This is a genomic window from Chromatiales bacterium (genome assembly GCA_020445605.1).
Classification (GTDB): domain Bacteria; phylum Pseudomonadota; class Gammaproteobacteria; order JAGRGH01; family JAGRGH01; genus JAGRGH01.
Genome location: JAGRGH010000040.1, coordinates 115343 through 173013, shown reverse-complemented (window position 1 = coordinate 173013; position 57671 = coordinate 115343). Strand labels below are relative to the sequence as shown.

Annotated in this window: 45 protein-coding genes (2 of these 45 running past the window's edge); 24 read left to right on the top strand and 21 right to left on the bottom strand. The window is 64.4% G+C overall.

Features of this window, described 5'->3' with window-relative positions:
- Together KDG50_09155 and KDG50_09150 are read left to right on the top strand one after the other, a co-directional pair.
- Positions 1-87, top strand: partial view of a methyltransferase domain-containing protein gene (locus KDG50_09155; GenBank protein ID MCB1865588.1) — the 3' end only. It extends 723 nt beyond the left edge of the window; 87 of the gene's 810 nt are visible here — the last part of the coding sequence; the start codon falls outside the window, past its left edge; the stop codon is at positions 85-87.
- Positions 88-676: 589 nt separating this feature from the next.
- Entirely contained in the window at positions 677-3046 is a 2370-nt protein-coding gene (locus tag KDG50_09150) for a protein kinase (GenBank protein MCB1865587.1), read from the top strand.
- A gap of 173 nt (positions 3047-3219) precedes the next feature.
- Here KDG50_09150 and KDG50_09145 read toward each other — a convergent pair whose 3' ends face one another.
- Both KDG50_09145 and KDG50_09140 read right to left on the bottom strand, forming a co-directional pair.
- Positions 3220-4479 (bottom strand): hypothetical protein, encoded by a 1260-nt coding sequence (locus tag KDG50_09145; GenBank protein ID MCB1865586.1) that lies wholly within the window; start codon positions 4477-4479, stop codon positions 3220-3222.
- Between the two features lie 716 nt (positions 4480-5195).
- Complete coding sequence (locus KDG50_09140; GenBank protein ID MCB1865585.1) at positions 5196-6866, bottom strand: winged helix-turn-helix domain-containing protein; 1671 nt, start codon at positions 6864-6866, stop codon at positions 5196-5198.
- Between the two features lie 152 nt (positions 6867-7018).
- Here KDG50_09140 and KDG50_09135 point away from each other — a divergent pair, with 152 nt between their 5' ends.
- Complete coding sequence (locus KDG50_09135) at positions 7019-7480, top strand: hypothetical protein (GenBank protein MCB1865584.1); 462 nt, start codon at positions 7019-7021, stop codon at positions 7478-7480.
- 24 nt (positions 7481-7504) lie between these two features.
- Positions 7505-7828 (top strand): thiosulfate oxidation carrier complex protein SoxZ, encoded by a 324-nt coding sequence (gene soxZ, locus KDG50_09130; GenBank protein MCB1865583.1) that lies wholly within the window; start codon positions 7505-7507, stop codon positions 7826-7828.
- 261 nt (positions 7829-8089) lie between these two features.
- Here soxZ and KDG50_09125 read toward each other — a convergent pair whose 3' ends face one another.
- The 5 genes from KDG50_09125 to KDG50_09105 all read right to left on the bottom strand — a co-directional run bounded on the left by KDG50_09125 (position 8090) and on the right by KDG50_09105 (position 13729).
- Positions 8090-8500, bottom strand: coding sequence for a hypothetical protein (locus tag KDG50_09125; GenBank protein MCB1865582.1), 411 nt, complete (start codon positions 8498-8500; stop codon positions 8090-8092).
- 11 nt (positions 8501-8511) lie between these two features.
- Positions 8512-9558, bottom strand: coding sequence for a DUF4332 domain-containing protein (locus KDG50_09120; GenBank protein ID MCB1865581.1), 1047 nt, complete (start codon positions 9556-9558; stop codon positions 8512-8514).
- A 91-nt stretch (positions 9559-9649) separates the two neighbouring features.
- Positions 9650-11098, bottom strand: a complete 1449-nt coding sequence (locus tag KDG50_09115) for a UbiA family prenyltransferase (protein ID MCB1865580.1) — start codon at positions 11096-11098, stop codon at positions 9650-9652.
- A 163-nt stretch (positions 11099-11261) separates the two neighbouring features.
- Positions 11262-11870: a midcut-by-XrtH protein gene (locus KDG50_09110; GenBank protein MCB1865579.1), complete on the bottom strand. Its 609-nt coding sequence runs from the start codon at positions 11868-11870 to the stop codon at positions 11262-11264.
- A 290-nt stretch (positions 11871-12160) separates the two neighbouring features.
- Complete coding sequence (locus KDG50_09105) at positions 12161-13729, bottom strand: thioredoxin fold domain-containing protein (protein ID MCB1865578.1); 1569 nt, start codon at positions 13727-13729, stop codon at positions 12161-12163.
- 327 nt (positions 13730-14056) lie between these two features.
- Here KDG50_09105 and KDG50_09100 point away from each other — a divergent pair, with 327 nt between their 5' ends.
- The 4 genes from KDG50_09100 to KDG50_09085 all read left to right on the top strand — a co-directional run bounded on the left by KDG50_09100 (position 14057) and on the right by KDG50_09085 (position 17192).
- Entirely contained in the window at positions 14057-14938 is an 882-nt protein-coding gene (locus tag KDG50_09100; GenBank protein ID MCB1865577.1) for a hypothetical protein, read from the top strand.
- An 88-nt stretch (positions 14939-15026) separates the two neighbouring features.
- On the top strand, positions 15027-15722 hold the full coding sequence (locus KDG50_09095) for a hypothetical protein (protein ID MCB1865576.1): 696 nt from the start codon (positions 15027-15029) through the stop codon (positions 15720-15722).
- Positions 15723-15770: 48 nt separating this feature from the next.
- Positions 15771-16106, top strand: coding sequence for a hypothetical protein (locus KDG50_09090; protein MCB1865575.1), 336 nt, complete (start codon positions 15771-15773; stop codon positions 16104-16106).
- A gap of 114 nt (positions 16107-16220) precedes the next feature.
- On the top strand, positions 16221-17192 hold the full coding sequence (locus KDG50_09085) for an MBL fold metallo-hydrolase (GenBank protein ID MCB1865574.1): 972 nt from the start codon (positions 16221-16223) through the stop codon (positions 17190-17192).
- A gap of 107 nt (positions 17193-17299) precedes the next feature.
- Here KDG50_09085 and KDG50_09080 read toward each other — a convergent pair whose 3' ends face one another.
- The 4 genes from KDG50_09080 to KDG50_09065 are packed head-to-tail and all read right to left on the bottom strand — an operon-like array spanning position 17300 to position 23798.
- Positions 17300-21466 carry an EAL domain-containing protein gene (locus tag KDG50_09080; GenBank protein MCB1865573.1) on the bottom strand — a complete coding sequence of 1389 codons (4167 nt, stop codon included), beginning with the start codon at positions 21464-21466 and terminating at the stop codon, positions 17300-17302.
- Positions 21463-22449, bottom strand: coding sequence for a cytochrome-c peroxidase (locus KDG50_09075; GenBank protein ID MCB1865572.1), 987 nt, complete (start codon positions 22447-22449; stop codon positions 21463-21465). Before KDG50_09075 ends, KDG50_09080 begins: the two co-directional genes overlap by 4 nt.
- Positions 22446-23096: a YqgE/AlgH family protein gene (locus KDG50_09070; GenBank protein ID MCB1865571.1), complete on the bottom strand. Its 651-nt coding sequence runs from the start codon at positions 23094-23096 to the stop codon at positions 22446-22448. The genes KDG50_09075 and KDG50_09070 overlap by 4 nt, the downstream gene beginning before the upstream one ends.
- Positions 23097-23111: 15 nt before the next feature.
- Positions 23112-23798: a carboxypeptidase regulatory-like domain-containing protein gene (locus KDG50_09065; GenBank protein MCB1865570.1), complete on the bottom strand. Its 687-nt coding sequence runs from the start codon at positions 23796-23798 to the stop codon at positions 23112-23114.
- Positions 23799-24288: 490 nt separating this feature from the next.
- Between KDG50_09065 and KDG50_09060 the strand changes: the two genes are divergently transcribed.
- The gene (locus KDG50_09060) at positions 24289-24909 is read left to right on the top strand and encodes a hypothetical protein (protein MCB1865569.1); all 621 of its coding nucleotides are present in this window, start codon (positions 24289-24291) and stop codon (positions 24907-24909) included.
- The gene (lpxA, locus tag KDG50_09055; protein ID MCB1865568.1) at positions 24906-25709 is read left to right on the top strand and encodes an acyl-ACP--UDP-N-acetylglucosamine O-acyltransferase; all 804 of its coding nucleotides are present in this window, start codon (positions 24906-24908) and stop codon (positions 25707-25709) included. Before KDG50_09060 ends, lpxA begins: the two co-directional genes overlap by 4 nt.
- Positions 25710-25741: 32 nt before the next feature.
- Here the strand turns inward: lpxA and KDG50_09050 are convergent, their stop codons facing one another.
- On the bottom strand, positions 25742-26677 hold the full coding sequence (locus KDG50_09050) for a lysophospholipid acyltransferase family protein (GenBank protein MCB1865567.1): 936 nt from the start codon (positions 26675-26677) through the stop codon (positions 25742-25744).
- Positions 26678-26833: 156 nt separating this feature from the next.
- Positions 26834-27562, bottom strand: coding sequence for a hypothetical protein (locus KDG50_09045; protein MCB1865566.1), 729 nt, complete (start codon positions 27560-27562; stop codon positions 26834-26836).
- 229 nt (positions 27563-27791) lie between these two features.
- On the opposite strand from KDG50_09045, the gene mnmG reads away from it, so the two are divergent.
- Complete coding sequence (gene mnmG / locus KDG50_09040) at positions 27792-29666, top strand: tRNA uridine-5-carboxymethylaminomethyl(34) synthesis enzyme MnmG (GenBank protein ID MCB1865565.1); 1875 nt, start codon at positions 27792-27794, stop codon at positions 29664-29666.
- A 148-nt stretch (positions 29667-29814) separates the two neighbouring features.
- On the opposite strand, the gene KDG50_09035 is transcribed toward mnmG, so the two are convergent.
- The 4 genes from KDG50_09035 to KDG50_09020 form a co-directional block, all read right to left on the bottom strand.
- Complete coding sequence (locus KDG50_09035; protein ID MCB1865564.1) at positions 29815-30156, bottom strand: winged helix-turn-helix transcriptional regulator; 342 nt, start codon at positions 30154-30156, stop codon at positions 29815-29817.
- Positions 30149-31009 carry a response regulator gene (locus KDG50_09030; GenBank protein ID MCB1865563.1) on the bottom strand — a complete coding sequence of 287 codons (861 nt, stop codon included), beginning with the start codon at positions 31007-31009 and terminating at the stop codon, positions 30149-30151. The genes KDG50_09035 and KDG50_09030 overlap by 8 nt, the downstream gene beginning before the upstream one ends.
- On the bottom strand, positions 31002-33299 hold the full coding sequence (locus KDG50_09025; GenBank protein ID MCB1865562.1) for a response regulator: 2298 nt from the start codon (positions 33297-33299) through the stop codon (positions 31002-31004). Before KDG50_09025 ends, KDG50_09030 begins: the two co-directional genes overlap by 8 nt.
- Positions 33300-33366: 67 nt before the next feature.
- A complete protein-coding gene (locus tag KDG50_09020; protein MCB1865561.1) occupies positions 33367-34017 on the bottom strand; it encodes a hypothetical protein in 651 nt (216 codons plus the stop codon).
- A gap of 279 nt (positions 34018-34296) precedes the next feature.
- Here KDG50_09020 and KDG50_09015 point away from each other — a divergent pair, with 279 nt between their 5' ends.
- Positions 34297-36396 carry a DEAD/DEAH box helicase family protein gene (locus KDG50_09015; GenBank protein MCB1865560.1) on the top strand — a complete coding sequence of 700 codons (2100 nt, stop codon included), beginning with the start codon at positions 34297-34299 and terminating at the stop codon, positions 36394-36396.
- Here KDG50_09015 and metH read toward each other — a convergent pair.
- Complete coding sequence (metH, locus tag KDG50_09010; GenBank protein MCB1865559.1) at positions 36381-40058, bottom strand: methionine synthase; 3678 nt, start codon at positions 40056-40058, stop codon at positions 36381-36383. The two genes, KDG50_09015 and metH, sit on opposite strands and share 16 nt — an antisense overlap.
- 191 nt (positions 40059-40249) lie before the next feature.
- Between metH and KDG50_09005 the strand changes: the two genes are divergently transcribed.
- The 8 genes from KDG50_09005 (at position 40250) to KDG50_08970 (ending at position 48166) form a co-directional block, all read left to right on the top strand.
- Positions 40250-40810: a midcut-by-XrtH protein gene (locus KDG50_09005; GenBank protein MCB1865558.1), complete on the top strand. Its 561-nt coding sequence runs from the start codon at positions 40250-40252 to the stop codon at positions 40808-40810.
- A gap of 58 nt (positions 40811-40868) precedes the next feature.
- Entirely contained in the window at positions 40869-41456 is a 588-nt protein-coding gene (locus tag KDG50_09000) for a midcut-by-XrtH protein (protein MCB1865557.1), read from the top strand.
- Between the two features lie 118 nt (positions 41457-41574).
- On the top strand, positions 41575-42183 hold the full coding sequence (locus tag KDG50_08995) for a midcut-by-XrtH protein (GenBank protein MCB1865556.1): 609 nt from the start codon (positions 41575-41577) through the stop codon (positions 42181-42183).
- Positions 42184-42419: 236 nt separating this feature from the next.
- A complete protein-coding gene (locus tag KDG50_08990; protein ID MCB1865555.1) occupies positions 42420-43034 on the top strand; it encodes a midcut-by-XrtH protein in 615 nt (204 codons plus the stop codon).
- A gap of 114 nt (positions 43035-43148) precedes the next feature.
- Complete coding sequence (locus KDG50_08985; protein ID MCB1865554.1) at positions 43149-43718, top strand: midcut-by-XrtH protein; 570 nt, start codon at positions 43149-43151, stop codon at positions 43716-43718.
- Between the two features lie 398 nt (positions 43719-44116).
- Positions 44117-44890: a TylF/MycF family methyltransferase gene (locus KDG50_08980; GenBank protein ID MCB1865553.1), complete on the top strand. Its 774-nt coding sequence runs from the start codon at positions 44117-44119 to the stop codon at positions 44888-44890.
- 129 nt (positions 44891-45019) lie between these two features.
- A complete protein-coding gene (locus KDG50_08975) occupies positions 45020-46378 on the top strand; it encodes an SGNH/GDSL hydrolase family protein (GenBank protein MCB1865552.1) in 1359 nt (452 codons plus the stop codon).
- 279 nt (positions 46379-46657) lie between these two features.
- On the top strand, positions 46658-48166 hold the full coding sequence (locus tag KDG50_08970) for a M28 family peptidase (GenBank protein MCB1865551.1): 1509 nt from the start codon (positions 46658-46660) through the stop codon (positions 48164-48166).
- 456 nt (positions 48167-48622) lie between these two features.
- Here the strand turns inward: KDG50_08970 and KDG50_08965 are convergent, their stop codons facing one another.
- The 3 genes from KDG50_08965 to KDG50_08955 all read right to left on the bottom strand — a co-directional run bounded on the left by KDG50_08965 (position 48623) and on the right by KDG50_08955 (position 52124).
- Positions 48623-50611: an acetate--CoA ligase family protein gene (locus KDG50_08965; GenBank protein ID MCB1865550.1), complete on the bottom strand. Its 1989-nt coding sequence runs from the start codon at positions 50609-50611 to the stop codon at positions 48623-48625.
- 4 nt (positions 50612-50615) lie between these two features.
- Positions 50616-51440 carry a methyltransferase domain-containing protein gene (locus KDG50_08960; protein ID MCB1865549.1) on the bottom strand — a complete coding sequence of 275 codons (825 nt, stop codon included), beginning with the start codon at positions 51438-51440 and terminating at the stop codon, positions 50616-50618.
- Positions 51441-51560: 120 nt separating this feature from the next.
- Positions 51561-52124, bottom strand: coding sequence for a hypothetical protein (locus KDG50_08955; GenBank protein ID MCB1865548.1), 564 nt, complete (start codon positions 52122-52124; stop codon positions 51561-51563).
- Positions 52125-52462: 338 nt separating this feature from the next.
- Here KDG50_08955 and KDG50_08950 point away from each other — a divergent pair, with 338 nt between their 5' ends.
- From KDG50_08950 to KDG50_08935, 4 genes are all read left to right on the top strand, one after another.
- Positions 52463-52675 carry a hypothetical protein gene (locus KDG50_08950; GenBank protein MCB1865547.1) on the top strand — a complete coding sequence of 71 codons (213 nt, stop codon included), beginning with the start codon at positions 52463-52465 and terminating at the stop codon, positions 52673-52675.
- A complete protein-coding gene (locus KDG50_08945) occupies positions 52665-54503 on the top strand; it encodes a vanadium-dependent haloperoxidase (GenBank protein MCB1865546.1) in 1839 nt (612 codons plus the stop codon). The genes KDG50_08950 and KDG50_08945 overlap by 11 nt, the downstream gene beginning before the upstream one ends.
- 313 nt (positions 54504-54816) lie before the next feature.
- The gene (locus KDG50_08940) at positions 54817-57552 is read left to right on the top strand and encodes a cation-translocating P-type ATPase (GenBank protein ID MCB1865545.1); all 2736 of its coding nucleotides are present in this window, start codon (positions 54817-54819) and stop codon (positions 57550-57552) included.
- Positions 57553-57581: 29 nt separating this feature from the next.
- Positions 57582-57671 carry the start of a hypothetical protein gene (locus tag KDG50_08935; protein MCB1865544.1) on the top strand. 162 nt of this gene lie beyond the right edge of the window, so only the first 90 of its 252 coding nucleotides appear in the window; its start codon is at positions 57582-57584; the stop codon falls past the right edge of the window.

The window sequence follows — 57671 nt, the reverse complement described above, 5'->3', positions numbered from 1 at the left end:
CGGCTCGCCGAGAAGGCCGACAACGCCGGGCGCAGCCTCGCCGACGATCAGATCCGCTTCTACCGTGGCGTGTTCCGGCGGGGTTGAACAGCGCTGGTCAATTTCGGTTCGCTAGGGTTGCCGCGCCGCTTCACGCTTTCACACTTGTAAGGTTGCGACCGGCCTGCTAGGTTCACCGAACCGAGCGGGGAAAGCGGCCAGACGCCGCGGGAGCAGGACGGATGCAACAGGCAGAAGGTACCAGACGTTCTTCGGAACATCACCGTCGCGATCTCATTCTCGAAAATCCATCGAGCCCGGAACCGCGGCACCGCCTCTGCACTGCGTCCGTTCGCATCTGGCCGAAGCCCCGCTACGCACACGTTCGCGCGCCTTTCGGGCCAACCTTCGGCGAACACCGCAGTTTCAAGTGTCTTTTTTGTCGCGGGAAGTTATGGGACAAAGTGTCCATAAGCATTCCGCGACGCGCCGACCGAAAACTGATCGGCAACCATTTGAATCCGCTGAAATCAGACGGTTACCGGAAATGCGACTCCAACCGCGCCCCGGCCCTGGAATGCTTATGGACACCAGTGCCCGGAATACTTATGGACACCTTGTCTTCTAACAACTGTTAGTTTGCACGAAGCGGAAAGTTTTACTCATGATGTCTACCACTAAGAATCGGTGCTAACTCATGGATACGAACTCGCCAGCGTACCGCTCGCTCCTTGATGCATGGACCGTCCGTGGCAAGCCGATTGTTATCTGGGCGGGCTCGGGTTTAAGCGCACCGAGTGGACTGCCGACTTGGCCACAACTCCAGAATCAGCTAGAGAATGAACTAAAGGATCTAATCTCCAGTTCTAATCCGGACACTGCTACGCGCCGGCGAGCATTGCTGGGCGCATCTAGGAACGCGAGTTCGGTATGGAAGTCTTTCGAGCATCTTGAAGAGGCGTTTGGCTCAAGCACCTTTCAGGCCGCGATCACTCGCCAACTACAAGGCGCTCTGAAGTGCACGATACCTAAAGGCTACACCCAGCTTTGGAATCTTGGTGTTCGCGGTATTCTCACTTTGAACGTCGATCGACTTGCGCTTAGGTCGTTCCAGAGTAGCGACGCTCGCGATTTATCCATGACGGAACGAAGTGGAAACGACCTGCGTGAACTAATTGGAAGCCTGACCGACCCGCGCCGCCGATTTGTGGCTAATCTACACGGCCACCTAGAGGATCCTGTGAATTGGGTGTTCACGCAGAGAAAGCTTGCGGCCTTGTTAAAAAGGAGCGATTACACCGAATTTGTAAGAGATTGCATCAAGTACTGCATTATCGTGCTAGTCGGAGTGACAGCGACGGACAAAGCAGTGCTTGAGCGCTTTCGTGAGTTGCGAACGGACCATATCAATATCGGGCCTCATTTCTGGATCACCTCAGTCGACGACTTCGACGCGCTCCAACAGGCTGAAAGATCTGGGATTCAGGTAGTTGAGTACCAGAATAGGGACGGGACGCACCAAGAAGTCTTAGAGATTTTCCACGCATTAAAGCAGCACGTTCCGCTTTCGGAGCCTGGCACTCCGGTTGCTTGGTCGTTCGGCCCCGATGCATCGGATGCATCCGAACCAATACAAGCCCCCATGGATCTTATGACGCAGAGTCCAAACGCGTTACGTAACTTACTAAATCGCCATGCTTGCGCCCTTCTTATCTCTGGGGATTCCGATAGCTCAACAGCATTTGCCGAGTTTAGCCGCACGTATGCGAGACCAATCCTTCTAGCATCATCGTTCGAACCCGATTCGGACGATGCAAATGAAGTTCTCGGTTATAAACTCACAGACTTCCGCAAAGAAGGCGGATTCGGGAAGGTATGGCATGGCTACGACCACTTAGGAAACGAAGTAGCAATTAAGGCTTTTCGTCACGAAGTGCGAGAGCGTCCCGACATGCTGGATGCATTCAGGCGTGGCGTTCGCTCAATGCAATACTTGGAGAAGCGGGGAATAAGCGGAATTGTCAGATTCTTAGCCGCCTCAGAAATTCCTCCAGTTGTCGTCATGGATTGGATCGAGGGTGCGACGCTACACGAAATTGTAGCGCAAGGTGGAGTTTCGGATTGGCGAGAAATTATCGACGTCCTCAGTCGGCTCGCTGAAGTGGTTTATGCGGCGCATAACGCCCCCGAACGAGTTCTCCACAGAGATTTACGCCCGCATAATGTGATGATCCGAGATTATTACGCCGAGGGAGTTCACGGCGAGTTGGTTGTGCTTGATTTCGATCTGTCTTGGCACATCGGCGCGATGGAGAAATCCGTTTACGTTGCTGGAGGCACGGCATACCTAGCACCAGAGCAACTTAACTCTCAACTAGACGCGACGACTCGAAGCGCTGCCGTAGATTCCTTTGGTTTCGGAATGACTGCTTACTATGTTTTAAGTACGTCGGATCCAATTATTAACATGAACCTACGACGGGACTGGCACGAAACACTCACAAACTTGTCTGCGCGTCGCAAATGCACAGAGTGGAAGTCACTTCCTAGAATGTTCCAACGTTTGATAAAGGGCGCGACAGAATTCAAACAACACGGTCGACTATCGTTTGCTGAAATTGTTGCGGAAATGCAGACAATGAAGCAGGTACTGGATTCGCCAGAAACGATAACCGATTTGTCAGCGATCGCCGAAGAGCTTTTCGCAAGAACCACGATGCTCGAAGACTACGAGTTGCTGGATGGATGGCCCCGGCGCGATCGAGGTACCGGTTTGACGGCGACAGCTTCACAAAGCCCATCTCATAGCGGTATCAGAATTCGTATCCGGTATTCCCAGCAGGGAAACGAGAAATATAGAGACCTACTCAGTGCGATAAACGACCTTAAGGCAATGTCCAGCCCCATCGCACGCTCCTTCGTCGAAAAGGAAGAGATTGCTGTTGAGAGCAGGGATTTCTTGGCGACTATCGATCTACAAGCATCGGATCCGGTAGAGCTGCTCGAAGCAGTCCCCGCACAGTTAGATACTTTTTTGGATCGGGTGATAGCACGCTTAAACCGCTAAGTTCAGAACTATCACGGTAATGTGCAAACTAATCGGGTAAGGACGGGTGTTTAGCCCGTCCTAAATATTACCTAACAAGCGCTGGTTCGGTTGCAAACTAGGCTGCGCTTCATTTGCACCGCACAGCTCGGTCGTTAGGAAACCGGCGGCTGCTAGCCGCCGGCATCGTCTGGTCAGTTCGGGCGACCGCCCGGTGCGAACGCGTTCAGCGTCGCGGCCTGCATGTTCTGCAGTTCGTCGTCCACGCCCGCGGCCTGGGTCAGCTGCGCGACGTTCTGCTTGGTGAAGAAACCGTCGAAATCGCCGAAGCGCTGCACGTACTCGATGATCAGCGAGGAATGCTCCGAGGCACCGGAGAAGATCTGCTTGATGCCTTCCTCGCGTGAGCCGATCACATCCAGAAGGAAACGCTTGCCCTGTTGTGCGATGGCGTTGACGACGTAGTCAATGTTTTCCACATCGCCGACCTGGCCGTCATTGACGCCGATCGCGACGTGGTGCAGCCGCGGGCCGTAGTTGCGCACGAAGGTTTCGGTCGGCGATGGCAACCGTTCCAGATGATTGACGAAATACGGCGTGTTGTTCGCCGTGAACACCTTCGCGGGGCTGTTGATCTCCTGCGGGAAGTGCACGCTCTTGGTCACATTCGTCGAGGAGTTCTGGTCGCGAATGTCGTAGGAGCCCCAGTAGTAGTAACCGGACAGTGACAGCCACTCGAGGATCGCCACTTCGCGGTTCTGCGCATAGACGCGCGTGGCCAGGTGGTCGATCGGCATCAGCAGCCGCTCGATGCCGAGCTGGGCCTGCATGGTCTTGGCGGCCTCGTACTCGGCCTGCACGTCCTCGCGGATGGTCGACATGCCGAGCGCGTAGACGCGCAGCTGATCCTCGGGCCGCTCCATGTAGGCAAGGATGTTGTGCGTGTACGGCGAGGGCTTGGTGATCGCGAGGTTGCCGGGCAGCTCAAGCTTGCGGACTTCGTCCTGATTGAAGAAGCGGAACTCGCGCTCCTGTTGCAGGCGCACGACCTCGCTGCGGTTGGTCACGCGCAGGATCTCGCCCATGTAGCGGCTGTTCGGCTTGTGCGCGCCGATCGGATAGACCTCGTTCAGACTGCGGAAGATGCCGCGCGTGTTCGGGTCCTTGACCTCGCGCACGAGCAGGTCCGGGTAGGCCATGTCGATGCGCAGCACATGCGTCCAGTGGCTCTCGCTCTCGAGCGTCACGAGGTAGTGGTAGGGCGTCATCAGGCACAGCTCGCCGACGTAGCGCACGGAATGGTCCGGGTCGACGGTGATCATCAGTGCCTCGATCTGGCCGATCATTTCGGTCAGGCCGACGCGGTCGCGCTCGGCGAGCAGGCGCTGTAGATAGCTCTCGAAGAACGGCGAGTTTTCCTTGTCGCCGTGACGCGGGAAAGAAAGCGAGTTCATGTTCGGTGGTTCCGGCTGCAATGCCCAGGTGATTGAGGTTGGGGTTTGCCCCGCGCCAGAGGGCGCAGGATTGCCGCTGAAAGTAGCAAGGATCGCGCCAGATTTGCATTGCGATGGCGCAATCAAACAGACCTGAATTTCCGGCGTTTATTGACGCCCGGGCGTGGCGCGGAAAAGCCGGCGCCGCATCGGTGCACCAAAACGATATCCGAGGCGTCACGCGCACACCAAGACGGTGCGCGGCGCGCACCCGATACCGGTCAAGAGCCCCGGCGCGCGTAGGGTGTGCAATGCGCACCATTCACGGCGGGCAGATTCGAAACGGTGCGCGATGCGCACCCTACCAGCTCCGCGGCTCGGCGGTTCAATCAGGCGATTGGTGATTCCACGGTGCGCGGCGCGCACCCGACACCGGTCAAAAGCGCCGGCGCGCGTAGGGTGTGCAATGCGCACCATTCACGGCGGGCAGATTCAAAACGGTGCGCGGTGCGCACCCTACCAGCTCCGCGTCTCGGTGGTTCAATCGGGCGATTGGTGATTCCACGGTGCGCGGCGCGCACCCGACACCGGCCAAAAGCCCCAGCGCACGTAGGGTGTGCAATGCGCACCATTCACGGCGGGCAGATTCGAAACGGTGCGCGGTGCGCACCCTACCGGCTCCGCGTCTCGGCGGTTCAATCGGGCGATTGGTGATTCCGCGGTGCGCGGTGCGCACCCTACTCGAGACCTGCGGTGCGCAGATCGTTCAGGAGTCGGTCGCGGTAGGCGGCGTCTTCAATGGGCAGGTTGGCTTCAAGGTAGCCGAGACTGATATACGGATTCAGCGCCAGCAGCTCGGTGATCTGCCAGCGCCCGTCGTCGGCACGCCCCGCGGCGACGTACGCGGCGGCGAGCCACAGGCGCACCTGCTGATAGTTCGGGTTGATCGCAACGCCGCGTTCGAAATCCGCGATCGCCGATTCCACATTTCCCAGCCGATAGTGCAGCGCGCCGCGCACGAGCAGATAGACGACCGGTATGCGCGGATTCAGGCGCGAGGCGATTTCGAAGGCCTCCAGCCCCTGGGTCGGCCGACCCGCGAAATGCAGTGTCCAGGCGCGCAGCGCATGTGCGTCCGCGTAGCCCGGGTTTACATCGATGGCAAGCCCGGTGCGCGCAAGTGCATCGGGGTAACGTCGTTCCAGCAGGTCGAGCTGACCCTGCACGAACTGCACCTGGGGCAGGTCGGCCGCCAGGGTCTCGGCACGGTCGGCGAACTCGCGCGATTCGCGCAGGGCCGCGGGCGGATCCGGATCCCAGCCGTCGATCAGCCCACGCGAGCGCATCAACGCCAACCCGGCCCAGGCGCGCGCAAACCCGGGATCCAGTTCGATGGCGCGACGGTAGGCCTGTTCGGCCAGCCGATGCTCCTCCGGCGAGCGGCGCGCGTAGTGGTCCTGACCCTGCAGAAAGGCGTCGTAGGCCTCCAAGCTGCGGCTGTAGTCGCGGGCAAGATGCAGCCGTTCGTCCGGATCGAGCTGTAAGCGCAGCGCCGTGATCACGCGCTCGACGAGTTCGTCCTGGAGCGCGAACAGCGCGTCGATCCGGCGCTCGTAACGCTCCGCCCAGAGCACCCGATCCGCACGCGCGTCGACCAGTGCCGTGTTGATGCGCAGCTGATCAGCGGCGCGCTGCACGCTGCCGCGCACCAGATACCGAACGCCGAGCCGCTCGGCAATTTCGCGCACGCCGGCCGACGATTCGCGGAACGCAAAGGCGGACTCGCGCGCGATCACCCGCAGGCCCCGGAGCTTTGCGAGATCGGTGATCAGATCGTTGGTGATGCCATTGGCGAGGTAGTCCTCACCGGCCGGGTCGCCAAGGTTTTCGAACGGCAGCACGGCGATTCCTGGCACATCACCGGCGGCCGGTGAACGCGAGAACAGATACCAGGCGAATGCCGCGACCGCCGCCGCGAGCATGATCAGGGCCAGGAAGGCGGACGACACCCGGCGTCGTGAGACTCGTTCCGGCGATACAGCCCGCGCCGGCTGCGCCTCGGCGCCCGACAGCTCGTGGACCTCGGCGACCAGCCGATAGCCGGTCTTCGACACGGTCTCGATGTACTCGCCGTCGCGCCCGGCATCGCCGAGCACCCGGCGCAGCTTCGCGATCGCGTTCGCCAGCGCGCCATAGGCGACAAAACGACCGCCCCAGACCTCGCGCTCGAAGTCGTCACGCGTCACGACCGTGCCCGGCTGCCTGGCCAAAAGCAGCAGCACGTCCATGACCTTCGGTTCGAGCCGCTCGGTGCGGTCGTCGCGGTGCAGGCTCAGCATCGCGGCGTCGACCGTCCACTCGCCGATTCGCAGCGTTGTGCCGCGAGCGGATGCGGCCGATTCAGCCATGAGACCCCGCGCGCCCGCACGGGCGCGAGTCTGTTAAGTGTCTGATTTTCAACTTCGTGAAAGAAAAGTGATGAATACAGTCGCGTTTCGTTAAGACCGCGCGTGCGCTCGCCGCTACAACGGATTCACGAACAGCATAGTGGAGACCCGCCATGAAACGCCGAAGCTTTCTTCAGACCACCGCCGGCTCGCTGGCCCTGACCCTGCCGGGTCTCGGTGGCCTGCTGTACACCCCGGTCGCAACCGCCGGACCGACCGAGACGATGCTCGCGGCCGAATCCCTGGATGCCGCGATGCGCGCCGTGACCGGCGACGTGGCGCCCCGGCCCGACCCGCGCGTCGAGATCGACGCCCCGGCGATCGCTGAGAACGGTCGCAGCGTGCCGGTCAAAATCCGCTGCACGCTCGACGGGGTTCGTGCGCTGTACCTGTTCTCGGAGAAAAACCAGAACCCCGGCGTTGCCCGCTTCGCGCTCTCCGCCGAACTGGCTCCGGTGGTCAAGACGCGCATCAAGATGGGCGGCACCGGGCGTGTGATCGCGCTCGCCGAGCTCGACAGCGGATTCCTGATGGCCGAACGCATGGTAACGGTTACCTCCGGCGGCTGTAGCTGAAGGCAGACACCACAGGAGAACACCATGAACGACACAAAGCCCGCCTACAAACTCCGCATCAGACGCCGCGGCGACACGGCCGAACTGCGGCTGCTGCTTGCGCACCCGATGGAGACCGGCGCACGAAAGGACACCGTCACGGGTGCGCGAATTGCGCGTCATTACATCCGCGAACTTCGCATCCGGCGTAACGGCGCGGAGATCTTTTCCGCGGACTGGAACTGGGGCATCGCGGCCGATCCCTACCTGGCACTGGAGCTACGCAAGGCCAGCGACCGTGACCGCATCGAACTCGAGTGGACGGATGATCGCGGCCATGTCGAACACGGGATCCAGACCCTGTCCTGACCGACGGCGCGACTCCCATGTCCCGTCAAGTACGGATTCGCATCGCCAGCCCTGCGATAGTCCTCGGCATGCAGGCGTCCGACGACAATGAATTTCCGACCGCGGAACGTCCGGAGTGTTTCGTGCGGGCTTTCTCGAACTTCTTCCACGGCTGCAAGCCGTTGAGAATGAAAGAAAACAAAAAATGACACTTTTTCGTTTTCGCTGCTCTGGCAATCCGGGACGGATTGATCAGAGCTTCCTGAGAATTTCAACCGCCTGCTAGGAAATATTCGCAGGCGGTTCACCGCACCTGCAGAACTCTTCGGCCTCGTCCTCGATATCCAGCAGCTGATCGGCTTCCCAGCCGGCCTGACCTTCGACGACATCCTTGTAGTCGGTATCCGGAACGACCACGTCTTCGGTCTTTTCGTCGGAATATCCGCTGCCGTCATGGCAGGTGATCTCATATTCGATGTGATAGGTGATCTCGAGCGTGCCGTTACCCGGAACGAAGGCATGGTGCCAGCCGTTGTAGGTGATGGAATAGCACTGGGTATCGATCGACTCGATCGAGCAGTTGCAGTTCGGATGCGGCCGCGCGGGCTGGCTCGTGTACGTACCCTCGCGTGCGTCGCACAACTCGTCACCGCCGGTGCTGACAAATCGGTAGCCGTGGACGTCGTCACTCATACTGAACTCCGTCAGTCGGTCGCGTTGAACAACGCGATGCGGTTCTGCAAATCATCATTGTCGGTCACCGGGCCGGCGACCTCGGGATGGGCCTTGAGCAGGCGACGAAAGCGACGCATGGTCGGCATGGAACGGCTTGTGATTCGCGAGCGCTGCAATGCGCCCCGCTTGCAAAGGAACCGATCGTGCCAGTTCACCGGCCCCTCGCCGAGCGACTCGAGCCGGACCTTGTAGGTGCGCACCAGCTGCCGGCCCCGACTCACGGCGACAAACTCGGAGTACAGCTTTGCATGGATGCCGTCGCTGTACAGGCGCTGGACGGTGAGCACGTCACCCTCGCGCAGGTCCGCTTCGGAGTAGGTCTTGGAGGTGACCGGCAGAAGATGCGCGAGTTCGACCACATCGCCGTCGTATTCATCGAGTTCGCTGGCCGCGAGGCTTTCGGGGCCTATCCGAAAAACCGGCAGATTGATCGCGCGATGATCAAACGAAACTGACGGCCCGGTGAACTGCGCAACGGAACCGTCCGGCATCGTGGCAAGCAGGATGTGGCTGGCGGCGGCCGGAATGCCGACGAGATTGAAACGCCCGCGCGCATCGGTCACACCGCGCACCGATGCGATGCTGACTTCGGCACCGGCGACCGGATGACTGTCGGTGTCGAGCAGCGTTCCGCGTACGAGGCCGGTGTGGTGCAGCCGGGTCGCCTCGCGAAGGATCCCAAAGGCCGTGCGCTCCGCGGGCTCGACAAGCAGATCGCCGGCTGAGGACGCTTCGAGAAACTGATCGACGCCCATGCCGGCGAGCCGCTCGATTGAATCTGCGCCCGCGGCAATCAGCGCAACAGACATCGCCGGCGTCACGCCTTCGATCTGCAACAGCTCGGCCTGTCGTTGCCAGTTGTAGGATTCGGCGTCCGAAGCGAGATCATCAACGATCTGCTGCAACCGCGCCACGCTGACCCGCAGCAGGTCGGCGACGGAGTACAGATCGAAATCGTTCAGGCGCGCCAGCGTGACCGGACCGATGCCGTTGATCCGGTCGGCCGGTTGTTCCATGGATGCGGTCATGTGTTCATGATCGCGATCGCTGGTGTCGAATGCAAACCGTTCCAGCCTGACCCATTCAGGATGTTTCCATCAGGCCCTGTCAGCTTCCAAGCCAGACCAACACCAGCCCGGCCGCCCCGAGCAGGAGGCTGAGACGATCGCGCAGCACGAACAGCACGGGGTCGTCGTTCAACTCATCGCGGTGCGCCAACAACCAGATACGGGCGGTCAGGTACATCACGATCGGGCAAAGCAGCCATAGCCAGCGCGGCTCGGTGTAAAGCGCCGAAACAGCCTCGCTGTTCAGGTACAGCGCGAGAATCAACACCGAGGTCTGCGCGCTGGCGACCCCGAAGTGCATGAGCGCGGCCAGATCCCCGACACGATAACCGCGCCCGGGTGCGGACAATGCCTGCTGCCCACTCAGCCGGGCAATTTCCGTATACCGCTTTGCCAGCGCGAGACTGGTGAACAGGAACATCGAGAACGCCAGCAGCCAGAACGACAGCTCGATTCCGGTCGCCACGCCACCGGCGATGATGCGCAGGGTATAGAGCGCGGCAAGCGTGATGATGTCGACCAGCGCGAGCCGTTTCAGGGCGAGCGAGTACGCCACGGTCAGGAGGTAGTAGATCAGCAGTACCAACAGGAACCCGGCCGGCAGCAACAGCCAGGCGCCTACGAAGGCCAGCACCAGCAGAGCGAACAGGTAGAACACGGCATGCTGAATCGACAGCAGGCCGGCCGCGATCGGACGAAGCCGTTTCGTGGCATGCAGGCGGTCTTCGCGCAGATCCAGCAGGTCATTGAGTAAATAGACGCTTGCCGTACAGAGTCCGAACACCACAAACGCCGTGGCCGCCGTGGCGAGCGTGCCGTGCGCGAGCAGCTGGTGTGCCGTGATCACCGGCACAAACACCAGCAGGTTCTTGACCCACTGATGCAGACGGATCGCGGTCGGAAACGCTCGCAGACCGTTGCGCTTTTCGGTTGTGAAAGTCCGGATCGGTCGCGAGAAGCCGTGCAGCGCACCGCGGGCCGCAAGGCTCGGGTTCACGGCGACGATTTCGCGGGCGGCCTCCCATATCGGCACGTCGGCGGATGTGTTGCCGGCGTAGGAGAATCCGCCGGGACACTGTGCGCGAATCGCTTCCAGCTTGCGTGATCCCGACAGGTTGACATCCGGACCGCTCGCGAGCACGGCGTCGAACAGGCCCAGGTGTTCCGCGACGCGATTTGCGTGCGTGGCATTTGCAGCCGTTGCCAGAACGAGTTCCCGGCCGCGCGCCTTTTCGTTACGCAGGTATTCGAGAAATTCCTGCTGATAGGGAAGCGTCGTGTAGTCGATCTCGACGCGGGCGGCGATCTCGTGTTTGAGCGCGGCCTTGCCCCCGTACAGCCACGCCGGCAACGCGAACAGCGAAGACGGGCTCGACTTCAGCAGGGAAAACAGCGCCTCGTACAGAAGGTCCGTCTGCACCAGGGTCCCGTCCATGTCGACGCACAGCGGTTCAACACCGGGCCGCGTTTCGTCAGTCGTGGAGGTCATGGACTTGCCGGGTGACTCGGATCGATGCCCTGGCTGCTTGCGCCATGCGCGATTGTCCAACACGCGGCACAAAGAAAAAACCCGGCGCGGCGGCCGGGTCGTTTCTGGCCGGAGCGAGACCAGCCAATTCAGGCAGGCCCCAGCGGGCCACGCGCAACGGCCGTCACCTGTCGCCGTCGGGCACTGCGAGCAGGTCGCAGAAGTCGCCCGGGCGCAGCTTCGTGGACGGATTGTCGTCGCAGGTTCCACGATAGGTGCCCGCCCCGCCGTTGATCGCCGGTCCGACCGGTGCGCCGCCGTTCACACAGCTGCCGATCATGTAGCCGGACTGGGCCTGGATCGATGTGATCGCATGCGGCACCTGCGCGGCATTCTCGACCGTCCAGCAGACCGGCACGTCGGACGGCGGCACAAGGTAAGCCCCGCCGGAGTTGAACTCCAGCAAAAGGTTGAGCGATGCACGGGCGTCGCTGATCAGCTTGACGCCGCCGGAGCCCGTCGCCAGCGCAGTGACGCCGAGCGCCATGACGAAGAAGCCGGAACGCTCGCCGGTCGGGCGCTTCAGCAGGCGAAACGCAACCACGGCAAGCAGCATCGCCAGGGCCACAAGGACGTAACCCCCGGAGGCAGGCACGGCGAACGAGGTCGGCTCATAGATGATCAGGGCGGCGCCACCGTTGCCGCCGTTGGCCGGCCCCGCGAACACCGGCAGGACGGCGCAGAACGTAACGGCCGCGGCACACAGTCGTGCGGATGATTTCAGGATGTTCATGGCGCTGGGTCCCCCTTGTTTAGGAAGCTCTGATTAATCCATCCTAGATTAACAGAGCGACGAAAACGAAAAAGCGCGGTTTTTCGTTTTCATACATTTTCAATGGCTTGCGCACATTGAAAATGGTGGCACGTCCCTGTGCCACGGGAAACTCTGAATTGATCAGAGTTTCCTTTATATCGAGCGAGCGGCAAGGCTACCGCATTCGTGTTTACGGGTCACCTGAGGTGGCGCCGTACGCCATGCCCTGGCCGGCGGTTGAAACGACCAATGCTCCGGGGCCTGTCGGATCAGCGCTGCGCGCTCTGGTCGAACACCTGTACGGCCTTCTTCCAGCGCCAGCGTTGCAGTTGCGCGTCCTGCTTGTGACCGCCTTCGAGCACGAGTTGCAGCGTACCTTCCATGCGGAAACGCTGGGTTTCGGAATCCAGTCGCATGGCCTCCTGCCCGTCGCGGTCGAAAAACAGGATGGCCGGACTGTACGAGAGCCCCAGCGCCTCATACCACTGCGCCGGACTCATCAAGCCGCCGTCCGGTGTGCGGATGCGACTGACTGTGTCGGTCGCATCCAGCTGAATGCTGTCGAACTCCGTCATCAGGCGCCGTACCGACCGGTCTGACAGAACGCGCTCGTGCAAGCGCTGGCAGGCCTCGCAGCCCGGAGACTCGAAAACCACCACGAGCGGACGCTCCGCCGCGAAGGCCGTGCGATCGAGCATGTGCGGTGGGCGCTCGAACAGCTCGTCGTCGCGGATGATCGGTGTCGGCGCGGGAAGCGGGGTGGCTTCAACACGCGCCAGATACTGGCGCAAAGGTTCGCGGTCGTAGTGTCCGCCCTCCAGATAGTCGAGCACCTCGCGGAAGCGTTCCGCCGGATAGTAGCCGACGATCTTGAGCATGCGACGCCCTTGTGCGCCGTAGAAGATCAGCGTGGGCGTGAACGCGGCCTCGTTTGCCGTTGCGTAGTCCCGCACGGAAGACCGGTTGCCCTCGGGGTCGATCATCGGACTGTCGTCCATGATCTCCAGACCAACGACATCGAATGCCGACTGCACACGCCTGCGGACGTCCGGAATTTCGAGCACCTTGTCGATGAACGCCTTGCAGTAGCTGCAGCGACGCGTGCTCAGAAAAACCAGCAGCCCCGTCTTGCCGCGCTCGGTCGCCGTGGCGAGGTCCTCGCGCAGATCCAGGAAACTCGGCTCGAACCACAGCGGAAAATGCACATCGGTGAAAACGTCCTCGGCGAAATTTTCATCGCCGGCAGGAAGCGCACCCGGCGCCTGGACGGACTGGATGCGAACCGACAGCAGCGTCGCCAGTTCTGCGTCCTGACCGCGCCTGGCCCAGTCTTCGGCGGTGTTGCCCTGGTAATCACGAAAGTCGACCCGTGCCCCGGCCTTCAGGAGCAGGCGCACGACGTCGCGACGGCCCGCGCCGGCCGCCTGCATCAGCGGCGTGACGCCGCCGGAGTTGCGGATGTCGACGTCGGCACGGGCCGCCAGCAGCTGCCGCGCAATCCCGATGGTTACGCCCACGGCGTGGTGCAGCGGCGCACGACCGAGAAAGTCGTTGATGTCAGGCGAGGCACCGGCGTCCAGAAGCATCCGCACGGCCTGCTCGTTCCCGGTTTCGACCGCGAAACTCAGCGCCGTGCGACCGGCGTTGTCGCGGGGGTTGGGGTTCTCGCCGGCGGCGACAACCGAACGAAGCGTGGCCAGGTCGCCCGTTCGGACGGCGTCATGCAGGGGCGACCCATCGGTGGACCCGAAGGCGACCGGGGCGATCGACAGCCCCAGGACCAGCAACAGTGTTCGAGTGCCGATCCGGCCGGAAGCGAGAATGCTCGTGGTATTCATCGTTGGACTCCGCGTGATTCAAGGTTCATGCACGAAGTCTTTGCCATAGCGCCGAAAGAGTCTTAACGGAAACAGTTCCAAAACATCTTCTTATTTTGTAGACGCAACCATTTCAGAGGGTTGCAGCCCGGCGTATGGCCCAGCCTGCAATCGACCGCGGAGCGGCTCGGGGCAGGGTCAACCGGTCGATGCAGGCCGCGACGTCTGTTTGTTTGGCGATGTCACGATGCAAGCCAAACGACCACGTTGACAGGGCCTGGGGCGCGGGATTAAATCTGGCGAGCTCGGTCAGATCGTTCGCGCTGCATGCATCAGAACCGCCACCTGTTGCCCCATCTCCTGCTGGCGTTCACCGCCTGGCTGGTGGCCAACCCGTCGCCTGCGGCCAACCTCTACCTGAGCCTGGGCTCAGGCGGCGACAGTTACTATTCGCGCGGGCTCGACTTCGATTCGCCCATGGGTGACCTGCCGTTGATTTTCAGGGCGGGTGTGTTTCAGGGGGTGAGCGGTGGCGATGTGAGTATGCAGTCGCTCAGCGCTGGGCTCGACTGGCAGATCAACGATGTCGTTTCGGTCGGGGCGACGGCCAGTCGCATTGACGACGACGTCTTCAGAATGGACGGACTGGAGGCGTCGGCATCGTTGAGCCTGAACCCGCTTTGGGGTTCAAAGCTCACGACGGCATTGAATCTTGATTACGGCGAGATGGACTACGCGCCGGATACCACTCGCAACCTTCCGGCCAGCCTGCTCGCCCGCCTGCCCCGGCAGAGTCACTATGCGATCGGTCTGACACAGAATCTCAGCGAGAGCGTCTATGTCTACGCCTCGTACACGGACTACGACTACACCAATGACCCGGCCGCGCTCGCCCAGGCCGTGGCGACGGCCTTTCTGAGCAGGCGCCGGTTGCCACCGAATCCGGCATACACGGTTGCCGCGTTTCCCAAGGACACGCTCTCGACCGCCGTGGGCTGGCAGGCAGACCCGCGATTCGCCCTCAGTGCGTCGTATTCCGAATCGAAAACGGCGATCGGCCAGGACCTGCGCAGCGCTGCGCTTGGAATGACCTACTACGCCGACACGTTCCACGTGGGGATCACGCTCACCAACAGCCGCAGCTCCAGCATCAAGACCCCCGGCGGCCTTACGCTCTCGCCAGACAGCGACGACAACTACCTGGACCTTTCGGTCGGTTGGTATCTATGAGCTTGCGACAACCCGCGACAATCGCTGCCGACTCAATGAGCATGCCGCGAACCGACGAACCAACCTCACATCTACCTGGGCTCAAGCCATGAAACATTCCATCGGTCTTTCCTGCCTTGCGGCCGCGCTGCTTGCGACCACCTCGGCAAGCTTCGCCAATCCGCGGGATATTCCGCCGGAGGATCGACAGCAGGATCTGGGCGGCGACATTACCTACGTTCCGGAAATGTCCTATCCAGATTCGAACGAGACCGACCCCTGGGTGATCGATAATCGTACCGGGGAGGCCGCGAACTGTAATACCCAGCCGCAAAAGTGCCGTGAGCTGCTGGAGCGCAAGGACCGGGATGCGGGCAGCTCGTCAGCGTCTAGCAGCAGCAGCGGCAGCGCATCGGGCGGCGGAAGCTCTTCAAGCAGCGGCGGCGGGTCGAGCAGTAGTGGCAGCGCATCCAGCGGCGGTGAATCCAGCGGCGGCAGCGCCCCCAGCAGTGGCGGAGGTGGCGGTGGAGATGACAGCAGCGAGAGTTCCATGTCGACCGACGGTACGCAGGGCCCAAAACTGCGCCGCATGAAGCGCGCCCTGGATTCCGACCCCGCCACGGCGACGCTCAACAATCCACCGGGCACCGGTGGCCAGCCTTCCGGCATGACGGCGCCAGACGTCAATACGCAGAACCCTGCACAACCCACGATGCCATCGGCCGGCACCGCGCCGAAGGTCAAGGTGCCGAACACAGGCCGCCCCATTCAACGCCAGCCGCAGCTGCGTCAGCGCGTTCCGTAACCGGGCAGGACCGCGCCGGGTTCAGGAATGTCACCGCCAGCGCCAGCAATGCCGGAAGTACTCGATGCCTGGGAACGGACGACGTTCCCAGGCGTTCTGTGTAATGCCATCCGGCGCATGAACGCGGATCTGCTGCCGCTGCAGGACGGCCTGCGCGCATCGAGCATGGTGGCGGACGAGCCCATCGAACCGATGTTCATCGCGGCGCATGCCGATGGCGGGCACATTCACGCCCGCGTGGGTGTTTCGTATTTCGGCATCACCGGCGGGTGCAGCTGCGCGGACGACCCGACCCCCACACCCCTGCAGGCGGAGTACTGTGAGCTGGTCGTTACCATCGACCGGACCGACGCCAGCGCACGGGTACGACTGGCCGGGGACTGACAGACAGGCGTCAGGCGTTGGGGCATCAGGAAATCCGCGCCCGTCTCGTATACTCATTGCTGCCACGCCCGCCAGCGACCAGGAACCCCGTTCCGACCACCAGGAGCCCAGACCGTGAAGATGCCTGCCACCTTTTCGCGCCCCGCCCTTGCGGCAACCGCCAGCGCGCTTGCGTTCGCCTGCGTTTCGAGCGCGGCCGCGGAGCCACGCGAGTTTCCGGTCGACAAGATCAGCGAACACGTCTACGTGATCCATGGACCGACCGAATTCCCGAACAAGGCGAATGCGGGTTTTATGAACAATCCCGTGATTGTCGAGACCGCCGACTCGCTGGTCGTCATCGATCCGGGTTCGGGGCAACCCTCCGGCGAGATCGTGCTGCGTGCGGCGTCCAGTATCAGCAAGAAACCGATCAGCCACGTCTTCAACTCGCATGTGCATGGCGATCACTGGCTGGGCAACGACACCATCCGGAAGGCCTACCCGAACGTCGAGGTCCACGCGCACCCGAAGATGATCGAAGAGGTGAAGGCGGGTGCCGACACCCAATGGCTCGGGCTGATGTCGCGCATGACCGAGGGCGCAACCGACGGCACGCAGGCGATGATTCCGACCCATGCACTCAGCGATCAGCAGACGCTCATGATCGGCGGGCTGAGCTTCCGGGCACACCTGACCGAGCATGCCCACACGCGCACGGACGCCATGATCGAGATCGTCGAGGACCGCGTGATCGTGCTCGGCGACAACGGTTTCAATCAACGCTTCGGCCGCATGGACGATGGCAGCTTTCGCGGCACGCTGAAGAACTGCGCGAACATGCTCGGGCGGGACTTCGCCGCATATGTCCCGGGTCACGGGCCTTCCGGTCCGGCGGAATCGGCACTGGCGCCCTACTGCCATTTCATCGAGCGCGTGTACAGCGCGGCCGGCAAGGCAGTCGAAACGGGCAGGGCGGACTTCGAGATCAAGCCGGAACTGCACGCCGAGCTCACGGGATTCCACTCGTGGCCCGGCTACGAGGAGGAATTCGGGCGCAGCATTTCGCTCGCGATCCTTGAGGCGGAACGCGCCAGTTTCGAATAGCAGGCAGCGATGGCGAGACGGAGAAGTCCCGCCCGAAAATCCGGACCGCAGACGGTGAACTGATTGCAGGTTGGAAACGGCCCAGCGTGGGCCGCTATCACGATCGGTCAGGACTCGACCGCAAGTTCGATCGGGTGCGGCCGTTCGATGGCGTAGCCCTGCGCATAGTCCACGCCGATACGCTCGAGTTCGGCGAGAATCGCCGGGGATTCAACCCATTCCGCTACGGTCTGGATGCCCAGCACCCGCGCGATCTGCACGACGGACTCCACGATTGCGCGGTCGAGCGGATCACTCAGGACATCGCGCACGAAACTGCCGTCGATCTTCAGGTAGTCGATCGGCAACTGCTTCAGGTAGGTGTAGGAGGACAGCCCGCTACCGAAATCGTCCAGGGCAAACCGGCATCCCAGGGCCTTGATCTGGCGCATGACCCGGGCCGCGGTCGCAAGGTTGTGGATCGCCGCCGTTTCGGTCACCTCGAAACAGATGCTGGACGGCACGATCTTGTGGCGCTCCAGCTCGCCACGCACCAGCCCCACCAGATCCGCCTCGTTCAGCGATGCACCGCAGAGATTGATTGCGTACACCGTAAAGACGTCGGACGGCGTTGCGGCAATCGTGCGAAAAGCCGTGCGAATGACCCAGCGGTCGATCTCCGGCATGAGGCCGAAACGCTCGGCGGCCGGAATAAAGGCATCCGGACCAATCGCACCGTCGTCCGCCGCATCGAGACGCAGCAGCAGCTCACAGTGCCGTTCGCCATTGCCGATCGGCTCGATGCGCTGGCAGTGCAATGCAAACCGGTCGTGGCTCAGCGCATCGCGCAGCTGTGGTACCCAGCGCATCTCGTCGCGCCGGCGCGCGAGTTCGGAATCGCCAGGCCGGTACAGGTGCACGCGGTTGCGACCGCGTTCCTTCGCGGTGTAACACGCGATGTCCGCGTCGCTCAGCACCGCACCGATTTCCGGGCCGTAACCATCGAGCGGCACCACGCCGACACTGGCGCCGACCGCAAACGATCGCCCCTGCCAGATGAATCGATGGCCACGGATCGTCGAGCGCAGGCGGTCGCCAAGCCGCAGGGCCGCGTCGACGTCGCAGTTCAGCGCCAGCAGCGCGAATTCGTCGCCACCCAGCCGCCCAAGCGTGTCGCCCTCGTTGACGACGGTCCGCAACTCATCGGCAAGCTGGGCGAGCAACGCATCTCCGGCGGCATGTCCACAGGTGTCGTTGACGACCTTGAACTGGTCGAGGTCCAGATACAGCAGCGAATGCCGACGATCGACGACGGTGTTTTCGCCCAGTGCCGCGCGCAACCGGCGCTCGAATTCGCTGCGGTTGACCAGACCGGTCAACGCATCATGGGTCGCCTGCCATTCCAGTTCGGACTGCAGGCGCATCTGCGCGGTGACATCTGAAACGATCAGCATCACGCCGGTGATCCCGCCATCGCGATCCCGCAGCGGCGCGATGGACTCCTGGATGTCCGTGCCGACGCCGTCGCGATTCACCAGCGTGCGAAACGCCGGCGTGCGCGGACCGGAGATGCCCGCTAGCACCTCGTTGATGAACCCGTCGCCCTTGATGGAACCGTCGCGGCCGGTGACGCGGTAGACCTCCGACAGCGCCGTCCCGCGTGCCTCGTCCAGACTGTAGCCCGTCAGCGACTCGGCGACCGGATTCATGAACTCGATCGTGCCATGCCCATCGGTCGTGATGATCGCGTCGCTGATCGACGCCAGCGTGATCTGTGCGCTTTCCTTCTCGGCACGCAGCGCCTCGGTGTCGCGTGCGCGTTGAATCGCGAGGCCCGCGATCGCCGCGCTGGACTGAAACGCGAGTTCATCGCGCGCGTGCGGCTCGATTGCATCGCGAAACGACAGCGCAAAGGTGCCCAGCACCGTGCCGTCGTCGTCGAAGATCGGCATCGACCAGCAGGCACATATCCCGAACGCCAGCGCATCGTCGCGCAGCGCGCCCCACAGCGGATCGTCGCCTTCGCTCGAGACCAGCACGGCTTCGGCCCGCGCGGCGGCGGTGCTGCAAGGGGTGTGACCGTCCGCCACGGGCAGGCCGATCAGCCTGCCGGCAAACTCCGGCGGCAGCGACGGGCCCGCGAGCAGATTCAGGACGCCTTCGCGGTGTTCGAAACGCATCACCGACGCAACCGCGCCATTGATCTGTTGCTCGATATCACGACACAGCTCGTCGAGCACGCGCACCAGATCATCGCCGGCGGCGATGCGCCCGAGCACGCGCATCTGCGCGAGCACGCGGCGCTCCTCGCGCCAGCGTTCGAGTTCCGACGCAATGCGCCGCGCGAACAGTTCCAGCAGCGGGCGCATCCATGGCCGCTCCCCGATCGGCGCATCGCTTGCGACGACGACGATGCCCACCGGTTCGCCACGCGCAGACAACAGCGCCGTACCCATGTAGCCGCGCACGGCCAGTTGGGCAGCCAGCCAGTCAGCCGGATAACGATCGACGACCCGGTCTTCGACGACGATCGTGCCCAGCACGAACGCCTCTGCGCAGGGCGTGCCCTCGAGTTCGTACTCGACCGGTTGTGCGAACCCGGACCCGGTCCAGATGGCACGCGCGCGCATGCGTTTTCGAGACGGATCGGCGTAGCTCGCGATCATCGAGTAGCGGGTCGAAAACGCCTCGGCCAGCGTTCTTGCACAGCTTTCGATGTAGGCCTTTTCATCGTCGGCGTTGATGCCCGCCAGTGCGCGAATCGCGGTTTCCACGCGCTTGCGCTCGGTGATGTCGCGCACCAGACCGACGAACCGGCGGCCGCTGCCGGTGCTGATTTCGGTAACGGTCAGATCGACTTCGATCGGTGTGCCGTCGCGGCGCACGGCCGGTAGTTCACGCAACGGCCGACCGATGATGTGCGCAATGCCCGTTTCGCGATAGCGCGCGAGATAGCCATCGTGATTCGCAGCCTCGCGCTCGCGCATCAGTCGTGAAATGTTTGTGCCAACCAGTTCGGCAGGCGCGTAGCCGAACACCCGCTCGGTCGCCGGGTTCGCCGATTCAACCGTGCCGAATTCATCGATCACGATCAGGCAGTCGTGCACGGTCTTCAGCACGGCGCTGATGGTGCGCTCGCTGCGCAGCAACTCCGAAACATCCTGCAGGTAGAGATTTGCACTGCGCCGGTCGCCGCTTTGCTGCAAGGTGAGCAACCAGTCGCGGCCGGCGGCATGATACTGGTGGGTCGCCTGTGCCGATGGCGCACCGGCCGCCTGATCAAACAACGCGGGAAGGTTCCCGGGCAGCAGCGCCGAAGGCGCGTCTGCATAGTTCTTCGTCGCCGGGTTCGCGTGCAGGATGGTGCCGCCCGCGCCAACCCGCAGAACGGGATTGGGGCTGAGCCGCGGATAGTCCGCCAGCTCGCGGTTTTCCACGTAGCTGCGGCGCAGACTGATTGCGCCCCAGACCAGCAACAGCCCCGCCACCAGCGCGAAGGCAAGCAGGAACCGACGCAGCTGGACCGCCTCGGCATGCTGACGCAGATCGGCCTTCTGAACGGCCGCGGCGATTTCAACCAGGTTGCGCTCGGGCTCGAGATCGAAGATGGCCGCGACCAGGCGATCGCGCTCGGAGCCGGTCTCGAGCAGCTTGCCGACATGCAGCCGAACGTCTCGGGCCGCCTTTTCGAGCTGTGGTGAGAGCGCCGAAAAATTGAACGCGACCAGCTCCGCGTACAGTGCCTGCGCGCGATCCCGCGCTTCTGCGTCAGAGGCACTCAACTGCGACAACACGGCGGCGTACAGTTCATCCAGAACGGCGTCCACCCGCCGGATGTCGTCGCCCGACTCGTCACGCGCATGCTCAAAGGCCCGGGCAACCGTCGGCAGAAATATCAGGGAATTGAGGTGGACGGCGTTCGCGCTCAGGAAGTCCTCGACCATGCGCACGAGCGCTGCGTTGTCGGCAGCGAGCCGTGCAATGAACTCTTTGGCAGCGCCGCGAAGCATCAGATCCGATTGCGCGGCCAACTCCGTGCGCAGGTCCTGTGTATCGGACTCGATTTCAGCGAGTGTATGCAGCAAGGAGTCATAGTTGCGCAGCAGGCCGTCGCGCGCACGCAGCACATCCTGCCGGAGCGTCGCGTAGTAGGCTCGCACGTGTTCGACCTGGGCGCGCAGATCGATCTGCACATCATCCGCACCGGCCGTTCGTGCGTAGTCTGCGGACCACAGCGCGGCAACGACGCACAACACTCGTGGCAGCCGGCAGTGCAACACGCCTGCGGCCTTCATCGACGGCTCACCATCGCACCGTCGAACTCGCCCGTCAGGGTTTGCAGAAATGCATGGATGTCGTCGACATCCTCGAGCTCGAGCGCGCGGCCCAGTTGGTGTTCCGCCATTTCGTCAATGACATCCTTCAGCCGTGCGATCGAACCGTCGTGCAGATACGGGGCGGTCTCGGCGACGTTGCGCAGCGACGGCACACGGTAGACGAATCGGTCCTCCTCTCGCCCGGTCACCATGAATCGGCCAAGGTCGGCGCCGCTCGGCGCGGCAGACCGCTGCGCCGGCCCCGGCGTGAAGATTCCAAACCGGGCGAACACGTTGCCGCCGATCATCTGCCCCTGGTGACAGGCAATGCAGCCGAAACGCTTGAACTTCTCGTAGCCGCGCAGTTCGCGGGCGTCGAGCGCGGCATCTTCGCCGCGCAGCCAGCGGTCAAACCGCGCGTTGGGCGTAATCAGCGAACGTTCGTAGTTCACGAGCGCATCGAGCAGGGTGGTCGGCGTCAGGCCCTGGCCCGGATAGGCCTGAGCAAAGCCCTGCCGATAGCCAAGGTCTTCGGAAATCCGCGCCACGGCCGCCTGCGGGGTGCTCGCCATGTGGCGCGGATTCGCGATCACTGACGCCGCCTGTTCGGCGAGCGAGGAAAACGCCCCGCGCCAGGTGAAGCGGTACAGAAAACCCACGTTGAAGATCGTCGGCGTATTGATCTGGTCCGGCGCACCGGAGTTGGTCGCAGAGCGTTCGCGCCCGTCCGCCCCGGCACGATCCAGGCGGTGGCAGCCCGCACAGCTCATCTGTCCGCTGGCCGACAGGCGGGAATCGCCAAACAGGCGCTCGCCCAGGGCGACCCTCGCTGCATCGAGTTGCACACTCGTCGGCAGCGGTTCGATCGGCTCGTTGCGCGGGGTCTGCGCAGGCGCGGCCGGAACCGCCAGCAGCATGGCGAGACCGGCCGCGATCCGCGCCCGCCGGCGGACCAGACTCATGTCCGCAGCTCCGGCCAGCGGCCCAGGCGCACCCACGGTCCCTCGCGGCCATGGATCAGGCGCCGCCAGAGCGTCCGGGGGCTGGAGTCGAACACGACTTCGGCCGTGGCGGAACCCGCAAGCCAGCGACCATCGGCGAGTTCGCGGGCGAGTTGCCCGGCGCCCCAGCCGGCATAACCGAAAAAATACCGCAGCGCCGGGCGCGCCGGCGCAGCGACGAGCCGGTCGAGCAGTTCGGCATCCTCGCTTGCGTAGACATCGTCGACGACATGCATCGCGCCACCCGCCGTGCCGGCATCGGCGCGAAACAGATACATCAAATCGCCGCCGAATACCGGGCCGCCGAGGTACAGCGGCTCGTCCACGGCAGCGAGCACCGGATCGTCGGGAAAGAACTTTTTCAGCGGCACCGGCGACGGCCGGTTCAGCACGAGCCCGAGCGTGCCCCAGTCATTGTGGCGCACGATCACCACGACACTACGGCGAAAATTGGGATCGTCGGCCGAATCTGCCGCAATCAGCAGCAACCCGGGCGCAACCTCCGGTGCAGCGGCATGCGCGCCGGCGACGGAAAATCCCAGCGCACACGCAACGCCCAGCCAGCGGGCCACACGCGCTGAGTGGCGGGCTGCGTGCAGGCTTCGCATGCGCGCCGGCCCCCGTCAGCGCGGAATCTGGAAACGCTTTGGCGGCGAGCGCGATTCGATGATCGCGCCGTCGAGCCTCAGCAGGCGACGCACCTGCACATAGGCCGGGCCGGGCGGCTCGTTGAGCCGGATCCGCGCCGACAGCGGACGCCACTCGGCGCCCTCGAAATCCGCCGAACGGCCGATACGCACCTCGTCCGCCGGCCCGTTGAACTCGAGCATCAGCCAGGCGCCTTCCGCCGCAGGTTGCACGATCGCATTGACGACCTGCAATCCGGCGTCGGCGGCGCGCGCCGGCAGCGTTGGGCGCGGCTGCTCGGGTCCCGGACACTGCGGGCCGAAGCCGCCCTGGACCATGACCAGCCGAACGCGGCGATCGAATCCGGCCGGCGCGAAGCGTTGCACGATGCCGCGATACCCGGACAGCGAAACGGTGATGTCCACCGGCGCACGCGGCAGGTCGTCAAACACCGCAAGGGCGTCGTCGCCGGTGATCCGGGCACCGAACTGCCGAACATCACCGGCGGTACCGGCACAGACCGCCGCGCCCGGGAGCGCGGCACCGGCCCGGTCGAGGACCTCCACTTCGAACCTCGCGGCGGCCGGGGCACCGGCGTACAGCACGCCGGACGCAAGCACGGTTACGGCCGTCCAGTCGCGGACAATCAGGCGAAAATCCGTCATCAGCACCGCCAGTCCCAAGGTTGCTCGCAGATGAGCAACTTTAGCAGGCGGGCGCGCGGCGATTCTGCGCAGGCGCCCGCGATTCCGGGCAAGGGCACACGGCGGTCCCGGGCAAGTCACCCGCGCCGGCAAAATTGCTGTGGCGCTCACGGGTCGATTACCGGTAACGTGCGCGGTTGATTTGTGAATCCGGCAATCGTCATCCCGGGCGGCACGCGGCCTTCGCGTCCGCACGACAGGTCCAGATCCTAAGTGTAGTGCGACGCTCTTGGAGGTACTTTCAGTGAGTCACAGTGCGCCCAAATGCAAGGCGCGCCTGCGCAGGAATGGCCGTTCCCTTTCAAGCAGGCGCAACGCCGCAGATGGGCGCACCGTGGCTCACCCGAAGGGAGCCCCCCAAAAGCGCCAGCTCCGCGTTGCGGCGCTTGCCAAGGGAGGAGCCATTGATCTGACACTTTTGGGGGGCTCTGAATGTGCCTCCAAGAGCGTCGCACTGCACTAGCGCACCATGCCCCGACATCGAGTCAAGATCGCCCTGTCCGGGCTAGCGCAGCTTGGCGCCGCGGCCCTGCTGGCGCTCGGGGCGTCGGTGCACGCAGTCGATCTGGCGACGGCGCAGGATCCGGATTCCGGCCTGACGACCACGACGGTTCGCGACACGAGCCTGACGCTCAGCGTCGCCGAAACGACGCCGGCTGCGGTCGCCGAGCTGCTGGCCCGGTTCGGCCTGCCGACGGGCGCGACCAGCGCGTTTGCGACCAGCTGTGTCGTCGCGGTGAGCGCGGAGAACACACGGCCGTACGGCAGCGAGCCGGTGCTGCTGGACCTGCGCCGCTGGCGGGTGATCGCCGGTGAGTCGCGACCACGTCCGGTTGCAAAGCCGGGCGACTGGCTGGATCGCTGGCAGGCGCTGAAGCTCACGCGTGCCGCGCGCACGGGCCTGCGCTGGGCGCTGATGCCGCCGTTTGCGCTGCTGGCCAGCGGCGATCGTGTCGGCGGGCTGGTGGCGCTGGATGCCGAGCCGGGCAGCCGCGTGGACCTGCGCGTGGAATGGCGGTACGGTCAGGAATCTCAATCGGTGTCCGTGGGCGATTTACAGTGCGCCGCCGGGACCGCGGAGGAACAATGAAGATACATCCGACGGCGATCGTCGATGCAGACGCCGAGATCGACCCCACGGCCGAGATCGGTGCGTTCACCGTCGTCGAGGCCGGCGTGCGCATCGGCCCCGACTGCATCATCGAAAGCCATTGCCGAATCTACCGTGGCACGCACATGGGCGCGCGCAACCGGGTCTCGTTCAGTGTCGCGCTCGGCGGACCGCCGCAGGACCTCACCCACAACGCGCACGCCGACACCTTTCTGGAGATCGGTGACGACAACGTGTTTCGCGAGTTCTGCAGCGTGCACCGCGCCACCGAGAAGGACGACGGTGTCACGCGCATCGGCTCGAAAAGTTTCTTCATGGGCGATACCCACGTCGGCCACGACTGCAAGGTCGGCAACAACGTCGTGCTCAGTCATGGCGCGTCGCTGTCGGGGCACTGCCGGATCGACGATCAGGCGCGGCTCGGCGGTTACTGCGGGCTGCACCAGCATGTGCGGGTCGGCCAGTACGCAATGATCGGTGGCATGGCCGCCGTCGTTCAGGATGTACCGCCATTCGCCTTGGCCGTTGGCAATCCCGCGCGGTACCTGGGTCTGAACCAGGTCGGATTGCGGCGCGCGGAATTCAGCCGCGAACGGCGTTCAGCGATCCGCGCTGCCTACAAGCTGCTGTATGGAACGGGACGCCCGCGCGCCGAGGTGCTCGCCGAACTGCTGGCCAGCGCGGACACCGACCATCAATCGATTGCGGAGTTCTTCCAGTCCAGCCGGCGCGGCGTGATGGCGGCCGGTCGCCGCGGCAACGACAGCGACGAGTCCTGATCGAACAGGGGTTTGCTTCGGCCAGCGGTCGGTCAGGGGCTCGCCGACGCCGGTTTGTTCTGCTGTTTTTGCTTTTTCTTCGCCCGCCAGCGCTGGTGCGTCCATAGCCAGCCGGCCGGATCGCGACGAATCTGCGCCTCCACGGCGCGCGCATAAGCTTCAGTCAGCGGCCATTCGCCTGCGGACGGTGCGGGCTCCAGTGCCTGCGCCCAGGCGCGATAGCGACCGCGGGATATCCGCTGGATGTTCAGAAAGCACACCGGCCAGCCGAAGGCGCGCGCCAGCCGCTCGGGACCGATGTGAAACTCGCTCTCGCGACCGAGCCATTGAAACACGGCATGTTCGCCGGTGCGTCGCGGCCGCTGATCGGCGAGCATGCCGATGATTTTCGGCACGTTGCGCTCGCGCACCAGCGCGCGTGACGCCGACTGAATCGGCAGGCTGCGCTGGCCAAAGCGCTCGCGCAGCCGCCGCACCATATGGTTTCCCAGCTCGACGTGCAGGGTTTTGACCAGCGCGACCACCGGTACACCGAACTCAGCGGCGGCGCGCAACGCGCCCCATTCCCAGTTGTACTGATGCGCACCGAGCAGGATCACGCTGCGTCCGGCGCGCAGATGCGCCTCGATCTCCGGGCTTGGGACGAGTTCGACGCGCTCACGCAGCTCGGCCTCGCTCATGTGCACGCACGCGAGCACCTCGGCGATCGCTTCGCCCATGCGGCGATAGGTTTCGCGTTCGATCTGCCGGCGGTTGGCTTCGTCGAATTCCGGCAGGGCGCGCTCCAGGTTCTCACGCACCACACGGCGGCGATAACGCAAGACGTCGGCGGCCAGCAGGACGATGAAGCGGGCCAGCGCGTAACGCACGCCGTCGGGCAACCGTCCGAGCGTGAGCAGGGCTCGTGCGAGCCAGACCGCACCCGGCCCGGGTTCGTGATCGGAATCGTTCTTGGGGGGCGCGGACACGCGCGATCTCTGCCGCGGGATTGGGCAGGTATTGGAACACGACGGCACCAGCCGGGGCCGCCACGAACGAAAACGGGGTGCACGGTCAGACCGTACACCCCGCTGCATCGACCGCGCCGTGCGACCCGGGGCCGCACGGTCTGGACGAGATCGAACTTAGACGCCAGCGGCGGTCTTGACCGCGGTGGTGTCGCAGTTACGCGCCTTGTCGAACTCCTTGATCATCGCGTCGAAACGGGCCTTCTGCTCGGCACGCTTCGTCTCGACCGCAGCGCGGCGCTCGGCGATCTGCGCGTCCAGCGCGGCGCGCTGGGCTTCGATCTGCGCCTCGAGTTCCTTCACGCGCGCATCCATCTCGGCCTGCAGGGCGTCGAAGTCCACGCCCGGAACCTTCATCTCCGGAATGGCCGGAAACTCGGGCATCGCCGGAATTTCAGGCATCGTGAACTCGGGCATCGCCGGGATCTCGGCCATCTTCGGCATGGTGAACTCGGGCATCGCCGGGAACTCGCCGAACTTCGGCGCGGTGAACTCAGGCATCACCGGACGCGCGAACTGGGGAGCAACGAACTGCGGCGCCTGGAACTGTGCGACCGGGGCGGTCGGCTGGGCCTGACCCTCGACCGGTGCGACCGGAACGACCGGCGCGTAGTACGGGGCATAGCCGTAGTACGGGGCGTCGTAGCCATAGCCGTTGCCATAGCCACGGCCGTACAGGCGCGAGTTGCCGCGCGCACGGGCGCTCATCGAGAAGTTGAAGTCTCCGGAACCGGCGCCATCACCGAGGCCGAAACCGTCGAACATGTTGTTGCCGAACCAGGCGTTCGCCGAAGCGGTCGCACCCGTCAGGGTCGCGGCAGCAATGGCAAGGGCGATCTTCTTCATTGGTGTGTACTCCCGAAAATGGTCAGGGTTAGGGGTCGAGCCCCGGCCTGCTCGACCGGGTGCTTCATTCAATGGCGATCAGTTTATAAGCAAATGCTTATTTAATACAAATAGAAAATTTTTATATGTTATTGCTTGGCTATATTGGAAGATAACCAATTACTAATAGTCTATCAGGCCAGCATTACCGATAAAATCGATGTCCCGACCGCCCTGCCCGCTCCCGGCCATGAATTTCCAGCGCGTTTTCGATGTGATCGTCGTCGGCGGTGGCCATGCCGGCACCGAGGCCGCACTGGCCGCCGCGCGTTCCGGCGCGGACACCCTGCTGGTCACCCACAACCTCGAAACGCTGGGCCAGATGAGCTGCAATCCGGCGATCGGCGGCATCGGCAAGGGCCACCTGGTCAAGGAGATCGACGCACTCGGCGGCGCCATGGCACGGGCCGCGGATCGTGCGGGCATCCAGTTCCGCATCCTCAACGCGACCAAGGGACCGGCGGTGCGCGCGACCCGCGCCCAGGCCGACCGCCAGCTCTATCGCGGGGCGATCCGGGCCATGCTCGACGCACAGCCCGGCCTCATGCTGTTCCAGTCCGCGATCGACGATCTGATCGTCGCCGGCCAGCGCGTCGAAGGCGTGGTGACCGCCACCGGTCTGCGACTGCGCGCGCGTGCGGTCGTGCTGACCGTCGGAACATTCCTGGCCGGGCGCATGCACATCGGACTGGACCAGCAGCCGGGCGGCCGGGCCGGTGACCCGCCGGCGACCCGGCTTGCCGAACGTCTGCGCGAGCTGCCGCTCGGCGCCGGACGCCTGAAGACCGGCACACCACCGCGCATCGACGCGCGCAGCGTCGATTTCTCCGTCATGCAGGTCCAGCCCGGCGACGAGCCGACGCCGGTGTTTTCGTTTCTCGGCAGCCGCGAAAAGCACCCGCGCCAGGTGCCCTGCCACATCACGCGCACCAATGCGCGCACGCACGAGATCATCCGCGCGGGCCTGGACCGCTCGCCGCTGTACACCGGACGCATCGAGGGCGTCGGCCCGCGCTACTGCCCGTCGATCGAAGACAAGGTGCACCGGTTCTCGGATCGGGACTCGCACCAGATCTTCGTCGAACCCGAGGGACTGAACGCCACCGAGCTGTATCCCAACGGGATCTCCACGAGCCTCGCGTTTGAAACCCAGGTCGAACTCGTGCGCTCGATTCGCGGCTTCGAGAACGCACATATCACCCGGCCCGGATATGCGATCGAATACGACTTCTTCGATCCGCGCGGGCTTCGCGCATCGTTGCAGACCAAGGCATTCGACGGGCTTTATTTCGCCGGCCAGATCAACGGCACGACCGGCTACGAGGAGGCCGCCGCGCTGGGCCTCGTCGCCGGACTGAACGCGGCACGCGGAGCACTCGGCAAGGAACCGTGGACACCACGTCGTGACGAAGCCTACATCGGCGTGCTCGTCGACGACCTGATCACCCAGGGCACGCTCGAACCGTACCGCATGTTCACCTCACGCGCGGAGTACCGCCTGAGCCTGCGCGAGGACAACGCCGATCTCAGGCTCACCGCAAGCGGACGTGAACTTGGCCTGGTGGACGATGCGCGCTGGGCGACGTTTGCGCGCAAGCGTGAATCCATCGAACGGGAACGCGAGCGCCTGCAACAGCTGTGGCTGCTGCCACACCGGCATGGCGACGCAGTGAACGCACGGCTTGGCGAACCGCTCGCCCACGAGGTGCGTGCGCTGGAGATGCTGCGCCGTCCGGGCGTGGGCTATTCCGCGCTCATGACGATGGAAGGCATAGGTCCGGGACTGGACGACCCCGACGCAATTGCGCAGATCGAGATCGAGGCGCGCTATGCGGGTTACATCGAACGCCAGCGCGAGGAGATTGCCGCGCACGAACGCAACGAGACGCTGCGACTGCCGACGGATTTCAACTACGCGAATGTCAGCGGGCTTTCCGTGGAGATTCGCGAACGGCTCGGCGCGCTGAAGCCCGAAACCATCGGCCAGGCCAGCCGCGTGCCCGGTGTCACGCCCGCGGCGATTGCGCTGCTACTCGTACACCTGAAACGCGCGCGCGCGGCCTAACGCGAGACAGGGACGTCCCGCCCGAAAATCGAACGCACAAGTGTTTGATTTTCGTGGGCAACCGAAAGCCGCGCGGTTCGGTTGCGACCTTGAAAAGGCCGTGCATGGGCCTATTTCAACAACCTGCCAGGGCCTTTCCACTGCGGCCCTAGGGTTCACCCAGATTCGTCGCGCACAGCACCGAGCGCATCTCGCCGATCAGCAGCAGCAACTGCTTGTTGCGGATGCGGTAGAAGATCTTGTTGCCGTCCTTGCGCGAGAGCAGCAGGCCCTTCGAACGCAGCTGATCCAGGTGCTGGGAGATGTTCGACTGGGTCGTGCCGATGTTCTCGACGATCTCGTGCACGGGCAGTTCGCTTTCACCCAGCACGCACAGGATGCGCCAGCGCAGCGGATGCGCCATGGCCTTCAGCGCATTCGCCGTCAGCACCGGGTCGTCCGCCGCGCCTGCGTCGTAGTCGAACTCGTCGTTGTCGTCTGTGTCAGTCATCGTCGTCGATCCGCCGGTAGCCAGTCATGTCTTTTGCAATACAGATGATATCGGTGATCGCGCCGCCCGGCTCGCGCATGGCGCGACGCGAGAACAGGATCGGCACGCGTTCGCCATCCTGACGGATGAAGCTCGCCTCGATCCGGTCGAGCACGCCGGTGCGGATCAGCGCCTGGAGCCACTCGCCCATGAACGCACGCGCCTGCTCCTGCTGCTCTTCCTCGAACACGTCACCGATCGACAGGGTCGTCAGCGTCGCATCATCGTAGCCGAGCAGCGCACAGGCGGCCGGATTGACGCGCTTGATCGTACCGTCCGGATTGAGCACCAGCAGTGCCTCGCCCATCGTGTCGATCACCGAGGCCAGATAGCCGCGCGCCTCGCGCAGTTCCGCGGTCCGGCGCGCGACCTGCGCCTCAAGTTCACGGTTCAGTTCGCGCTCGCGACGGATCAGCCGGAAGTAGGCGCTGAGCTTGTTGATCAGCAGATTGTCGTCAATGGGCTTGAGCAGATAGTCCGCTGCGCCGAGCGCGTAACCCTTCTGCTGGAACTCCTCGGTCTTGAACGCGGCGGTCAGAAAGATCACCGGAATGTCGCGCGTGCGTTTTCTCACCTTCAGCAGCGATGCCGTCTGAAAGCCGTCCAGATCGGGCATCTGCACATCGAGGATGATGAGATCGATCGACGGATTCTGCGATGCGAGTTCGATCGCGGCGCGGCCGCTGGTCGCCTCGATCAGCTCCACGCGCTCGGTGCAATGGCGTTCGATCAGCGCGCGCAGCGTGTAGAGGTTCTGCTCGTTGTCGTCGACGATGAGCAGGCAGAAGTCGGGGCTGCGTCCGGGCTCAGACACGGGCCGACTCTGGGACAAATTCGCGGATCGCGTCGAGCACGGCCGCCGCGGTCAGTGGTTCGTCGACGGTGTTCACCCGCATATCGTCGTCGCGTCCGAAGCCGATGGCAACAACGGACAGACCGCCGCCGGACGGGTGCCGGCGCAGGTCCGCGAGCAGTCCTTGTGCATCGAGTCCCTGCGCATCCACGACCAGCAGTTCATAGCCGCCGGCGGGCGGATCATCGAGTGCCTCGAAACATTCGGCCGCATCGCCGGCGCCGGTGACCTCGGCGCCCCAGCTCTCGATCCAGCCGGTCAGCGCGAGCAGCCGCTCGAAGGCCGCCGCGACCACCAGCACCTGGCGCAGGCCGAGATTCGCGCTCGGAACGACCTCGCCGGCCGGCACTTCGTCGACACGCTCGGTGATCGGCTCGCCGCCGGCCGCACCTTCGCCGTGGCGCAGCGGGATCGTCACGGCGAAGGTCGAACCGTGCCCGGGCTCGCTCTCGAGTTCGATGCGACCGTCGAGCAGTGCCGTCAGCTCGCGCGAAATACTCAGCCCCAGCCCGGTGCCGCCGAACCGCCGGCTGGTCGATCCGTCGGCCTGACGGAAGGGTTCGAAGATCAGCTGCTGCTGTGAGCGGGCGATGCCGATGCCGGTGTCACGCACCGCAAACCGCAATGACGGCCGATCCAGATCCGACCGCACCGTCGCGCTCAGCACGACCTCGCCCTTCTCGGTGAATTTCGCTGCATTGGCGAGGAAGTTTTTCAGAATCTGCCGCAGCTTATCGACATCCGTGTAGATCGCCGCGGGCAGGTCGGCCGCGGTCTCGGTGCGGAAGCTCAGCCGCTTCGCGTCGAACTGGGGACGCACGAGTTCGGCGAGTTCGGCGACGATCTGCACGGGGCTGGCCTCGTTTAGATTCAGGTGTGCCTTGCCAGCCTCGATCTGCGAGAGCTCGAGCACGTCGTCGATGAGGCTGCGCAGGTCCTTCGCTGCGCTGTGGATCACGCCGGCCTGGCGGTGCTGTGCGTTGTCCATGCCCCCGGGGGACTCGGCGAGCAGCTTCGACAGCAGCAGGATGGAATTGAGCGGCGTGCGCAGTTCGTGGCTGACGTTGGCAAGGAACTGCGACTTGTGCCGGTACGAGCGGTCCAGCGCCTCGGCGCGGGCGCGCGCGGCGTCGACCTGTTCGGCATGCTCGGCGGCGAGCGAACTCAGACGCTCGCCGAGTTCGCGAATCTCCTGCGGGCCAGGCAGGTCGAAGCGCACCGGCTCGGCGTGCTCGATCATGCGCTGCACGCCGTCGGACAGGCGCCGGTTGATGCGATCGGTCGCCGTCGCGCGCCAGCGCGCGACGACAAGGATCGCCGCCAGCAGCAGGGTCACGACCAGCGCCACGCGCCACTCGAACGCGCTGCGGATTTCCGCCAGCGGCGAGGGGTCCACGCGCCGGCCGACCCACACCGGCTCGCCGCCCTCGGTGATCAGAATCGGCACCCAGATGATCGATTGCTGACCACGACCGCGCCACAGGGCGACCTCGTTGCGGGCAAAGGTGTCGGCCAGACCGGGGAAATCGGCGAACGCGCTGACGTTCACGTGCCCGGGCTCCACGCCGGCAAAATACGTGCCGTCGTCGAGCACCCAGAGGGTGTCGGGATACGCACGCGCGAGGCCGCCGATGTCGATCGTCGCGAGCACGGCACCGGCCGGACGGCCCGGGCCGGCGGGCCCGGCGATGGGCGCGGCCAGCCGCAGGTCGATCGTGCGGATGCCCGCGCGCGGCGGCAGCTGTTCGATCACCCGCACACGCCCGGCCACGACGCCGCCGGGCGGCAGCAGGGGCAGCTCCGTGGCAAGCGTCGCTGGCGGCGGGTCGCTCAGCGTCGTGGTCGGCTCCAGCGCCAGGGTGCGCGGGTTGCGCTCCAGCCAGAACTGCTCGGCGCCGGCGCCATCGACAAAGACGATGCGCACGAGGTCGAGTTGATCGCCGAGGATGCCATTGATCCACACCGTGTACTGGGTGCGCGCCTTCGAGACGGCCTCGTCACCGGCGCCCTCGCTCTTGCGCAGCACGACGCCCGGCTCGGGCAGCCGGGCCAGGATACGCACCAGCTCGTTGCGCCCGGCGATGTGCTGGTCCAGGTCGCGGAAATCCGCGCGCAGGTTCTGCAGGTGGGCGCGATGGAAGAACAGCTCGAGCTGACTGAACAGCAGCGGTACGGTCAGTGCCAGCGCGATCGCCAGCGGCGCCAGACCGAACAGGAACAGATAGCCGAAGATTTGCGTGCGCAGGCGCACCGATCACGTTCCGAACGCCCCGATGCGACGATCATACCGCGCCCGACACGGAGCGCCGGCACGAACCTCACCACTTCTTCCAGACCGACTGCGTCTGCCGCTTCGCCTTCAGCGACCTGAGCAGCTCAAGCTTCACCTCGAGTGCCTTGCGCTGTTCGGTCTCGGTTTTCTGGCGCTCGACTTCAGCATGGACAGGGGTGGTTCGCGCCGGTCGCATGCCGTTGCCGTCGAACACGGGCCGCGCCCCGGTGCCCGAAGCGATCGCCGTAGTCGCGGTGCGTGCCGGAAGCCTGGCGGCGCTGGCGGCTACCGCGTCCGCGGCTGTGCCCGGCCGCAAGGCATTCAGGCGACCGAGTTGCTCGGTCGCGTCGCGAATCTCGGCCTCCAGCGCCGGGTCCGGCTCGCTGCCGACCTGAGCGGCGATCAGGTTGTTCGCGCCGAGCGCGAGTCCGAACACGATCGCCGCGACCAGCGGGATCAGCACCACGCATTCGGCGATCCGCGCGCGCTGATACAGCCGAACCTGGTAGATCGCGAACAGCGCCGAAACCCCGATCGCGACCCACACCGGATTGGCGCCGACGGCCGCATGCACATCGTCGCGCGCAAACGCCTGGCTGATTGCGGTCACGGCCGCGACCATGAACCCGGTCTGCGTGGAACCGTTGTCGAACAGCGAACCGATGCGCACCGCCGCGGTGGATTGCGTTTCACTCATGGCTTTCACTCCTGTGACTCTGGTGAGGCCCCGATCAATCCATCCTGGATTGCCAGAGCAGCGAAAACGAAAAAGTGCGATTTTTCGTGTTCTTTCATCTTCGACGGCTCGCAGCCGCCGAAGATGGCGGCACCTCCCTGTGCCGCGGGAAACTCTGACAATTCAGAGTTTCCCTGGCTCGCGCCAGCATGCCACACCGGCGCGTGATCCGGGGCGCTTGTCGAAAACGCATCCCCGCATTACCTTTGATAGTGGGGATATGGAAAGGCATGACTCAAAATGGCTGCTGATGCAGGTGATGAAGAACTCGGGGTTGCGCTACTTTTCGCCGACGACAGTTGGCGCCAGCGTGCGGCGCAGCGACTGGTGGAACTCCTCACCGTCGCCGAGCTACGCCGGCTTTGCGGTGACTTTGAGAAATCCCTGCGCGCCATGCGCAGGGCGCAGGAAGGTCGTGACCGGCCGTCGACCAAATGGGAGCTGGCCGAGATTCTGGTAATCCAGCACGACGCTGATCTGCTCGCCCAACCGGACCTCCGCCGCCTGCTGGCCAAGGCCCTCACGCGAGCCGGACATGACAGCAGTCAGATTGCGCCGATGCGCTGGCACCCGGGGAAGGATGCGGCCGTGAACTTCACGCGCGCGCTGGGATTTCCGCCAAACCTGGCCGGCGAACCGGCCGCCGAGCGCCCACCGGCCTTTCTCACAATCGATCCGCCGCCACAGCACCAGCGATTGGCCGACTTTCAGCTTGAGGTCAGCGATCAACTGCTCGGCGTGCTGAATGCTGATTCAGGCATGGACCGCGCGCTGGTTACCCTGCCAACGGGCGCCGGCAAGACCCGCGTTGCAGTTCAGACGCTGCATCGCTGGACGCACGACGTCACCGAGTCGAACCTCGGGCGCTCGCTGACGGTCGTCTGGCTCGCGCACACCGAAGAGCTTTGCGAACAGGCCTGCGCCTGCATCACCGAGGTCTGGCAAAGCTCGCCGGACGGCACGCAGCCCTTGCTGCTGTTGAGATGGTGGGGAGAATTCTCCGCGCGGGTGCAGGCCAGCCGCGAGAGCGTCAGCCAGTCGCGCGGCCGTGTGCGGTTCCTGGTCGGAACCCCGCAGTCGTACCGGCACAAGCTTCAGTCGAATCCAGACCTGAGCAGTAGCCTGCTCGGCGGATTGCGCTGCATCGTGATCGACGAAGCGCATCGTGCGGCGGCGCCCAGCTACGTTGAGATCATCGACGGACACCAGGGTGACAAGGTCAGCGTCATCGGCTTGACCGCCACGCCCTACGCAAAGGAATACGATCAACACGATCCCACGGCGGGAACACTCGCGCTGCGAGAGGTCTTCGAAGGCAGACTGATCGAGGCGGCCGTCACCCTCGGCAAGAAACCCCGCGAAACACTCCAGCAGCGCGAGATCCTCGCGCGGCCCCTGTTTCGCAACATCGAAACGCGGGTGCGACTCAAGGGCCCGGACCTACCGACGACCGAACTGTCGCTGGAGGCGATCGACCAGTTTGACCGGGCCTACGCGGAGTCGGCCGATCAACACCAGCGCAGACGGCTGGTCGTCAAGGAAATTGCCGAGGTATACGCTGCCGATCCCGCCGCGCGCATGATCTATTTCGGCCCGACCGTCCACGACGCCGAACAGACGGCGTTTCTGTTGCGGCGCGAGAAGATCGCCGCTGCTGCGGTGAGCGGCACCACGCTGGAGGCGACGCGCCGCCGGCTGATCGCGGAGTTTCGCGCCGGCGACCTCCAGGTGCTGTGCAACTGCGAGGTGTTGACCACCGGCTTCGATGCCCCGAAGACAACGCACGTCGTCGTCGCGCGTCCGACCGTCAGCCAGGTGCTCTACGAACAGATGGTCGGGCGTGGACTGCGCGGCCCAAAATTCGGCGGCACCAGCCAGTGCGTCATTCTCGATTGCAAGGACGAGTTCCGCCGGCCTGCGCCGCGGCTTGGATATCAGGCGTTTCGCGAGGTATGGGCGCCCGAGCAGTGGCTGGGCGACACCACCACGCATATCGGCCTGCGGCTGCACTCCCCCGGCGGACGCACGCTGGACGTCGAGCGTGGCGCCGATGGACAAACCCGCAAGGAAGTCACCCTGAAGTCACGCGCCGAGGCCGGATTCATTCTGCGACGTACAGGCAGCGGAATTGCGCACGTACGCTTCACCATGCGGCACGAAAACGAGCAGCACCGGTTGGCTGAACTGGAACTCGGCGACGAGCAGCCGGAGTTCCGTTGTCAGCAGAAAGAGTACACGGCCGGCACGCGATTCGTGTTCTCGGTGCGCACGAGCGACCCACAGACCTTCGTCGAGGTCATCCCGTTTCGCACGCGCGCGGAGAATCAATCCGGTTCGTAGGCGAGGTTCGGCGCGAGCCAGCGTTCGACCTCCCGCACAGGCATGGACTTGCGGCGCGCGTAATCGGCGACCTGATCGCGCGAGATCGCGCCGACCGCGAAATAGCGGCTGCCCGGGTGCGAGAAATACCAGCCGGAGACCGAAGCGGCAGGCCACATCGCGAAGCTTTCGGTGAGCGAGATGCCCGTCGCCGTCTCGGCGTTCAGCAGCGTCCACAGCGTCGCCTTCTCGGTGTGATCCGGACACGCCGGATAGCCCGGCGCCGGGCGAATGCCACGGTAGCGTTCGGCGATCATCCCGGCATTGTCGAGTGATTCGTCCGCCGCAAAACCCCAGAACTCCCGGCGCACGCGCTCGTGCATGCGCTCGGCGAAGGCCTCGGCGAGACGATCGGCCAGCGACTTGAGCAGGATCGCGGAGTAGTCGTCGTGCGCGGCCTCGAAGCGCCGCACGTGCTCATCGATTCCGATGCCGGCGGTCACTGCAAAACCACCGATCCAGTCGGGACGGTTGCTGTCGACCGGGGCCATGAAATCACTCAGGCAATGGTTCGCCACGCCCTCGCGCTTCTCGCCCTGCTGGCGCAGATGGTGCAACACGTTCGCCGGCCTGGCGCGCGAATCATCGGCGTACAGTTCGATGTCATCGCCGCGCGCGTTTGCGGGCCAGAACCCGATCACGCCACGCGCCGTGAGCCAGCGCTCGGCGACGATCCGGTCGAGCATTTCGCGCGCATCGTCGTACAGCCGGCGTGCCTCGGTGCCCTTGTCGGGGTCGTCGAGGATCGCCGGAAACTTTCCCGACAGCTCCCAGGCGTGAAAGAACGGCGTCCAGTCGATGCGATCGACGAGTTCATCCAGCGGATAGTCGTCGAACGCACGCGTGCCCGTGAACCCAGGCGCGGGCGGCGTGTAGTTGTCCCAGTCGCCGTCAAAGCGGTTCTCACGCGCGGCAGACAGCGAGACCAGCTTGCGTGCGCTGCCGGCCGCACGCCGCTCGCGCAGGGCCGCGTAGTCCGCGCGCGTCGTGGCGATAAAACCCTCGCGCTGCTCGTCGGACAGAAGCGCGCTGACCACGCCGACCGCGCGCGAGGCATCGGCGACATGCACGACCGCACCGGAGTATTTCGGCTCGATCTTCAGCGCCGTGTGTGCCTTCGAGGTCGTCGCGCCACCGATCAGCAACGGCAGTTCGAACCGCTGGCGTTCCAGCTCGGCACCGAGATGCACCATCTCGTCCAGTGACGGGGTGATCAGTCCGGACAGCCCGATGACATCGACCTCGCGCTCACGTGCCGTCGCCAGAATGGTTTCGGCCGCGACCATGACACCGAGATCGATCACCTCGTAGCCGTTGCAGCCGAGCACGACGCCGACGATGTTCTTGCCGATGTCGTGCACGTCACCCTTGACGGTCGCGAGCAGCACGCGACCCGCCGAACGGAAATCGCCGGCGGCCTTCTCGGCCTCGAGGTACGGTTCCAGATACGCCACGGCGCGCTTCATCACGCGCGCGGATTTCACGACCTGCGGTAGAAACATCTTGCCGGCGCCGAACAGATCGCCGACGACGTTCATGCCGTCCATCAGCGGGCCCTCGATCACGGCCAGCGGTCGGCCGAGCGCGGCGCGTGCCTCTTCGGTATCGGCCTCGATGTGATCGGTGATGCCCTTGACCAGCGCGTGTTCGAGCCGCTTCGCGACCGGCCATTCCCGCCAGGCGGCATCGGTGCGCGTGGTCTCAGTCGCGTCGCCCGCCGAAAAGCGTGGCGCGATCTCGAGCAGGCGCTCAGTCGCATCGGCACGTCGGTTCAGGACGACGTCCTCGACCGCCTCGCGCAGCTCCGGATCGATCTCGTCATACACGGCCAGCTGACCGGCGTTAACGATGCCCATGTCCATGCCGGCGCCGATCGCGTGATACAGGAACACCGCATGGATCGCCTCTCGCACGGTGTTGTTGCCGCGAAACGCGAACGACACGTTGGACACACCGCCGGAGACATGCGCGTCCGGCAGATGCTGCTTGATCCAGCGCGTGGCCTCGATAAAGTCCACGCCATAGCGCGCGTGCTCCTCGATGCCCGTCGCGATCGCGAAGATGTTCGGGTCGAAGATGATGTCCTCACCGCGCATGCCGACCTGTTCGGTCAGGATCCGGTAGGCGCGCGCGCAGATCCCGGTCTTGCGCTCGAAGGTGTCGGCCTGCCCCTGCTCGTCGAAGGCCATGACGATCACCGCCGCGCCATAGCGCCGGCAGGCGCGCGCCTGTTCGATGAATGCCGCCTCGCCTTCCTTGAGCGAAATCGAGTTGACGATCGGCCGGCCCTGCACGCACTTGAGCCCGGCCTCGAGGATCGGCCACTTCGAGGAATCGATCATCACGGGCACGCGCGATGCATCGGGGTCCGGCGCCATCAGGTCGAGGAAGCGCACCATCGCCGCGGTGCCGTCGAGCATGCCCTCGTCCATGTTGACGTCAATGACCTGCGCGCCGTCCTCGACCTGGTCGCGACAGACATCGAGCGCGGTGTCGTACTGGCCGTCGAGGATCAGGCGCTTGAACTTCGCCGAACCGGTGACGTTCGCGCGCTCGCCGACGTTCACGAAGTTCAGCGTGCCGTCGATGTTCAGCGGCTCCAGGCCCGACAGCCGACAGGCCGGCCGCGGCCGCGAGGGCGTGCGTGGTGCGCAGTCGCCGACGGCCTCGGCAATCGCACGGATGTGCTCCGGCGTCGTGCCGCAGCAGCCGCCGACGATGTTCAGAAAGCCGGACTCGGCCCATTCGCGAATCTGCCCGGCCATGGTCGCGGCGTCCAGATCGTAGCCGCCGAGTTCGTTCGGCAGGCCGGCGTTCGGATGCGCGGAGACGAAGGTCTCGCTGACCCGCGACATCTCCTCAACGTACTGGCGCAGCAGATCCGGCCCGAGCGCGCAGTTCAGCCCCATGCTCAGCGGACGGCTGTGACGCAGCGAGTTGTACAGGGCTTCGGTGGTCTGGCCGGTGAGTGTGCGCCCGGAACGATCCGTGATCGTGCCGGAGATCATCACCGGCAGGCGCCGGCCGCTGCGCTCGAAATACTCGTCGATGGCGTACAGCGCGGCCTTCGCGTTCAGGGTGTCGAAGATCGTCTCGACCAGCAGCAGATCGGCGCCGCCATCGACCAGTCCACGCGTGGCCTCGAGATAGGTCTCGACCAGATCGTCGAAACGCACCTCGCGCGCGCCGGGGTTGTCGACATCGCGCGACATCGAGGCCGTCTTGTTCGTCGGCCCGAGCACGCCGGCGACGAAACGCGGCCGGCCACCGGTCGCGACGCTGTCGGCGGCCTCACGCGCGAGTGCCGCGCCGGCGTGGTTGATCTCGTAGACGAACGCCTCCATGCCGTAGTCGCCGAGCCCATAGCGGTTTGCGTTGAAGGTGTTGGTCTCGAGGATGTCGGCGCCGGCATTCAGATAGGCAAGGTGAATGTCGCGGATGACCTCCGGGCGGGTCAGTGTCAGGAGATCGTTGTTGCCCTTGAGATCGCGCGGCCAGTCGGCGAACCGTTCGCCGCGATACTCAGCCTCGCCCAGACGGTGGCGCTGAATCATCGTGCCCATGGCGCCATCCAGGATCAGGATGCGCTCGCCGAGCAGTGTCTGGAGGTCCGGGCGGGTCATGGCGGGTCCGGGCGGGAAAACCGGCGATTATAAGCGCGGGCTAATGCGCACGCCCGGTCCGGGCCGGTTTTGGCCTGAATCCCGCAGTTTTGGCCCCGTAAACGGCGGCTGCGGCTGGAAACCAGATGCAGGCGGGCCATAGAATCGGGAAATCAACAACATGCCGTACGGCAGCACCGGGGGGATTCCACATGTCCAGTCGAGTTTCGATCCGCCGCATCGCGGCGATTCTGCCAGCGGGCGCGTTCAGCGCCGACGTCCTTGCCCAGGCCAACGGCGGGGCCGGCATGATCATCTACGAACCCTTCGCGCGGCAGGTGCCGACCTTCGGCGGCTTCGCGCTGGTCGCGCTGGCCCTGCTGCTGGCGACCGTGGCGTTCCGGCTGGTGCGCCGGCCGTCCGGCGACGGTTCGCGGTTCCTGACGCTGGCGATCGCGGCCACGGCCATTGCCGCGGGCGGCAGCGGCGTGAAGCTTATCGGCGACGCCCGCGCCGCCGTGGCAATCCAGTTGCTGAGTAGCTCGGGCGGCATCGCCAACATCCCCGACTTCGAGAACTGCCACCTGGTAAACAACGGCACCCCGGTCGCGCAGCAAATCACCCAGCTCCTGGCCACCCCGCCGTGGATACTGAGCCCGTGCCCGTCGAACGGTGGCGGTTTTTATGAAACCTGCAATGACTCGCCGGGGACTGTCCTTAATCCGGGCCAGACCTGCGAAATCTACGCGAACGACCCGGTACCCGACGTGTAATGGCGCCAGCGCGCGCCGGACATTCAGCGTCCACACCGCACAACCAATCGGGGGAACCATGAAACCTATTCACCGAATCATCGGCACGCTCGCGGGCGTGTTCACGAGCAGCTCGGTCAGCGCCGGTGGCGCGGGCATCATCGTCCACGAACCGTTCGCCCGGCAGGTGCCGACGGCCAGCGGCATCGCGCTGGTCGCACTGGCGTTGCTGCTGGCGACGCTGGCGTTCCGGCTGGTGCGCCGGCCGTCCGGCAGCGGTTCGCGGTTCCTGACGCTGGCGATCGCGGTCACGGCCGTGGCCGCTGGCGGCAGCGGGGTGAAGCTCATCAGCGATGCGGCCGCAGTCATGCCAACGCTCAACATGATCAACGCCACCGGCGGCGAGGTCAGCGTGCCCGGCGTTGAGGAATGCTTTGCGGTCGCCAACACGACCGTCTATCCACAACAGATCACCGAAATCATGTCCAACCCGCCCTACCTGCTCACCTCCTGCGGCAACGGCGGTACCGTCACGGGCGCGGCCAACGGCGGCATGATGGCCAACGGCGGGACGTTCGTGGGCACCTGCACGGCGTCGCCGGGAACCGTGCTGAACCCGGGTCAGTTCTGCGAGATTTACGTACTCGACACCCTCGCGCCATTCTGAAGACGCTCCGGCCACGGATCGACGGCAGACCGGGGCCAAACCCCGCGGGTTCGGCTAGAATCGGGCGCGATGATCGGCCGGGCGACCGCCCTGCCACGCACACTAACGAGGGGATGTTATGAAATCACGCAGTTTGACGCTTGGCGCAATCGCCCTGTCGGCAGCCTTGACGAGCCTCGAGGTCGCAGCAGGCGGCAACGGTGGCGCGGGCATGATCTATCACGAACCGTTCGCACGTCAGGTGCCGACGGCCAGCGGAATCGCGCTGGTCGCGCTGGCGCTGCTGCTCGCCACGTTGGCGTTCCGGCTGGTGCGCCGGCCCTCAGGCGAGGGTTCGCGGTTCCTGACGCTGGCGATCGCGGCCACGGCGATTGCCGCGGGCGGCAGCGGCGTCAAGCTCATCAGCGACGCCGTGGCAGCTCCGCCGCCAGACATGATCAACGCCGCGGGCGGTCAGGTAACGGTCCCCGCGGACGAGATGTGCTACACAGTGAATAACCTCACCGGCGCGCCACAGCAGATCACGCAGATGACCGCGAACCCGCCGTGGCAGTTGACCTCGTGCACGAACGGCGGCGCATTTGTACCCGCTGCGAACGGCGGCATTTTCGTCGGCACCTGCCAGGCCGCACCGGGCACCATTCTCCAGCCGGGCCAGAACTGCACGATCTATGCGCTCAACCTTTCCGCCAACGGTGGCAACGGCGGCATGATGGTGGACCCTTAGCCGGCGCTGCGGCCGGCGCGGACCCTGCAGGTCCGCGCAGTCGCCCGACGCGCGTACGCCCGACTCCGGCCGTACGCGCGTTTTCGTTTGGCGGGCAAGCCGGGATGGCCTGATCAGGGCCTGTTTCAGCGGCTTCGCCGTCGGAAACGACACACGCACCCGCGCCGAGGTGGAACCCGTTCGGCCTGCGTGATAGAAATCGACCCGGTCGCACGACCGGAAATTCAGGGGGGACTATGGCTTCATCCAAATTCACGCTCCGCTGCATTGTGACGGGGCCTTTGCTGTTCAGCGGAACCGCATTTGCCGGCAGCAACGGCGGCGCCGGCATGATCGTTCACGAACCGTTCGCCCGCAACGTGCCGACCGTCGGCGGATTCGCGCTGATCGCGCTGGCCCTGCTGATGGCCACAGTGGCGTTGCGACTCATGCGCCGGCCATCAGACGAGGGCTCCAGGTTTCTGACGCTGGCAATCGTCGTCACCGCCGTGGTCGCGGGTGGCAGCGGTATCCGGCTGATCAGCCATGCGGCGGCCGATATTCCGACCCTGATGATGACCACCGCAACCGGCGGATCGGTCGAGGTGCCCGCCACCCAGGAGTGCTATCCAGTGCTCAATTCCAGCGGTGCCGCACAGCAGATCACACAGATGGTGGCCAACCCGCCGTGGGTGCTCGTCTCCTGCTTCAACGGTGGCGCATTTGTTGGCGCATCGAGCGGTGGCCCCATGGTCAATGGCGGATCGTTCGTCGGCAGCTGCAAGGCGTCGCCGGGCACGGTGTTGCAGCCGAACGAGTTCTGCACCATTTTGCCGGTAGATACTTCAGGCAATGGCGGGGTATCGATGTAGCCGGCATCGGGGCCGGCCACGACCGAAGATGCTGGCGTCAATTCGGCCGTCGTGTTAATACGGCGCCGGATGCCGCCGCGCGGCGTCTTCACAACAATCACACGGGGAACAACGATGACCGTTCGTAATATCTCTTTTCGCGCAGGCTGCCTGGTCGGCGGTCTGCTTGGCGCATCCACCGCGGTCGCCGGCAACGGCGGCATGATTGTTCATGTGCCGTATGCGCAGCAGGTACCGACCGTTGGCGGCTTCGCACTCGTCGCGCTGGCCCTGCTGCTGGCCACGCTGGCGTTCCGGCTCGTGCGCCGGCCGGGCACGGGCGGTTCCCGATTTCTGATGCTCGCCATCACCATCGGCGCGGTGGCTACGGGCGGCAGCGGCATCAAGCTCATCGGCGATGCGGCGGCCACCATTTCCGATCTGGAGATGACGAGCGCCTCCGGCGGAACCGTCATCGTGCCGGACTTCGAGACCTGCTATCCCGTCAACAATGTCAGCGGAACCACGCAGCGAATCATCAATATCGAGGCCTACCCGGGCTGGGCTCTCGGCCCTTGCGACGCCAACGGCGGTGGCCATTCAAACGGCGGCAGTTTCGTCGGCACTTGCAGCGACTCGCCGGGCACCGTGCTGAAACCGGGTCAGCATTGCGAAATCTACGCAAGCACGGAAGTAGAAACGTAAGTTCGCACAGGCCGGCGGGACCAACAGCCCGCCACGCCGCAGTCAGCACCGTTACGGTGTAACGAGACGCGCGTACGCCCACCCGGACGTACGCGCTTTTTTTGCCCTGGCTAGTGTCCTGACAGCTGATCCCGGGCACAACCGAAGCGCATGATTTGCGCGCTTGCGACGCCCCGCGCCGTCCATGGTGGCCTGATCAACGCTTCCCGGGTAACAATGGCCGGCATACTCACCAAACGAGACATCCGGTCGGCGGTTTCGGGTCAACAAGCACATTGCGGACCGCTCCGGTATCGAAACCCGTGCCGCGGTCACCGTGCCGCGCCAGCCACGAAGAATCGCCACGATCGCGACCGCGTGGCATTCGGGATGTGTTCCAGAAAAAAGGAGAAGTGCTGGTGAACGAGCAGTCATCGCGATCCCTGTATCTCGACATGGTCAAGGCCTGCGTACTCGGGCTCGTATACGAGGATCCGCCAACGATGATCTTTCCCGGCAAGCGGCGTGCAAAGAACCCGGGTTATTTTCAGCGTGACCTTCGCGAGATGGGCGAAGACTGGCCAAGCCAGGCCCACTCGATGATCGGAGTGAGGCGCATGGACAACCTGCGAGACTGTGCGGAGCGGGTGATCGCCGACGGCATCCCGGGTGATTTCATCGAGACGGGCGTGTGGCGCGGTGGCGCCGCTATTTTCATGCGCGCGATTCTCAAGGCCCACGACATTGCGGATCGCAGCGTGTGGCTTGCGGACTCATTCGAGGGCCTGCCCCGACCAAACGTGGATCGATACCCCGCCGACCGTGGACTGGATCTCTACCGTTTCAAGGAGCTTGCAGTTTCACTCGAAGAGGTGAAGGCGAATTTTGCACGCTATGGACTGCTCGATGATCAGGTGCATTTCCTGCGTGGCTGGTTTCGCGACACCCTGCCGCAGGCGCCGATCGAAGGGCTTTCGATCCTGCGCATGGATGGCGACCTGTACGAATCCACCATGGACGCGCTTACCAGCCTCTACCCCAAGCTGTCGGTGGGTGGGTATGCGATCGTCGATGACTTTCACATTCCCGCCTGCGCGCGGGCCGTGGCGGATTACCGCGCGCGACACGGCATCGCGGAAGCGATTCGCGACATCGATGGCGGCGGAGTGTACTGGCGACGTGAACGGGAGTAAGCGCCATCCCGGGGCGCCACAACGGAACCGCCTCGTCATGCCTGAAACACCACGCCGGGCCCGTTTGCGGCTTGCCGGCCATTTCGAGAATGCCGTCGGCAGAGAGGCAATGGCAGCGCTGGCAGCTTGATGTCCATTCGTTCCAAGAACCTCTTGGTGGCGGTCTTGGCAACGCTGGCCTCTCTGCTGCTGGCAGAGATGGTGCTCAGATGGATTGCGCCGCCGGTACAGCTGGGGCTCGGATTCGACGACCCAAGAAAATCCGCGCGATACGGCTGGTCGCATGGCACGGGCCTGATACGGCAGGTCAATCCGGACACTGGCGAGAGATTCGAGTTCACAACCAATTCCCAGGGCTGGAAGGATGTTGAACATCCGCTGAGGAAACCCGATGGGGTCTTCAGGATCGTCGTGCTGGGCGATTCGCACACCTACGGCGCGGTGCCGCTGGAGCAGCTCTATACGCGACGCCTCGAAGCAATCCTGCGCGAGCGCGGCCACAAGGCGGTGGAGGTGCTGAGTTTCGCCATGGGTGGATGGGGTGCGGACCAGCGTCTGGAGGCATTGCAGGCAGAGGCACTGGCCTATCGGCCCGATGTCGTCATCTATCAGTTCTGTGGCAACGATGTCGGCGATAACTTCTCGCGTGGGCCCGGCGATGGGAAGCCTTTTCTATACCACCTGTTGGATGGCAGGCTCGAGCGCGTTGCGTTCTCCACGAACGAGGAAACGACCGGCTGGCTGCGGGCCCGGCACTGGCTTGTCCAGCACTCGGCGCTTGCATTCAATCTTGCGCTGGTCTGGAAACAGCTGACCACCGACTCGGAACGAAAAGGCACGGAAAACCGGACCAAGACCGCGCTTAACGACAATGCCTCATTGGAAGATCGCGATACATCAACGGGGCCCCGGCCCGGCTCGTATTTCGAACGCCACGCGAATGCAGACCCGCTGACGCGCCGGATTGCCAGGGTCGTGGATCGCAAACTGCGGCGCGATCCGGCGCTGCGTACACCGGCGATCGAGCAGATGGTGCAGTACTTTCGAGTTTCGAGCCCGGTCCGCGGAAGTCCGTACTTTGTCTATTCACCGGGCGAACTGACCGAACCCGAACGCAAGGGCTGGGCGTTGCAGTCCGCACTGATGGAGCGCATGCGCGACCTGAGCGCGCAGACCAATGCCCGCATGGTCTGTTTCTCCGAGGCAGCCGACGCTGGCGCCGAGCAATGGCTCCGTGACTGGACCATCCTGATGACGGATGATCGGGGCGATTATGTCGAAAACGGTGGCCGGCGCGTTGCCGTGGACGCCATGCGCCCGGCGAAGGAATTCGCTCGCATCTGCGACGCGCTCGATATCCCGCTCGTCGAGAACAGAAGGGTCTATGAACGCTTCGAGTTCGACAGCCACGCCAACCGCGTCGGCAACGAGAACATGGCCCTGGACATCGCCGACGCGCTGGAGGAAATGTCACTGCCAACGCGGTGATGCGAGCCGGGAGGGTCACGTGCCACGGAAGATGATCCAGTGTGGCCAGCGCCCTGGCTTTGACCTGCGCGGCGGGGCTGGTGATCACATCTGGTGCGCAACACCACGGGCGGTTCAGTCCGCGAATCAGCGACATCGGCGACGCCGGATTCCCGGGAGCTTTTCGAGGAATTTGCGCGTGCATGGATCGAGATTGTATGTTTCGGCCCTCGGCGGCGATACTCCCGCGACTCGCACTTCAAAACGCGCGCCGACGCGCCGCACCTTGAGGGGTTTCTCATGAAAGCACTGATCGCCCTGCCGTTGCTTGGCGCACTGGCCTTCCTGCCTGTACCGGCGGTCACGGCCGTCCCGCCCTGCAACAGTCTCGCCGAGTTTCTGGATTGCGTGACGGCGCCTGCCGTTTACGATCATATGTCGGCGTTCCAGACCATTGCCGACGCAAATGGCGACAACCGTGCAAGCGGTACGTCGGGCTACGATCAGTCGGCGGATTACGTCGCGGGCCTGATGAGCGCGGCCGGCTACGACGTCACCGTCCAGGCGTTCATGTACAGCGCGTTCTTCGTGCTTTCCCCAACCGCGCTGGAGGAGATCAGCCCGGTTGCGATGGTGTTCCCGAACAACATCTTGAGTTTTTCCGGCAGTGGCGACGTGACGGCTGCGGTCACCCATCTGCCGGCCGCACCCGCGGATCCGTCACCCGGATGTGACGCGGCGGACTTCGCGGGATTCACGCCGGGACATATCGCGCTGATCGAACGCGGAGGCTGCACCTTCGCCGTAAAAGCAGTGAATGCCAGCGCGGCCGGGGCAACGGGGGTGATTTTCTATAACGACGAGGCCGGCGACATCAATGCAACGCTTGGCGCCGATTTCACACCTGACCTCCCGGTGACCGGTGTGACGCAGTCGATCGGTCAGCAGCTGGCCGCGGAGGTCGGGCTGATCATGCGGCTGAAGACCGAGACCGATCGTGGCCCCTTCACGACTGCCAACGTTTTGGCCGAAACCCCGGGAGGCGACCCCGAGAAGGTCATCATGGTGGGCGCGCACCTCGACTCGGTCAGAGGGAGTCCGGGCATTCAGGACAATGGCTCAGGCAGCGCGGCGATTCTGGAGGTCGCGCTGCAACTTGCCAAGGTGCAGGTCACCAACAAGGTGCGCTTCGCCTGGTGGGGTGCTGAGGAAGTGGGCCTACAGGGATCGAAGTACTACCTCGACAACCTGAGTCCGGAAGCGCTTTCGAAGATTGCGCTGTATCTCGATTTTCACATGATCGCCTCGCCGAACTACGTATTTTTCATTCTGGACGGCGACGATTCGGATGGCGTGGGCTTCCCCGCCGGCCCGCCGGGCTCCGCGGCAATCGAGGCGCTGTTCGAATCGTTCTACACGGGGCGTGGCCTTCCGTTCACTGGCGAAGACCTGACGGCAAGGTCCGACTACTTCTTTTTCGGGTCGGCAGGCATTCCGATCGGTGGAATTTTCGCGGGTGCGGAGGTCGTGAAGTCAGCGCCGGAAGCGGCGCTTTGGGGTGGCGTCGCCGGCGAGCAGTACGATCCGTGTTTTCATCTCGCCTGTGACACGTTGGCAAACCATAGCATGGTCGCGCTCGACACCAATTCCGACGCCGCCGCGTATGCGATCTACAAACTTGCGGAGGTCATTCGTGAGGTGCCAACCGTAACCGCCCTTCCAATCGCGGGTCTGGCATTGCTGGCGTCGCTGCTTGTCCTGGCCGGTGGCTTCGCCGCCCACAGGCGGGTTGTTCCGCAGAAGCATTGAGCTGCGCTCACGTTGATCCTTCTCGCGAAGTGGTCTGCCGTGGTCAATGCTCTGATGCCCGAAGTCGAATCCGGAGCGCACTGCGTGGATCATCGCCTCCCTCGGTGGGCGGAGTGGCCGGCGCAGCGCGAGTAGCAACCGGGCGGTGCGATGACGGAACCTGAACGAAGGATACTGTGGCTCGACATGATCAGGGCCTGCAGGCTTGGGCTGATGTAACAGAATCCGCCGACGATGGTCTTTCCAAGGAAGCGACACGCCTGAAACCCTGGATACTTTCAGCGTGAACTTTGCGAGATGGGCGCAGACTGTCCAAGCCAGGCGCACTCGACGACAGGCGTACAGCGCCGCGCGACATGGCACCACAATAGCGATCCACGACACTGATCGCAGCCTCGCGTACTGACGACATCACCGGGGCTGCGCGCGGGTTTTGAAACTTCCAGACCGGCGGATTCAGAGGCCCATGGATGACCGCTTCGCGCCTGCGGCGATTGCACTGACCACCCGATCCGGCACGCAGGCCGGGGCTACGCGTTCATCCAGCCACACAGCCGTGGTCAGCTTGCGCAGTTCGTTGGATGCGGCAGCACATCCGGCGACGGTCAGCACTTCACCAGTACAGCCCGGCAACATTGCGGCCAGCAGCTGCTCGATTGTTGATGCAGTGGCAAGGCCTTTTGCACTGGTCTGGTCTGCAACAAAAGCCCCGGCCAGCACCAACAGGTCAAACCGGTCGAAGGGCAGGCCCGTTTCCAGAACGCCCACGTCATTCACAAAAATCACGATACTGTCGACGCTCTGCTCGCGCAGCAGCACCCGCCCGCCTCTGTAGGCGTCCAGCGGGCCAACAGCGATCTGGCGCGCACCGATCCCGGCACCACTCGTGTTCGCAATGCCAACGGTGATGCCGGCGCATGCACTCGCGTCGGCGATCGCCGTGACAAGTTTCGGATCCGGGCCGGCGCCGAGGATGATTGCGATCGGGATGCGTCCGTTGCCAGGCACAAGTCTTCGCAGAATCGCGGGATACACATGCGAGTTGGTAAGCACGCCAATATGCGGGCGGGCGTTCACCTCGCAGATTGCAGCGCCCGTTTCAAGCCAGGAACGTTCGATATCCGGGATGATGAGATCAACCCCGGCGAGATCGAGCCGCAGCGCATTGGCTGCGCGCACCGCCAGTTGCCGGTTATCCGCATGGACCTTGCCGAACACGTTCACCGGTTCGCCGCCGCGGGAGATGTTGGCCGTGCGGCGCAGGCGCACGAACCGGTTCGTGGCCGGAATGGCATCGGGCGTAAGATCGGCCTGCGCGAGCATGGAGCGCGCTTCGGCATCGAGTTCGATTGGCTTCAGTTGTCCGGGCCGGCCATCGCTGCGCCATGGCCGGGCGTTGGTCAGTTCAATCAGCTCGCGCACACTGTGCTTGCCGTCGCCGGTGACGCCGCCGGGAACGCGCTCGGTGGCGGCAATCAGTTCGCTGCCAAAAACAGTCAGCCGGTAATCCCGGCCCTGAATGTGTCTTTCCACCAGCACGGGCCGTGAGTGTCGGACCGCCTCGGCAAAAGCGGTTTTCACTGCGTGCGGATCGCGCAGGTCTGCCGCCACGCCGATCCCGCCATCGCGATTCAGGGGCTTGACCACAACCGGGTACCCCAACCGGTCCGCGGCCGTCAGCGCCTCGTTTACATCGTTTACAGGGAGATTCGGCGGCACGGGGATTCCGGCCTGACGCAACATTTCGACGGCCAGCAGCTTGTTCTGTACATAGCGGGCCGCGAGATGGCCGGTTGCGTCGGTGAACGTGCTGTCGAGCCAGCGGGCCTTTGCGCCGTATCCGTACTGGACCACGCCACCAGGCAGTGTCTCGTGGGGAATGCCGAGCTTGTGCGCCGCCTGCATCATGGGTACGACGTTGTGTGTTCTGGACGCAGCTCCACGCAACGATTCCAGCACGTGCGCAGGGATCGAGTCCGTTCGCCTGTCGTCACCATCCTCAATCAGGGCCGCGAGTTGTTGCAGCAGCCAGCGCAACGCATCGTTCGTGGCGGCGAGCGAGTCCCGTGGGGCGGGGATTGCCAGGCTTCGAGCGGCGTCGCCCGCATGCTGCCCGACAATGCGTCCCCGTTCGAGGATGGACACGCCGGTTGTCCGTTGCATCTCAAACAGCCAGTGCAGCAGCGACTCGTGCACAGCATCTCGGTGGTCCTCGCGGTGATCCAGCGGTAAGGGTTCAACACGCAATCCCGCGGCCTGCAGGAATTGCATGACGCGTTCGTCGAACCGCTGCGCAATATTCGCCGGAACGGCCGCCGGCAGTTCAACACGAGCAAGCACGCAGGGCTGACGCAGCCCATGCAGGTAGCCGCGAGTCTGCCTGGGTTTGCGCGCAAGGAACGGAGTTGGCGACTTTTTCGATGCTTTGGCGCGGCGAAAGATCATGACTTCACTTCGCCCGCGTTGCGACCGTGGGGCAACGCCCAGCCAGCTCATAGTGTCCGTGACGACGGACGACATCCGTAAAGCAGGGTGCGAGAAGATCGAGCAGAACGGGAAACGTCGGGCAAGTGTAGCGCGTCGCACTGTTCGAATAGGCATCGATTGTGTCGATCGTATCGCGCGTCCAGCCCGTGCGTGCGGCAAGCGCGTTGCGATCGTCAAACACCTGTTCGAACAGCGCATGCACATCGGCCACCGCGATGCCGTAATCCGGTGGCCCGGCAAGCGACATGGACAGTCGCAGTTTCAGCGCATGGAAACTGCCGATCTCGCCTGCATGGACGGCGCGCTTGATTTCCTGTGGTGTCTCCACGCGATCGGGCCGCACGAAGCAGCGCAATGCCAGGAGGCCGCCGGGCCGCAGGACGCGGTGCACCTGGGTCAGTACGCTGACGTATTCGTCCAGCGACTCCAGCACGTACAGCGATCCGTCGCCGATGACGGCGTCCAGACTTTGGTCGGCGGCGGGAAGTTCCTGCCAGCGCGCGACTTGAACCTCGCTGGCGATGTTCGGGTTGGGCGTCCACACCCGCGCGATCATTTCCGCGCTCTGGTCGAACGCACGCAGATCAACGGTGCCCTGCCATGGCAACTGGACAAGCTCCGGTGTAACGCCAAGCACGCCGATCACTGGGCGGGAGTTTGCGCCTGCGAGTGCCGGAGCCAGGGCCTCCATCATGATCCGGGCGTCTTCCGGTCCGGGCCGCAGGGGCGGGCCGATCTGCTGCCACTGACTGGAATGGCGTTGCCAGACGTCCGGTGTCGAACTCATGCGGGAAATGCAGGGTGAACCGCGTGGCGGGGCCGAGGGGCAACCGCGGCGGACTTGCCGGAGTCGCAAACGAAAACGGGGCTCGCACGAGCCCCGTCGGAAACGGCCCGGCGCGTCCGCTCAGGCGTTCGCGCGGCGCGTGCGCCAGACACCAAGGCCCCCGAGCAGGCTCGAGAGCAGGCCGAGCAGCCAAGGGCCGATGGCTGGGACCGACCGCGCTGAATCGTATTCGACGATATAGTCCTCGCCGATGTCCGTGGTGATGAACGGGCAGTCGACGGCCATCCACTTTCCGAAATTAGCGTCGCCGGTGTCGGAGTTGATCACCATGAAATCCAGAGTTTCTTCGGCGATCGGCCAGTTAGTGTAGGCGCCGTAGGGTTCGCCGCTGACCCATTGCCAGCCGCCGCCGAGATCATTGCGCCCGCCGATCCACGCGTTAAAACTTCCGCCGTGCAGCTGAATCAGGCTCTGGACGGTGGCCTGTTCCTGGGCACTGGTGATCGTGACCAGATACCCGCCGCGCGCCAGCGCCCCGGCCTGGGCGCCGGTCCAGCAGGTCTCGTTGGCGTCAACGTATTCATAGACGTGGCCGTTTGGACCGGTCACGCTCGGTCCGGCGATGGCCGTGCCCATGCCAACAGTCATGGTGACGCCGACGCCCGAAATGAGTTTGCCATTCATGATTGCTCTACCCTTAGTGTCCTGTCCCACAATTATCTATCGTTTCTGCGTTGCACCCTTCGTCTTGCGGTAACAACCACCTTGCGCACCCCGCGATGCCCGAAAGGCTACCCGGGCAGATCAGGTAGGGCAAGTCGGGCGGCCGCCAGCGTGACATTTTCCCGGGACCGTGAAACCGGCGGTTTGTATTGTCGCACCGGATCGCTATAGTAGGGCTGCCTGCGATCGGCCCCGGCCAATGATTGGATCGAAAGCAGGCTTACGCCCCGCTTGAGATGCGGGGCAAGGGTATCAGGGAGCCACCGGAACACATGGTGCCAGGACGAGCCGCCCGGGCAATGGCCACGCCGATCGGCGTCGAGCCGGACTCTGCCCGAAGTTTCCGTCTTTTTGATCTGTCGACCGCCCCGGTTCACGGATCGTTCTGCACGACCGCTCGAGTCTCCCGACAGGACTTCCGCGCCTTGCACGCGGATTCACACGCCGCCGATCCGGCGGCAATTCTTGCTGACATGAAACCCCACAGGGAGGCTTCGCTCCATGAGCACTGATCGTAGACAAGACGCATTGAAGGTTCGCATCGCGGCCGCCGAACTGGCCGCAAGCCGACCACACCCGCGGCACATCGCCAACGGCGACGAACAGAAATTCCGGCATGAAAGCGGGGAACCCAGCTACCTTGCCAGCTTCACCAAGGGCATGCCGCACGACATCGACACCGGACTGGTGAAATCGCCAACGGACTTTCAGAAGTTCGTCAAGGCGATCGACAGCGGCGATCCGCGCGACTTCATCGAGACCCCACTCGGCCCCGACGCAGGCGTGTCCGGCCCGCCGGGTTGTCACGGCCCCTGGGAATCGGCGAAGGCCAAGAACGCGGGCGACAAGAAGGGTGCCGCGGTGCGCGCCTGGGAGAGCCAGAGCGCCGGACGCACCTTCGATCTGGAAGGGCCGGACGCGCAGGCCGTCACCATGCCGCCGGCACCGGCGATCGGCAGCGACGAACTGACCGCCGAGATGGCCGAGGTCTATGCGCAGGCCCTGCTGCGCGACGTGGCGTTCGCCGACATCGTCAGCGAGAAGGGCAAGGTCTTTTTCAATTGCAAGACAGACCCCACGCCGGACACCACGGTTGAAGACGTTCTCAAGCTTCTGAACAAGCTCAAGTGGTTCAAGGATCCGCAATGCTGCGGCCTGAGCGCGGCAGAAGTCAGCCGCAAGCGCAAACAGGTTGGTTCCACGTTCGGGCTGAACGGCCAGAATGCGTTCCGCGGCATCACCGCGGGCGACGAGATCGGCCCCTACATCTCGCAGTTCCTGCTGGCCGGCAACACCGGACTCAACGGCGCTGACAAGGAACGGACCGCCGCCGACGGCCTGATCGCCTATGGCGCCGCGAACATCGACCAGCGCGTGCGTTACGCCCGCCCATGCGACGACCACATGACCCGCTGGGACGAGTGGTTCGACGTGCAGAACGGCGCTGATCTGCGCGGCATGGAGGCCTATGCCACGCTGAAATGCGACAAGGACACGGTCACGCGCCGCTTCATCACCACGCCGCGTGATCTCGCGACCTATGTGCATTACGACGCGCTCTACGAGGCCTATCTGAACGCCTGCCTGATCCTGCTCGGAAACAAGACGCCGTTCGATCCGGACATCCCGTTCCAGGGGCCGGACTGCGCGGATCATCAGCAGGGTTTCGCGCACTTCGGCGGCCCGCACATCCTGTCGCTGGTGACCGAGGTCGCGACCCGTGCACTGAAGGCCGTGCGCTACCAAAAGTTCAACGTGCATCGACGGGCGCGTCCCGAAGTGCTCGCGGCGCGCATTGCAAACCGCTCGAAACTGAACGAACCGCTCATCGACCAGATGGCGACGACGAGCGGAATGAAGGAAATCCTGAAGCTCGTCGCAAAGAAGAACGGCAGCGACCCGAAACTCGGCGCCAAGAACCATCTTCTGCCGATGGCGTTCTGCGAGGGCTCGCCGATGCATCCGGCGTATGGCGCCGGGCATGCGACGGTCGCCGGCGCCTGCGTGACGATCCTCAAGGCGTTCTTCGATCACAAACATCCGTTGACGATTGCCGGCAATGACACCACGGCCTTCGTGCCGGACAAGGATGGCTGCAAGCTCGTGACCGTGCCGGTCACCAACGGGCGACTGACGGTCGAGGGCGAGCTCAACAAGCTGGCCTCGAACATCGCCATCGGACGCGACTGGGCCGGCGTGCATTACTTCACGGACTACATCGAGTCGCTGCGCATGGGCGAGCAGATCGCCATCGGCATTCTCGAAGAGCAGAAACTCACCTACGGCGAGAACTTCTCCATGACCGTGCCGCTGTACGACGGCGGCGCCTACCGCATCTGATCCGGCACCACGCGAATCAGATGATTGGTCTCGACGGCACAGGGACGTGCCGTTTTCGCGATCTGCAATGGCCTGAACCGGGCCGTCACTGTGATCCGCGGGAAAAACCGGCCACCGGATGCTCACGATTGCCGACTGCGTGCAGAGCGTGGATCGAACCCCGGCCTGACGCGGGTCACGTAAACGCCATTGCGCTTCCATAAATCCGGGCTTCGTGCGCTAGCATGGATTACGCCCGATCCCCGGTTCCGCGGCGGCGCGGTGACCCGGGCGTTCGGACATCGACAGCCAACATGCCGCCGGCCAGACCGCCATGGTTGCACCAAGCCATTCGCCTGCGGGCGACGACCCATCGCTGCGTCGAACACGCGCTGCGGCCGGTCGTGCACCCCATGAAGCCGAATGGGCCACACTCACGGCGGAAGCCGTGGCGCGGCACCTTGGGTCGGACCCGCAATCCGGCCTTGGCGTCGACGAGGCGCGGCTGCGCCTGGCGCAGGTCGGACCCAACACGCTGCGTGAAGGCCGCCGTCGCGGTCCGTTGCGCATCCTCGGGGCACAGTTCGCCGATCTGCTGATTCTGATCCTGATCGCGGCGGCGATCGTCTCCGGCCTGATCGGCGATCTGGTCGATACCGTCGTCATCCTCGCACTCGTGGTGCTGAACGCCGTGATCGGCTTCGTGCAGGAATATCGCGTCGAGCGCGCCGTGGCCGCGCTCAGGCGGCTCGCGGCCCCGGTGGCGAATGTCGTGCGCAGTGACCGTGTTGCCACCGTCGCCGCCGCGGACCTGGTGCCCGGCGATGTCGTCCTGCTCGAGGCCGGCAACATCGTTCCGGCGGATCTGCGACTGGTGGAAACCGTCGCGCTCAAGGTCGATGAATCCGCGCTGACCGGCGAGTCGCTACCGGTGGAAAAGCACACACGGGCGCTCGCGGCAGCGAAACTGCCGCTTGGCGAACGCAGTTCGCTGGCGTTCAAGGGTACGGTCGTGACCTACGGACGTGCGCGCGGCATGGTCGTCGCGACCGGCATGAGAACCGAACTCGGCGCCATCGCGAACCTGCTGGAAACCGGGCAGGATGCGCTCACCCCGTTGCAGAAACGCATTACACGATTCGGCCACGTCATCGCCGTGGCGGTGCTGGCGTTGTGCGTGCTGATGTTCGCGGTCGGCGTGCTGCGCGGCGAACCGATCGAACTCATGGCGCTGACGGCGATCAGCCTCGCCGTGGCGGCGATACCGGAGGCGCTGCCGACGGTCGTGACCGTGACGCTCGCGCTGGGCGCCTATCGTCTCGTTCGCCGCAATGTACTGATCCGCCGTTTGCCCGCCGTCGAAACGCTCGGCTCGGTGACCTTCATCTGCTCGGACAAGACCGGCACGCTGACCGAAAACCGCATGCGCGTGGAGGCCATCTACACGGACGGCGAATTACGCACCGGCGCATCGCTTTCGCAGCCCCGTTTCGGTCGGGCGACCGACCTGCTGTTTCATGCGCTGGCGCTGAACAACGATGCCCGGCGCGGCGACGGCGACGCGCTGATCGGTGATCCGACCGAGACCGCGCTGTATCGCGCCGCCGAGGATGCCGGATTCCACAAGGAGACCTTGTCGCGCGAGACACCCCGTACCGGGGAGATCCCGTTTGAATCGGAACGCGGGCGCATGACCACGCTGCATGCCGGCCGGGATGGCACCATCGCCTACACGAAGGGTGCACCCGAGACGCTGTTTGCCCTGTGCGGTCAGCAGATCACGGATCGGGGCGAGCAGCCGTTCGATCGCTCCGGCGCCGAGCGGGTGGCACGGCACATGGCGAACGATGGCCTGCGCGTGCTTGCGATCGCCTGTCGGCGGTTTGCGGACCGCGTTGAGAACCTGACCGCGGAAGACGTCGAACGTGAGCTGAGCTTTCTGGGGCTGATCGGCCTGCTGGACCCGCCACGCGCCGAGGCCGCCGACGCCGTGCGCCTGTGCATGAGCGCCGGCATCACGCCGGTCATGATCACCGGCGACCATCCGGGCACCGCCAGGGCCATCGCGCAACGTCTGGGCATGATCGACGACAAGGCAATCGTGCTCACCGGGCACGAACTCGCGCAGATGGATGGCGCGAGTTTCGAACGCGAGGTCGAGCGGGTTCATGCCTATGCGCGACTCGCGCCGGCGCAGAAGATCCGCATCGTCGAAGCCCTGCAGGATCGCGGCGAGTTCGTCGCGATGACCGGGGACGGTGTCAACGATGCCCCGGCGCTGAAACGCGCCGACATCGGCATCGCCATGGGTCGCAGCGGGACCGATGTCGCGCGCGAGGCCAGCGACATGATCCTGCTCGATGACAACTTCTCCAGCATCGTCGCCGCCGTACGCGAAGGGCGGCGCATCTATGACAACATCCGCCGGTTCATCAAGTTCATCATGACCGGCAACTCGGGCGAGCTGTTCACGCTGTTTCTCGCACCGTTTCTCGGCATGCCGATTCCGCTGCTGCCCATTCACATCCTCTGGGTGAACCTGGTCACCGACGGGCTGCCGGGGCTGGCGCTGGCGGTCGAGCCGGAGGAACGCAACATCATGCGCAGACCCCCGCGGCCGCCGCGCGAGAACATCTTTGCGCACGGCATGTGGCAGCACATCGTCTGGGTCGGCCTGCTGATTGCGGGCCTTTGTCTGCTGGTCCAGGCATGGGCGATTCGAAATGCCAGCGAACACGCGCAGACCATGGTGTTCGCCGTCATTACGCTCGCGCAGATGGGACATGTACTGGCGATCCGTTCCGATCGCGAGTCGCTGTTCAGCCTGGGCATTCTTACGAACCCTGCGGTGCTCGCCGCGGTGCTGGCGACATTCGCGCTCCAGCTCGCGGCGATCTATCTGCCGTGGTTTAATTCGGTGCTGCGAACACAGCCGCTGGCGCCGACCGAACTGGCCCTTTGTCTGGCACTATCATCGGTCGTGTTCGTGGCCGTGGAAATCGAGAAGGCGCTGGTTCGCCGTGGCTGGCTGTACGGCGCGGCAAAACGCGCAACGCACCGCATCACCTGATACTGACCATCCGGTCGAGGTCCAACACGATGAAAACACGAACCGTCCTGCGGTTTCTGCCGATGGCCCTGGCTGCGTTGCCGGTGCACCCGGCATCGGCCGAGGTCTCCCTGCCCGGC

Bases quoted from the DNA above. Each gene is read 5' to 3' on its own strand.
- KDG50_09150 (MCB1865587.1), top strand. From the start codon at position 677: ATGGATACGAACTCGCCAGCGTACCGCTCGCTCCTTGATGCATGGACC.
- KDG50_09145 (MCB1865586.1), bottom strand. From the start codon at position 4,479: ATGAACTCGCTTTCTTTCCCGCGTCACGGCGACAAGGAAAACTCGCCG.
- KDG50_09140 (MCB1865585.1), bottom strand. From the start codon at position 6,866: ATGGCTGAATCGGCCGCATCCGCTCGCGGCACAACGCTGCGAATCGGC.
- KDG50_09135 (MCB1865584.1), top strand. From the start codon at position 7,019: ATGAAACGCCGAAGCTTTCTTCAGACCACCGCCGGCTCGCTGGCCCTG.
- soxZ (MCB1865583.1), top strand. From the start codon at position 7,505: ATGAACGACACAAAGCCCGCCTACAAACTCCGCATCAGACGCCGCGGC.
- KDG50_09125 (MCB1865582.1), bottom strand. From the start codon at position 8,500: ATGAGTGACGACGTCCACGGCTACCGATTTGTCAGCACCGGCGGTGAC.
- KDG50_09120 (MCB1865581.1), bottom strand. From the start codon at position 9,558: ATGGAACAACCGGCCGACCGGATCAACGGCATCGGTCCGGTCACGCTG.
- KDG50_09115 (MCB1865580.1), bottom strand. From the start codon at position 11,098: ATGACCTCCACGACTGACGAAACGCGGCCCGGTGTTGAACCGCTGTGC.
- KDG50_09110 (MCB1865579.1), bottom strand. From the start codon at position 11,870: ATGAACATCCTGAAATCATCCGCACGACTGTGTGCCGCGGCCGTTACG.
- KDG50_09105 (MCB1865578.1), bottom strand. From the start codon at position 13,729: ATGAATACCACGAGCATTCTCGCTTCCGGCCGGATCGGCACTCGAACA.
- KDG50_09095 (MCB1865576.1), top strand. From the start codon at position 15,027: ATGAAACATTCCATCGGTCTTTCCTGCCTTGCGGCCGCGCTGCTTGCG.
- KDG50_09090 (MCB1865575.1), top strand. From the start codon at position 15,771: ATGCCGGAAGTACTCGATGCCTGGGAACGGACGACGTTCCCAGGCGTT.
- KDG50_09080 (MCB1865573.1), bottom strand. From the start codon at position 21,466: ATGAAGGCCGCAGGCGTGTTGCACTGCCGGCTGCCACGAGTGTTGTGC.
- KDG50_09075 (MCB1865572.1), bottom strand. From the start codon at position 22,449: ATGAGTCTGGTCCGCCGGCGGGCGCGGATCGCGGCCGGTCTCGCCATG.
- KDG50_09070 (MCB1865571.1), bottom strand. From the start codon at position 23,096: ATGCGAAGCCTGCACGCAGCCCGCCACTCAGCGCGTGTGGCCCGCTGG.
- KDG50_09060 (MCB1865569.1), top strand. From the start codon at position 24,289: ATGCCCCGACATCGAGTCAAGATCGCCCTGTCCGGGCTAGCGCAGCTT.
- lpxA (MCB1865568.1), top strand. From the start codon at position 24,906: ATGAAGATACATCCGACGGCGATCGTCGATGCAGACGCCGAGATCGAC.
- KDG50_09045 (MCB1865566.1), bottom strand. From the start codon at position 27,562: ATGAAGAAGATCGCCCTTGCCATTGCTGCCGCGACCCTGACGGGTGCG.
- mnmG (MCB1865565.1), top strand. From the start codon at position 27,792: ATGAATTTCCAGCGCGTTTTCGATGTGATCGTCGTCGGCGGTGGCCAT.
- KDG50_09035 (MCB1865564.1), bottom strand. From the start codon at position 30,156: ATGACTGACACAGACGACAACGACGAGTTCGACTACGACGCAGGCGCG.
- KDG50_09020 (MCB1865561.1), bottom strand. From the start codon at position 34,017: ATGAGTGAAACGCAATCCACCGCGGCGGTGCGCATCGGTTCGCTGTTC.
- KDG50_09015 (MCB1865560.1), top strand. From the start codon at position 34,297: ATGGCTGCTGATGCAGGTGATGAAGAACTCGGGGTTGCGCTACTTTTC.
- metH (MCB1865559.1), bottom strand. From the start codon at position 40,058: ATGACCCGCCCGGACCTCCAGACACTGCTCGGCGAGCGCATCCTGATC.
- KDG50_09005 (MCB1865558.1), top strand. From the start codon at position 40,250: ATGTCCAGTCGAGTTTCGATCCGCCGCATCGCGGCGATTCTGCCAGCG.
- KDG50_09000 (MCB1865557.1), top strand. From the start codon at position 40,869: ATGAAACCTATTCACCGAATCATCGGCACGCTCGCGGGCGTGTTCACG.
- KDG50_08995 (MCB1865556.1), top strand. From the start codon at position 41,575: ATGAAATCACGCAGTTTGACGCTTGGCGCAATCGCCCTGTCGGCAGCC.
- KDG50_08990 (MCB1865555.1), top strand. From the start codon at position 42,420: ATGGCTTCATCCAAATTCACGCTCCGCTGCATTGTGACGGGGCCTTTG.
- KDG50_08985 (MCB1865554.1), top strand. From the start codon at position 43,149: ATGACCGTTCGTAATATCTCTTTTCGCGCAGGCTGCCTGGTCGGCGGT.
- KDG50_08975 (MCB1865552.1), top strand. From the start codon at position 45,020: ATGTCCATTCGTTCCAAGAACCTCTTGGTGGCGGTCTTGGCAACGCTG.
- KDG50_08970 (MCB1865551.1), top strand. From the start codon at position 46,658: ATGAAAGCACTGATCGCCCTGCCGTTGCTTGGCGCACTGGCCTTCCTG.
- KDG50_08965 (MCB1865550.1), bottom strand. From the start codon at position 50,611: ATGATCTTTCGCCGCGCCAAAGCATCGAAAAAGTCGCCAACTCCGTTC.
- KDG50_08960 (MCB1865549.1), bottom strand. From the start codon at position 51,440: ATGAGTTCGACACCGGACGTCTGGCAACGCCATTCCAGTCAGTGGCAG.
- KDG50_08955 (MCB1865548.1), bottom strand. From the start codon at position 52,124: ATGAATGGCAAACTCATTTCGGGCGTCGGCGTCACCATGACTGTTGGC.
- KDG50_08950 (MCB1865547.1), top strand. From the start codon at position 52,463: ATGGCCACGCCGATCGGCGTCGAGCCGGACTCTGCCCGAAGTTTCCGT.
- KDG50_08945 (MCB1865546.1), top strand. From the start codon at position 52,665: ATGAGCACTGATCGTAGACAAGACGCATTGAAGGTTCGCATCGCGGCC.
- KDG50_08940 (MCB1865545.1), top strand. From the start codon at position 54,817: ATGGTTGCACCAAGCCATTCGCCTGCGGGCGACGACCCATCGCTGCGT.